At 63.9% G+C, this 57,671-nt stretch carries 43 protein-coding genes (1 of these 43 running past the window's edge); 28 read left to right on the forward strand and 15 right to left on the reverse strand.

Going from position 1 to position 57,671, the window contains the following annotated elements; genetic code table 11:
• Positions 1-124 precede the first annotated feature (124 nt).
• The 3 genes from ACODSP_RS22740 to lepA all read right to left on the reverse strand — a co-directional run bounded on the left by ACODSP_RS22740 (position 125) and on the right by lepA (position 5,774).
• A complete protein-coding gene (locus ACODSP_RS22740) occupies positions 125-2,623 on the reverse strand; it encodes an esterase-like activity of phytase family protein (protein WP_488967824.1) in 2,499 nt (832 codons plus the stop codon).
• Between the two features lie 183 nt (positions 2,624-2,806).
• Positions 2,807-3,649 (reverse strand): hypothetical protein, encoded by an 843-nt coding sequence (locus tag ACODSP_RS22745; protein WP_488967825.1) that lies wholly within the window; start codon positions 3,647-3,649, stop codon positions 2,807-2,809.
• A gap of 322 nt (positions 3,650-3,971) precedes the next feature.
• The gene (gene lepA, locus ACODSP_RS22750; RefSeq protein ID WP_488967826.1) at positions 3,972-5,774 is read right to left on the reverse strand and encodes a translation elongation factor 4; all 1,803 of its coding nucleotides are present in this window, start codon (positions 5,772-5,774) and stop codon (positions 3,972-3,974) included.
• Positions 5,775-6,064: 290 nt separating this feature from the next.
• On the opposite strand from lepA, the gene ACODSP_RS22755 reads away from it, so the two are divergent.
• Complete coding sequence (locus ACODSP_RS22755; RefSeq protein ID WP_488967827.1) at positions 6,065-7,333, forward strand: mechanosensitive ion channel family protein; 1,269 nt, start codon at positions 6,065-6,067, stop codon at positions 7,331-7,333.
• Between the two features lie 36 nt (positions 7,334-7,369).
• Here ACODSP_RS22755 and ACODSP_RS22760 read toward each other — a convergent pair whose 3' ends face one another.
• Complete coding sequence (locus tag ACODSP_RS22760; RefSeq protein WP_488967828.1) at positions 7,370-8,419, reverse strand: DUF1838 family protein; 1,050 nt, start codon at positions 8,417-8,419, stop codon at positions 7,370-7,372.
• A 201-nt stretch (positions 8,420-8,620) separates the two neighbouring features.
• Between ACODSP_RS22760 and ACODSP_RS22765 the strand changes: the two genes are divergently transcribed.
• The 4 genes from ACODSP_RS22765 (at position 8,621) to ACODSP_RS22780 (ending at position 12,267) form a co-directional block, all read left to right on the forward strand.
• Positions 8,621-8,998 (forward strand): YciI family protein, encoded by a 378-nt coding sequence (locus ACODSP_RS22765; RefSeq protein ID WP_292909831.1) that lies wholly within the window; start codon positions 8,621-8,623, stop codon positions 8,996-8,998.
• The gene (locus ACODSP_RS22770) at positions 8,995-10,242 is read left to right on the forward strand and encodes an RNA polymerase sigma factor (RefSeq protein ID WP_488967829.1); all 1,248 of its coding nucleotides are present in this window, start codon (positions 8,995-8,997) and stop codon (positions 10,240-10,242) included. Before ACODSP_RS22765 ends, ACODSP_RS22770 begins: the two co-directional genes overlap by 4 nt.
• Before the next feature lie 82 nt (positions 10,243-10,324).
• Positions 10,325-10,771: a VOC family protein gene (locus ACODSP_RS22775; protein WP_488967830.1), complete on the forward strand. Its 447-nt coding sequence runs from the start codon at positions 10,325-10,327 to the stop codon at positions 10,769-10,771.
• 197 nt (positions 10,772-10,968) lie between these two features.
• Positions 10,969-12,267, forward strand: coding sequence for a cation:proton antiporter (locus tag ACODSP_RS22780; protein ID WP_488967831.1), 1,299 nt, complete (start codon positions 10,969-10,971; stop codon positions 12,265-12,267).
• Here the strand turns inward: ACODSP_RS22780 and ACODSP_RS22785 are convergent.
• Positions 12,188-12,802, reverse strand: coding sequence for a pseudouridine synthase (locus tag ACODSP_RS22785; protein ID WP_488967832.1), 615 nt, complete (start codon positions 12,800-12,802; stop codon positions 12,188-12,190). The genes ACODSP_RS22780 and ACODSP_RS22785 overlap by 80 nt on opposite strands.
• Before the next feature lie 103 nt (positions 12,803-12,905).
• On the opposite strand from ACODSP_RS22785, the gene ACODSP_RS22790 reads away from it, so the two are divergent.
• Together ACODSP_RS22790 and ACODSP_RS22795 are read left to right on the forward strand one after the other, a co-directional pair.
• Complete coding sequence (locus ACODSP_RS22790) at positions 12,906-13,664, forward strand: superoxide dismutase (protein WP_488967833.1); 759 nt, start codon at positions 12,906-12,908, stop codon at positions 13,662-13,664.
• Positions 13,665-13,680: 16 nt separating this feature from the next.
• The gene (locus tag ACODSP_RS22795) at positions 13,681-14,055 is read left to right on the forward strand and encodes an HNH endonuclease signature motif containing protein (protein WP_488967834.1); all 375 of its coding nucleotides are present in this window, start codon (positions 13,681-13,683) and stop codon (positions 14,053-14,055) included.
• A 144-nt stretch (positions 14,056-14,199) separates the two neighbouring features.
• Here the strand turns inward: ACODSP_RS22795 and ACODSP_RS22800 are convergent, their stop codons facing one another.
• A complete protein-coding gene (locus tag ACODSP_RS22800) occupies positions 14,200-15,690 on the reverse strand; it encodes a glycoside hydrolase family 30 protein (protein ID WP_488967835.1) in 1,491 nt (496 codons plus the stop codon).
• Positions 15,691-16,153: 463 nt separating this feature from the next.
• On the opposite strand from ACODSP_RS22800, the gene ACODSP_RS22805 reads away from it, so the two are divergent.
• Positions 16,154-18,469, forward strand: a complete 2,316-nt coding sequence (locus ACODSP_RS22805; protein ID WP_488967836.1) for a TonB-dependent receptor — start codon at positions 16,154-16,156, stop codon at positions 18,467-18,469.
• A 301-nt stretch (positions 18,470-18,770) separates the two neighbouring features.
• Positions 18,771-19,367 carry a LysE family translocator gene (locus ACODSP_RS22810; RefSeq protein WP_488967837.1) on the forward strand — a complete coding sequence of 199 codons (597 nt, stop codon included), beginning with the start codon at positions 18,771-18,773 and terminating at the stop codon, positions 19,365-19,367.
• A 63-nt stretch (positions 19,368-19,430) separates the two neighbouring features.
• Here the strand turns inward: ACODSP_RS22810 and sppA are convergent, their stop codons facing one another.
• Positions 19,431-21,242: a signal peptide peptidase SppA gene (gene sppA, locus ACODSP_RS22815; RefSeq protein ID WP_488967838.1), complete on the reverse strand. Its 1,812-nt coding sequence runs from the start codon at positions 21,240-21,242 to the stop codon at positions 19,431-19,433.
• A 219-nt stretch (positions 21,243-21,461) separates the two neighbouring features.
• Between sppA and pabB the strand changes: the two genes are divergently transcribed.
• Both pabB and ACODSP_RS22825 read left to right on the forward strand, forming a co-directional pair.
• On the forward strand, positions 21,462-22,928 hold the full coding sequence (gene pabB / locus ACODSP_RS22820; RefSeq protein ID WP_488967839.1) for an aminodeoxychorismate synthase component I: 1,467 nt from the start codon (positions 21,462-21,464) through the stop codon (positions 22,926-22,928).
• Positions 22,925-23,674: an aminotransferase class IV gene (locus tag ACODSP_RS22825; protein WP_488967840.1), complete on the forward strand. Its 750-nt coding sequence runs from the start codon at positions 22,925-22,927 to the stop codon at positions 23,672-23,674. Before pabB ends, ACODSP_RS22825 begins: the two co-directional genes overlap by 4 nt.
• 10 nt (positions 23,675-23,684) lie before the next feature.
• On the opposite strand, the gene ACODSP_RS22830 is transcribed toward ACODSP_RS22825, so the two are convergent.
• The 4 genes from ACODSP_RS22830 to ACODSP_RS22845 form a co-directional block, all read right to left on the reverse strand.
• Positions 23,685-24,053 carry a hypothetical protein gene (locus ACODSP_RS22830; RefSeq protein ID WP_488967841.1) on the reverse strand — a complete coding sequence of 123 codons (369 nt, stop codon included), beginning with the start codon at positions 24,051-24,053 and terminating at the stop codon, positions 23,685-23,687.
• Positions 24,054-24,131: 78 nt separating this feature from the next.
• Entirely contained in the window at positions 24,132-25,586 is a 1,455-nt protein-coding gene (locus ACODSP_RS22835; protein WP_488967842.1) for a DUF1593 domain-containing protein, read from the reverse strand.
• Between the two features lie 164 nt (positions 25,587-25,750).
• Complete coding sequence (locus ACODSP_RS22840; protein ID WP_488967843.1) at positions 25,751-26,080, reverse strand: AbrB/MazE/SpoVT family DNA-binding domain-containing protein; 330 nt, start codon at positions 26,078-26,080, stop codon at positions 25,751-25,753.
• Between the two features lie 714 nt (positions 26,081-26,794).
• Entirely contained in the window at positions 26,795-28,489 is a 1,695-nt protein-coding gene (locus tag ACODSP_RS22845; RefSeq protein ID WP_488967844.1) for a hypothetical protein, read from the reverse strand.
• A gap of 397 nt (positions 28,490-28,886) precedes the next feature.
• On the opposite strand from ACODSP_RS22845, the gene ACODSP_RS22850 reads away from it, so the two are divergent.
• Positions 28,887-29,090 carry a hypothetical protein gene (locus ACODSP_RS22850; RefSeq protein WP_488967845.1) on the forward strand — a complete coding sequence of 68 codons (204 nt, stop codon included), beginning with the start codon at positions 28,887-28,889 and terminating at the stop codon, positions 29,088-29,090.
• Positions 29,091-29,147: 57 nt separating this feature from the next.
• Positions 29,148-29,675, forward strand: a complete 528-nt coding sequence (locus ACODSP_RS22855; protein ID WP_488967846.1) for a Fic/DOC family protein — start codon at positions 29,148-29,150, stop codon at positions 29,673-29,675.
• Positions 29,676-29,677: 2 nt separating this feature from the next.
• On the opposite strand, the gene ACODSP_RS22860 is transcribed toward ACODSP_RS22855, so the two are convergent.
• On the reverse strand, positions 29,678-30,166 hold the full coding sequence (locus ACODSP_RS22860) for an Lrp/AsnC ligand binding domain-containing protein (protein WP_488967847.1): 489 nt from the start codon (positions 30,164-30,166) through the stop codon (positions 29,678-29,680).
• 132 nt (positions 30,167-30,298) lie between these two features.
• Here ACODSP_RS22860 and putA point away from each other — a divergent pair, with 132 nt between their 5' ends.
• Positions 30,299-33,415 (forward strand): bifunctional proline dehydrogenase/L-glutamate gamma-semialdehyde dehydrogenase PutA, encoded by a 3,117-nt coding sequence (gene putA / locus ACODSP_RS22865; protein ID WP_488967848.1) that lies wholly within the window; start codon positions 30,299-30,301, stop codon positions 33,413-33,415.
• A 258-nt stretch (positions 33,416-33,673) separates the two neighbouring features.
• On the forward strand, positions 33,674-34,399 hold the full coding sequence (locus ACODSP_RS22870; protein ID WP_488967849.1) for a response regulator: 726 nt from the start codon (positions 33,674-33,676) through the stop codon (positions 34,397-34,399).
• Here the strand turns inward: ACODSP_RS22870 and ACODSP_RS22875 are convergent.
• Positions 34,380-35,948, reverse strand: coding sequence for an Hpt domain-containing response regulator (locus ACODSP_RS22875; RefSeq protein ID WP_488967850.1), 1,569 nt, complete (start codon positions 35,946-35,948; stop codon positions 34,380-34,382). The genes ACODSP_RS22870 and ACODSP_RS22875 overlap by 20 nt on opposite strands.
• 117 nt (positions 35,949-36,065) lie before the next feature.
• On the opposite strand from ACODSP_RS22875, the gene ACODSP_RS22880 reads away from it, so the two are divergent.
• The 6 genes from ACODSP_RS22880 to ACODSP_RS22905 all read left to right on the forward strand — a co-directional run bounded on the left by ACODSP_RS22880 (position 36,066) and on the right by ACODSP_RS22905 (position 44,056).
• Positions 36,066-36,992 (forward strand): peptidoglycan-binding domain-containing protein, encoded by a 927-nt coding sequence (locus ACODSP_RS22880; protein WP_488967851.1) that lies wholly within the window; start codon positions 36,066-36,068, stop codon positions 36,990-36,992.
• Positions 36,993-37,360: 368 nt separating this feature from the next.
• The gene (radA, locus tag ACODSP_RS22885; protein WP_488967852.1) at positions 37,361-38,761 is read left to right on the forward strand and encodes a DNA repair protein RadA; all 1,401 of its coding nucleotides are present in this window, start codon (positions 37,361-37,363) and stop codon (positions 38,759-38,761) included.
• Positions 38,762-38,771: 10 nt separating this feature from the next.
• Positions 38,772-39,497, forward strand: coding sequence for a CvpA family protein (locus tag ACODSP_RS22890; protein WP_488967853.1), 726 nt, complete (start codon positions 38,772-38,774; stop codon positions 39,495-39,497).
• Between the two features lie 59 nt (positions 39,498-39,556).
• Positions 39,557-41,008: an amidophosphoribosyltransferase gene (gene purF, locus ACODSP_RS22895; protein WP_488967854.1), complete on the forward strand. Its 1,452-nt coding sequence runs from the start codon at positions 39,557-39,559 to the stop codon at positions 41,006-41,008.
• A 253-nt stretch (positions 41,009-41,261) separates the two neighbouring features.
• Positions 41,262-42,704 carry a M16 family metallopeptidase gene (locus ACODSP_RS22900; RefSeq protein ID WP_488967855.1) on the forward strand — a complete coding sequence of 481 codons (1,443 nt, stop codon included), beginning with the start codon at positions 41,262-41,264 and terminating at the stop codon, positions 42,702-42,704.
• Positions 42,704-44,056, forward strand: coding sequence for a M16 family metallopeptidase (locus ACODSP_RS22905; RefSeq protein ID WP_488967856.1), 1,353 nt, complete (start codon positions 42,704-42,706; stop codon positions 44,054-44,056). Before ACODSP_RS22900 ends, ACODSP_RS22905 begins: the two co-directional genes overlap by 1 nt.
• A 161-nt stretch (positions 44,057-44,217) precedes the next feature.
• On the opposite strand, the gene ACODSP_RS22910 is transcribed toward ACODSP_RS22905, so the two are convergent.
• On the reverse strand, positions 44,218-44,844 hold the full coding sequence (locus ACODSP_RS22910) for a beta/gamma crystallin-related protein (protein ID WP_488967857.1): 627 nt from the start codon (positions 44,842-44,844) through the stop codon (positions 44,218-44,220).
• A gap of 335 nt (positions 44,845-45,179) precedes the next feature.
• On the opposite strand from ACODSP_RS22910, the gene ACODSP_RS22915 reads away from it, so the two are divergent.
• The gene (locus ACODSP_RS22915; protein ID WP_488967869.1) at positions 45,180-46,787 is read left to right on the forward strand and encodes a peptide ABC transporter substrate-binding protein; all 1,608 of its coding nucleotides are present in this window, start codon (positions 45,180-45,182) and stop codon (positions 46,785-46,787) included.
• Between the two features lie 31 nt (positions 46,788-46,818).
• On the opposite strand, the gene ACODSP_RS22920 is transcribed toward ACODSP_RS22915, so the two are convergent.
• Positions 46,819-47,610, reverse strand: a complete 792-nt coding sequence (locus tag ACODSP_RS22920) for a hypothetical protein (protein ID WP_488967858.1) — start codon at positions 47,608-47,610, stop codon at positions 46,819-46,821.
• A gap of 263 nt (positions 47,611-47,873) precedes the next feature.
• On the opposite strand from ACODSP_RS22920, the gene ACODSP_RS22925 reads away from it, so the two are divergent.
• The 6 genes from ACODSP_RS22925 to ACODSP_RS22950 all read left to right on the forward strand — a co-directional run.
• A complete protein-coding gene (locus ACODSP_RS22925) occupies positions 47,874-48,770 on the forward strand; it encodes a glycine--tRNA ligase subunit alpha (protein ID WP_488967859.1) in 897 nt (298 codons plus the stop codon).
• A 51-nt stretch (positions 48,771-48,821) separates the two neighbouring features.
• Complete coding sequence (glyS, locus tag ACODSP_RS22930; protein ID WP_488967860.1) at positions 48,822-51,128, forward strand: glycine--tRNA ligase subunit beta; 2,307 nt, start codon at positions 48,822-48,824, stop codon at positions 51,126-51,128.
• A 417-nt stretch (positions 51,129-51,545) separates the two neighbouring features.
• Complete coding sequence (ppdK, locus tag ACODSP_RS22935; RefSeq protein WP_488967861.1) at positions 51,546-54,227, forward strand: pyruvate, phosphate dikinase; 2,682 nt, start codon at positions 51,546-51,548, stop codon at positions 54,225-54,227.
• A gap of 189 nt (positions 54,228-54,416) precedes the next feature.
• Positions 54,417-55,199: a 16S rRNA (uracil(1498)-N(3))-methyltransferase gene (locus ACODSP_RS22940; RefSeq protein ID WP_488967862.1), complete on the forward strand. Its 783-nt coding sequence runs from the start codon at positions 54,417-54,419 to the stop codon at positions 55,197-55,199.
• A 54-nt stretch (positions 55,200-55,253) separates the two neighbouring features.
• Positions 55,254-56,621: a glutamate--cysteine ligase gene (locus tag ACODSP_RS22945; protein ID WP_488967863.1), complete on the forward strand. Its 1,368-nt coding sequence runs from the start codon at positions 55,254-55,256 to the stop codon at positions 56,619-56,621.
• Positions 56,622-56,768: 147 nt separating this feature from the next.
• On the forward strand, positions 56,769-57,671 hold the 5' portion of the coding sequence (locus ACODSP_RS22950) for a sensor histidine kinase (protein WP_488967864.1). The gene runs 630 nt beyond the window's last position; only the first 903 of its 1,533 coding nucleotides appear in the window; the start codon lies at positions 56,769-56,771; its stop codon lies off the right edge, out of view.

A 57,671-nucleotide genomic window follows, 5' to 3' on the forward strand; every position in this document is an offset into this window, starting at 1 on the left:
CAAATGCCCGACCTGTCGGCAGCGATGATCGACGCGGCGTATAGGTTTGATCCTGCGGCCCCTGGGTCCCGGCCTTCGCCGGGAAGACGAAGAAAAGCGCGAATCAAGTTTGAAAAGTGACGATTTAGAACCCGACGCGCAGACCCGCACCGACCGTGTAGTCGGGCTTGTCATCCTCGACAAACAGCGTGTCGCCGGACAGATACAGGCCGGCATTGTCGGCCACGGAGATCGACAGGCCCAGGCCGACGCGGAAGCCATCACCCTGCGGATCGGGCAGGATGGTGGTGTTGCGGGCCAGCGCGCTGTCGCGGCGGTTTGACAGGACCGTGGTGTAGGTCTGGCCATCATCCTTGATCAGGTCTTCCTGATACCCAACGCGCAGTTCCGGCACCGCCATGCGCCCATTGCCCATGTCGATCTGGGTCGACACCTGACCGCCGATATTGAACAGCAGCTGCTGTTCGGCCAGATCGGAATGGTCCAGGTTCAGGTGCAGGGCGCCCGTCTCGTTCCAGGCATCCAGCTCCACCCGGTCATAATTGAAGCTGACGATGGGGCCATAGCGCAGGGAACCCGCCGTGGCGACCGACCCGAACTCCACCCCCACATGGTGGCCCTTGCCCTCCGTCTCGCCATTGGCGGTCAGGCTATAGGCGAAGGTGTTGCGGGTAATGTCTTCGACCTTCAGGTCGGTGTAGCGGTAGCTGGCATCGGCATAGAAACCACCGGGCAGCGACAGGGTGGCATAGGGGCCAACACCCCAGGCCGTGACCTTGGCCCCACCCAGGTTCCCGAATTTGCCATCCGTATCGGCATAATTCAGCGCCAGACCGACGCGCACCGTGCCCGACACGGCATAATCGCCAGCGATCCCCGCCGACCAGCTTTCCGGCTTCGACAGGCGCTTGCCCCCCTGATCGTCGCGGGCCAGCGCGCCCCAGTTGCCACCGGCGGCCAGCTCAAAGCTGCCTTCCGCACGGGTGGCCAGACCGGCGCGGATGGCCTGGGTGCGGCCCGTCAGGTCGGCGGACGCGGCGGCGTTGGCGGCGAGCGCGCTTTCACCCAGCGCCTGACCAATGGCGGGACCGGTCAGCGCCTGGCTTTCGGTCGCCATCGGATCGACATAGGTGGGCAGGGTCAGGCGGTAGGCCAGCAGCATCGTGTCATTCTCGACCCCCGACGCATCCTTATACGCCTGACCCACCTGGAAACCGTTCTGGGTGACGAAGTCATTGTCATTGCCCACGAACAGGAAGAAATCATCCAGCTTGGCGGCGTCCAGGGCCGGGACCAGGGCCAGCGCTTCCCACTTTTCCGACAGGCACTGCGTCCGGCAATTCACATTGTTGGTGGCACCGTTGACCAGCCCGAACTTGGCCAGCTGCGCCGCGTCATTCATGTCGACAAAGCTGGCGAACTGCACCGGCGTGATGGATGCCAACAGCGTTCCATTGGGTGCCAGCGAGGTGCCGGTGTCATAGGCGGTGCCGGCAATATTGGTGGCACCCGTCACGTCGATCAGATCGATGCGACGGTAAAAGCTGGTGGGGCTGCTGTTGGGTGTCGCCCCGCTGCCATAGCCATTGCCGTCACGCGACAGCAGCAGGAACTGCGTGTTGTTCAGCGCCAGCAGCTCCGACTGCGCCGCCACGCGGTTCAACGTGCCGCCCGGCGTGCCGTTGTTGTTATACATGGGCAGCTGGATGACATACTCACTCTTCAGCACGGGCGCCGCGCTGTTGGACACGTCATAGGACAACAGGCGGGTGTTCCGGCGGCTGGTATTGGTGCTGCTGATATTCAGGTCCTGCACCGCCGCCGACTGCAACGCCACCCACAGGGTCTTGCCATCGGGCGAGAGCGACAGACCCTCCAGCCCCTGGTTGTTCTGACGCCCGCGCGTCGGGTTGGCGGGGTTGGCTTCCGCCGCCCCGTAATTCAGCGCGCCATTACGCTGCGGCAGCAGGCTGGCGGGCGGGGCAATGGCAGAGATCAGCTTGCCGTCGCCCGTGAAGTGATAGATGTAGGGGCCATATTCATCGCTGACCCAGATGGTGCCGTCGGCGGCGCGCACGAAACCTTCGGGGTCAAGCGCCAGACGGCCCGTGCCGGTCAGCGGCAGGTTGGGCAGGCCATTGGCCGCCGGGCGATAGGTGAGGGCCGTGCCCGTCGTGGCCGGGTCCAGGCCGCTGAACGGCGTGCCCTTGTCATCGGTGAACAGCACCGTGTCGGTCAGCGTCAGGCCGATCTGCGTCTGCGGGGCCGCCGCCGTGCCCGTGTACGGGTTGAAGATCAGCGACAGGACATTGTAGCGCGGGATATAATTCGTGGTGGCCGCCACATTGTACCCGCGGTCGGGCAGCGCGTAGAGCGTGCCGGCATAGGACCCGTCGGCATTGCGGCGCCAGCTATGCAGGTCGATCTGCATGGCCGACATCGATCCGAACGTCTCCCCAAACTTGTCACGAAGGCTGGCCGACAGGCGCCCCACGCCCTGCAGACCCTGGTTCGTGAAGGTGCTGCCATTCAGCGTGACATTGGTCGCGGTCTGCGCCAGCGCCGGCAGCGACGCAACGGACAGCGCACTGGCCAGCAATGCGGCGCGGTAAGAGAATTTCATGATGCCCCCATCAACAGAAACTATTGGTTGGAGGCGCTAATAAAGGCTGGCCGTGACAGTTTGATTGCGATTTGGGCGACAGATTTATTTCACTATTCTATAGGCGCACGGCAAGGCGTGGGTTTCCTGCCCCTTGATCAGCCGGTCTTTACTGATTTGCATCGACAGCATGGCTGCCGGCGGTCAGAACCGCAGCTTGGTTGCCAGCTTCAGGGCGGTGGCGCCGTCGTGTGACCAGCTCATGTCGGCATTCAGCTTCATGCGGTCGATCTTGATGATGGGGAATGGTGCCTCCAGCCCCACGCTGCCGCCCGTATCCGCCACCTGCGCCTTCATGGCCGTCAGCCCGGTCAGGTCAGAAACGAAGCTGCCCACGCGCGGACGGTATTCCATGCCCAGATTGGGGCCTGCTTCGGCGGTGCCCAGCGCCACCATGCCCGCCGTGACGCGCCAGCCCTTCTGCCCGGCGGCGCAGGCGGTGCCCCAGCTTCCCTGCACACTGCCGGTCATGGCGCCGAAACCGCCGGCCATATCGCCGGAAACGGAGTTGGGCAGCCAGGTTTGATCACAGCCGCGTGTCAGGCGCAGGGATTGGCGCATGCCTTCGGTCCCCATGCGCATGCCAACCTTGCTGTCCAGGCCCAGGGCGCGCAGCTGCGCATCGGCGGCCACGCCCGCCATCTGATAGGCGCGGGGATCGGCGGCAACCCGGAGGGGAGTGGACCCGGCCACGGGCGGCGTATCGCCGGTAAAGCGTGCAAACGCGCCATCATAGATCCGTCCGATCCAGTCGGTGAGGGTGGCCATCATGGCCTTGCGCCCCTCCACCGGATCGGACGCGACCAGCGGGGCCTCCGTCACGATGGCGGCGGGAAGGCTGGGCAGCGATCCAGCAGCGTACTGTGTCGACGGGGCGGCGATGCCGTTGAAACGGATGGCAAAAATGGTGGGCTGCGTGGCCTCCGCCAGGGCGGGCGCGGTGGATAGCAGCGACAGTATCGCCAACAGACCGGCCTTTGTCCGCATGCCTATCCCTCCCATCAATCAAGCACAGCTTACCGGACCGATCCGGCAACAGGCTGTGACAAGCAGCGCCCCCGTGGAACAATCGAATAATATGATAATAAGGCAGAAAGGCGGCGGCGCAACCCATTTTGCCCGCCCAACCATGGCCGTTTCACGGCAGCATCCGGGGTAGCCCAAATGAAAAGGGGCGGACCCGACGGCCCGCCCCTTTATCGTTCCAACCAGTTGGACGTTTCAGGCTGGCGACTGCCAGCCCGGCGCCCATGCGCCGTAAGCCAAGCCGCCGGACGGCGGCGCCCGGCGCCTGAGGGAACACAAAGCCTCAGTTATCGCCCATCTTGAGCGCGGCGATGAAGGCACTCTGCGGGATTTCGACTTCGCCGAACTGCCGCATACGCTTCTTACCTTCCTTCTGCTTGTCCAGCAGCTTGCGCTTACGGCTGATATCGCCGCCATAGCACTTGGCAAGCACGTCCTTGCGCATGGCGGCGATGGTCTCGCGCGCCACGACCTTGCCGCCGATGGCCGCCTGGATCGGGATCTTGAACAGGTGGCGGGGAATCAGGTCCTTCAACCGTTCACACAGCTGACGGCCACGATATTCGGCCTGACTGCGGTGGACGATCATGGACAGGGCGTCCACCGGCTCCGCATTCACCAGGATCGACATCTTGACCAGATCGCCCTCGCGGTATTCCTCCAGCTGATAGTCGAAGCTGGCATAGCCGCGGCTGATGGACTTCAACCGGTCATAGAAATCGAACACCACTTCGTTCAGCGGCAGCTCATAGACGATCATCGCCCGGCCGCCGACATAGGTCAGGTCCTTCTGCACGCCGCGCCGTTCGGTGCAGAGCGCCAGCACACCACCCAGATATTCATCGGGCAGCATGATGGTGGCCTTGATCCACGGCTCCTCGATATGGTCGATTCGCACCACGTCCGGCATGTCGGCCGGGTTGTGCATCTCGATCACCTTGCCGTCGGTCATGTGCATCTTATAGACGACCGACGGGGCCGTGGTGATCAGGTCCAGATCGAATTCACGTTCCAGCCGCTCCTGGATGATCTCCAGATGCAGCAGACCCAGGAAGCCGCAGCGGAAGCCGAAGCCCAGCGCCGCCGAACTTTCCGTCTCATACTGGAAGGATGCGTCGTTCAGCGCCAGCCTGCCCAGGCTGTCGCGCAGATGCTCGAACTCCGCTGCATCCGACGGGAACAGGCCGCAGAATACCACGGGGATCGACGGCTTGAACCCGGCGAGCGCGGTGGGCGCCAGGCGGCGCTCCTCGGTGATCGTGTCACCGACCTTGGTGTCGCGGATATCCTTGATGGCGGCGGTCACGAAGCCCATCTCGCCGGGACCCAGCTTCTCCAGGGCGATCTTCTTGGGCGTGAAGATACCCACCCGGTCCAGCTCACGCGTGGCACCCGTGGCCATGAAGCGCACCTTCTGGCCCAGCTTCAACTCGCCATTGACCACGCGGACCAGAATGACGACGCCCAGATAGGCATCGTACCAGCTATCGACGATCAGGGCCTGCAGCGGCGCAGTGGCATCGCCCTTGGGCGGCGGCAGACGCGTGACGATGGCTTCCAGCACGCCTTCGATATTCAGGCCGGTCTTGGCGGAGATTTCCACCGCGTCGGACGCATCCAGCCCGATCACATCCTCGATCTGCGCCTTCACGCGCGGCACGTCGGCGGCGGGCAGGTCCACCTTGTTCAGGATGGGCACGATCTCGTGATTGGCATCCAGCGCCTGATAGACATTGGCCAGGGTCTGCGCCTCCACGCCCTGGGAGGCGTCAACCACCAGCAGCGAGCCCTCGCAGGCGGCGAGGCTGCGCGACACCTCGTAGGCGAAGTCGACATGGCCCGGCGTGTCCATCAGGTTCAGCTGATAGGTCTCGCCATCCTTGGCCTTGTATTCAAGGCGCACGGTCTGCGCCTTGATGGTGATCCCGCGCTCCCGCTCGATATCCATATTGTCGAGCAACTGCGCCTTCATATCGCGCGCCTCGATGGCGCCGCAGAATTCGATCAGACGGTCAGCCAGCGTCGACTTGCCATGGTCGATATGGGCGATGATGGAGAAGTTACGGATCTTCGACAGGTCGGTCATGGACTCAGCAGCGCCAGATATAGAGAGTTGGTCGCGAAGATAGGGTCAAGGGGGGCGGAAGGCAATGACCCTGCAGGCCGGCAGGGGACAGGGGTGGTGTGCAAAGCACCCAACCGCCCCTGCCCCTCCACAAGATACCGCCACACAGAAACGATACATGACACCAAATTGAACAAAAGGGGTTAATTCCACAGGATTTCTTCCTATATCCCCCTGGACTTCCCTCCAGACGTTGATTGTTCCGCACGATGACGGACATCATCGGCAATTAAAATTGGAAAGGAAAATCCATGTTGCCGGATTATATTCAGGAGTTTTTAGTCCAGCATGATGCATCACTGCGCATGGGCGGCGGCCTCATCATCCTGATACTGGCGGCCTGGATCACCAATTCTGTCGTGAAGAAACTGGTACTCGGCCTGATCCGGCGCGGCCTGTCGATGACGCGGTATGGCAATGATGAGGTGCTGGCGCAGCAGCGGCTGATCCCGCGTCTGGCCAATGTCATGCCGGCCCTGGTGATCATGATGGGCATCAACCTGATCCCCGGTCTGCCAGAAGCGCTGGTCCTGGTCGTGCGCAATGTCTGTGCGGCCTTCATCATCCTGACCCTGGCCATGGCGGTCAGCGCCCTGCTGAACATTGTCATCGTCGTCTATGGCCGCCGCCCGGATGCACACCGCAAGCCCATCAAGGGCTATGTGCAGCTGGTGAAGCTGGTGGTGTTCGCCATTGCCGCCGTGCTGGTCATTGCTGCCCTGATGGACCGGTCGCCGCTGATCCTGCTGTCGGGTGTCGGTGCGCTGGCCGCCGTCCTGATGCTGGTGTTTCAGGATACGCTGCTGTCGCTGGTGGCCAGTGTACAGATTTCATCGGGCGACATGCTGCGGGTGGGCGACTGGATCGAGATGCCGCAGATGAATGCCGATGGCGATGTCATCGACATCGCGCTGCATACGGTGAAGGTTCAGAACTGGGACAAGACCATCACCACCCTGCCCACGCGCAAGCTGATTTCCGAGCCGTTCAAGAACTGGCGCGGCATGCAGGAATCCGGTGGGCGCCGCATCAAGCGCTCCTTGTTCCTGGACCAGACCAGCGTGCGCTTCCTCACCCCGCAGGAAATGGCGAAGCTGCGCCGTTTCCGGGTGCTGACCGACTATCTGAGCGATAAGGAGCAGGAGCTGGCGCAGTGGAATGGCAGGCTGGACGAGGGGGATCAGTATAATGCCCGGCGCCTGACCAACCTGGGCACCTTCCGCGCCTATCTACAGAACTATCTGCGCCATCATCCTGGCATCCACCAGAACATGACCTTGCTGGTCCGCCACATGGCGCCAACGTCGCAGGGCCTGCCGATGGAGATCTATTGCTTCACCAATACCGTCGCCTGGGCGAATTATGAGGCGATCCAGGCCGATATTTTCGACCATCTGCTGGCCGTCCTGCCGGAATTCGGCCTGCGCGTATTCCAAAGCCCCAGCGGGTCCGACCTGCAGCAGGTCAGCGCCAGCTTTGCCCTGCCCCCGCCCCTGCGTGCCGCCAACGAAGGCGTGTAAAATCGGGGGAGGGGGCTCCCCTCCCCCGCCCTCCTATCACTTACCCTGTTCCTTCAACATCGCCTTGCGCTTCTCGGCCATGGGCGAGACATAGCCCGGCACCTCCGGCGGCACATCCTCGGCATAGGCTTCCAGGGTGCCGCGCACGCCTTCATCGGGGCCGTCGGTCGGCTCCTCCAGAAGGTCGGGACGCTCCCGCTCCACCCGCTTCAGCACGGATTTGGGGATATCCTCCACCGTGCCGGTGATCTTGTAGCTATGCATGCGGCCCATCAGGACGCCATGCACCCCGCTCTGCCCCATGCGCATCCAGGGCCACCACGGCGCCTGACGCATGAAGCCGGCGGTGAAACGGGCACTTTCCAGCGACCGGTCATCAATCTCCGCCGCCGGCGTGAAGATGGTGAAATGCTCGGACGGGTTGACGCGGCGGCCGGTGGACGCCTTGGGCCAGCCTTCGGGCGTCACCGGGTTGGTATATTCATGGGCATAATCCCAGCTCAACAGATACTGGTCGCCGATGCGCTGCCAGGGCAGCAGGAAGGGTTTGCCCTTCTGTCCCTTGCGGCCATTATCGTTATTGACCGTCTCACTGTCGCCCACCCGGAAAACCTTCTGTTCCAGGGTCAGGGTGCCGCGCCAGCGATCGTTCAGGAACGGGAAGACCTCCACCCGCTCCCCGGTCCAGGGATTGTCCCAATGATCGATGATCTCGCCCGTCGCCAGATCGGTGAAATAGCCGCATTCCTTGCCCAGAACCTTCAGCGACCCGTCCGGCTGCACGATGTTGCGGTTATTGCCGAACCCGCAATAGCCGAACAGCGGCACCGCCCGCTTGTCGCCGACAATGGCGTACTGCACGCCCTGATAGCCCGACAGAACCGCCTTCGGCCCCAGCGTGCCCCACATCTTGCCGAACCCGTACAGGTTCTCTTTCGGGTCCATCACATCCAGGGGACGCAGATTGCCCTTGGTCAACGGCGGCGCGCCAAAGGCCGGCACCGACGCGGCCATGGCACCCATCCCGGCCATGCCGGAAAAGATCGACCGCCGGCTGAGGGATTTGAACATCGCTTCCTGGATCATGGCCTTACCCGTTTGTGATTATCGCCAAGACCGGTCGTGCCGGCCCTGACAAAACCATCAGGCCCGATGGTTCGGGGGGTGAAGCGTCGATGTCATGTCTATCCGCCCGTCGGTGACGGTGCCGGTGATGAATTTTTCTGAACGCCAATGTCGGCACGCGGCATACTCCCCCGTCCTATGAAGACGAAGGGAGGCCCGATCATGCTGTACGCCATTCTGTGCTATAATGAGGAAGACTATGTCGGCGCCTGGACGCCCGAAGAAGATGCCATTGTCATGGACCGGCTGGGCAAGGTGCAGCAGGGCTGGGCGGACAAGGGCAAGCTGGGTCCCGTCGCACGCCTGATGCCGACCACCGCCGCCGCCACCCTGCGCAAGGGCAAGGAGGAGCCGCTGATCCTGGACGGCCCGTTTGCGGAGACCAAGGAACAGCTCCTGGGCTTCTACATTGTCGATTGCGAGGGGCTGGAAGAGGCGCTGGACAAGGCGCGGGAATTGGCCGCCGCCAATCCGGGCAAGGGCTGTTATGAAATCCGGCCCGTAGCCCTGTTCATGCCGGGGGGGCCGCTGTCGCCATGAGCACGGACACAGGCTGGATCAACGCCGCCCTGGCGGCGGCCCGGCCCCAGGCGGTGGGGGCGCTGCTGCGCTATTTCCGCGATCTGGACCTTGCGGAGGAGGCGTTTCAGGAGGCCGCCTTGCGCGCCCTGTCTTCCTGGCCAAAGAACGGGCCGCCGCGCGACAGTGCCGCGTGGCTGATCATGGTGGGCCGCAATGCTGGCATCGACCAGACCCGCGTGCGGTCCCGCCATGTCGCCCTGCCCGACGATGACGCCGCCCTGTCCGACCTGTCGGACCGGGAGGCGGATATCGTGGGACGGCTGGACGCGGCGGATTACCGCGACGATGTCTTGCGCCTCTTGTTCATCTGCTGCCATCCGGACCTGCCGGCCACACAGCAGATCGCGCTGGCGCTGCGCATCGTGTCGGGCCTGTCGGTGAAGCAGATCGCCCGCGCCTTCCTGGTCGGCGACAGCGCCATGGAACAGCGCATCACCCGCGCCAAGGCCCGTATCGCCACAAACCCGGTCGCGTTTGAGGCACCGGGCGCCGCCGACCGGCCGGAACGGCTGGGGCCTGTGGCCGCCATGATCTATCTGGTCTTCAACGAGGGCTATTCCGCCGGGGCCGAGGAACAGCCGGCCCGCGCGCCGCTGTGTGAGGAGGCGATCCGCCTGGGCCGGCTGCTGTTGCGCCTGTTCCCGGCGGAACCGGAGGTGATGGGGCTGCTGGCCCTGATGCTGTTGCAGCATGCCCGCCGCCCCGCCCGCTTCGCCGCCGATGGATCGGTCACCCTGCTGGAGGATCAGGACCGCACCCTGTGGCACCGCGCCGCCATCAATGAGGGGCTGGCCCTGCTGGATAAGGCTGTGCGCCACCGCCGTTCCGGCCCCTATCAGATACAGGCCGCCATCGCCGCCTTGCATGCGCGTGCCGCCACCGCCGCCGATACCGACTGGGCGCAGATCGACCTGCTCTATGGCGGGCTGGAAGCCCTGTCCCCCTCCCCCGTCGTCACCCTGAACCGGGCCGTCGCGGTATCAAAGGCGCGCGGTGCGGCGGCGGCGCTGGCCATGGTGGAACCGCTGGGCGACCGGCTGTCAGGATATTTCCATTTCCATGGGCTGCGCGGCGGGCTGCTGAAGCAACTGGGCCGCAACGCAGAGGCGCGCGATGCCTTCGGACGCGCCATCGCGCTCGCCCACAGCCCGGCGGAAGCCGCCCATATCCGCCAGATTCTGGACAGTTTGCAGGGTCCGTGAATTTTTTCAGGGGTGCTGTCGGAACGGGCGCGAGTGGTTCGTCCTTGGGCTATCATCCTTTTACCAACCCATGGAGGAACCCATGACCGACAAGCCCGAATACGCGCACAACATCCCCGGCGTCATCCCGCATCTGGTGGTCACTGGCGCGCGTGAAGCCATTGATTTCTATATCAAGGCCTTCGGCGCCACCAAGGTCATGGAAATGCCGGCGGAAGATGGCAAGCGGCTGCTGCATGCCCAGCTGATCATCAATGGCGGCACCATCATGATGTGTGACGATTTCCCCGAATATCGCGGCGGCACCCCCACCGAATATCCCAAGCACGCGCCCGTGACGCTGCATATGGCCGTCCCCGATATCGACGCCGCCTTTGCCCAGGCTGTGGCCGCCGGTGCCACGCCCGCCATGCCGCCCGCCGACATGTTCTGGGGCGACCGTTACGGTCAGGTGCGCGACCCGTACGGCCATCTCTGGTCCCTCTCCACGCCCAGCAAGCCCGGTGCCGTTGTCACCAATGGCTGCTGATCCAACCGTCACCCGTGCAAGCCATGGGTGACGAGCCGCCCCGCGGGTGACCGGGAAACCCATCCCCCGGCCCTGCGGGGCGATCCTTTGCAACCTGTGACGATTGGACCTGTCTGCGGTGATTGGTGGTTGCGATGCAGCGCCATGGTTGGGAAACTGTGCCGGCACCCTGACCAACCGGAGACCGGGAAAAACCCTTGCAGCATCATTTCGATCTGACCGGCATCGCCATCGTCATGTCCGTCGCCCTGCTCTGCGGGCTGGCTTTGTCGCGGCTGAAACAGCCGGCCATCGTCGGCTATATCGTGGCGGGCATCGTGCTGGGGCCGGGCGGTTTCGGCCTTGTCTCCCCATCCGAAAGCATCAGTGCGCTGGCGGAACTGGGCGTTCTGATGCTGCTGTTCCTGGTCGGCATGGAACTGTCGGTGAAGGCGTTCCAGGCGGTGTGGAAGGTGGCGCTGGCGGCGGTCGCCTGCCAGATCGGCCTGTCGCTGCTGGTGACATGTCTGGCCGGTATGCTGCTGGGCTGGCCCTGGCCGCGCGCCATCGTCATGGGCTTCGTCATGGCCCTGTCCGGCACGGCGGTGGCCATCAAGATGCTGGAAGATGTTGGAGAGCTGAAGACGGAGACGGGGCGCGTCACCGTCGGTGTGCTGATCGCCCAGGATCTGGCCTTTGTGCCGCTGCTGCTGATCACCAACGGCATGGGCAGCGGAAGCGGCCTGTCGGCGGCGGTGTTTTTCAAGCTGGGGGCCGCCATGGCGGCCCTGGGCGGGCTGGTCTGGTTCCTGTCGCGCCGGGAAAGGCTGGCCGTTCCCCATGGCGAATGGTTCAAGCGCAACCATGAGGTCATTCCGCTGGCCGCCATGGCCTTCTGCTTCACCATGGCGGCGGCGACAGGCGTCATCGGCCTGTCGGCGGCGTTCGGCGCCTTTGTCGCGGGCTTCATGCTGGGCAATTCCGATGGGCGGACCCTGGCCCTGCGCGCCACCCACCCGATTCAGTCGGTGCTGATCGTGGTGTTCTTCCTGTCCATCGGCCTGATGATCGACCTGTCCTTTGTCTGGTCGCATCTGGGGGAGGTCCTGTTGCTGCTGTTCGCGGTGACCGCCGTGAAATCCGCCATCAATGTCGGCACCCTGCATCTGTTGGGTGAACCGTGGGAGCGGGCCTTTCCCGCCGGCGTCATCATGGGCAGCCTGGGTGAGTTCAGCTTCGTGCTGGCCGCCGCCGGCCTGTCCATCGGCGCCATCGACCGCGATGCACAGCAGATGGCGGTAACGGTGATCGCGCTCTCCTGGCTGTTCAGCCCCATCTGGCTGGTCAGCGCCCGGCGCTTCCATGTCCTGGCCGAGGGCGGCATCGGCAGCATGCGCGGCGCCCTGAAACAGATTTACCGGGGGGAGATCGCGATGATCAACCGGGCCGGCGCCGCCCTGCTGCAAGCGGCTGCCGCGACGGTGGACGCGGTCCTGCGGCTGCTGGGCCGGCGCTAACCTCCCGCCACTGACCCGGCTCCAGACCCTCCAGGGTCCAGTCACCGACGGCGCGGCGAATCAGGCGCAGGGTCGGGAAACCCACCGCCGCCGTCATGCGCCGCACCTGCCGGTTCTTGCCTTCGCGCAGCACGATCTCGATCCAGCTTGTCGGGATCGACTGCCGGAACCGGACCGGCGGCGTGCGGGGCCACAGCCAGGATGGCTCCTCGGTCCTTGTCACCTCTGCAGGCAGGGTCGGCCCATCCTTCAGGGTCACGCCCTGGCGCAGGGCGGCCAGGGCCTCATCGGTCGGCACGCCTTCCACCTGCACGCAATAGGTTTTGGGCCATTTATGGCGCGGCTGGCTGATGCGGGCGATCAGGCCGCCATCATCGGTCAGCACCACCAGCCCCTCGCTGTCACGGTCCAGCCGGCCCGCCGGATAGACGCCGGGCACATCGACGCATTCGGCCAGGGTGCGCGCGCCTGTGCCTTCGTCCGTGAACTGGCACAATAGGTCGAATGGCTTATTCAACAGGATGATGCGGGTCATCTGAATTGCATTGCGTGGAAGGAAGGTTCAGGGTCGCCCCCCGCTGTATAGGCGAGGGCGGTCGCCCGGCGCATCACCAAACCACGAATGGAAGGATCAGACCATGACGCGTTTTGTGAAAGCCCCACAGGGACAGGGTATCACCCTGGACCGCCGGCAGGTCCTGGTCACCGGCCTTGCCGCCGGTGTGGCGGGCATGGCGGGCGCCGGCCCCGCAATGGCACAGGGCACCTCCTCCCCCTACACGCTGCCGGCCCTGTCCTATGCCCCCGCCGCGCTGGAGCCGCATATCGATGCCCAGACCATGGAAATCCACCATGGCAAGCATCACCAGGCCTATGTCACCAACCTCAACAACGCATTGGCCGATTACGGGCAGTTGCAGAAACTGTCCCTGACAGACCTGCTGGCCAAGCTGCCGGAACTGCCCGACGCGGTGCGTACCGCCGTGCGCAATAATGGCGGCGGCCATGCCAACCATTCCATGTTCTGGTCGATCATGGGACCGGGTGCCGGCGGCCCCCCCACCGGCGCTGTCGCCAAGGCCATCGATGGCAGCTTCGGCGGATTTGATGCGTTCAAGAAGGCCTTCAATGAGGCCGGCGCCAAACAGTTCGGGTCCGGCTGGGTGTTCGTGACGCTTGCGCCCGATGGCAAATTGCTGATCCAGGCGAAGCCCAACCAGGATACGCCCCTGATGGAGGGCAAGCCCGTCCTGATGGGCAATGACGTCTGGGAACATGCCTATTATCTTAAATATCAGAACCGCCGGGCCGACTATCTGGCGGCCTGGTGGAATCTGGTGAACTGGCAGGCCGTCAATGACCGGCTGGCCCGCATCACCAAAGGGGAAGTGATCTGACCATGCGAGGCTGGCCGTGACACGCCTGAAGCCATTGCCCCCGGATCTGGCCCTGCCCGTGCGTATGGCACCGGGGGGCAAGGTTCTGGGCGATTGCGGCCTGTGCGGCCGGCCCCTGATCGCGGGGCCCAGCGTGGAGGAACACCACCTGCTGCCCCGCAGCCAGGGTGGCAAGGAAACGGTGCCGCTGCACCGCGTCTGCCACCGGAAAATCCATGCCGAACTGTCGGAAAAGGAACTGGCGCGCGGCTACACCACGCTGGAGTCCTTGCGCGCCCATCCCGACATCGCCGCCTTCATCCAATGGGTGGCCCGCAAACCCCCGGAATTCACCGCCGTCACCTTCCGCGCCAAGGACCATGTAAAGGCTGGGCGGAAACACCGGGACTGAACATCCGGAGTCGATATCTGCCTTTCTCGCCGACAATCATCCCAGCTCAATGGGCATGTCTTTAAAAAGCAATTCACCCTGAGACATGGAGAGCACAGGTCCCAGGGCAAATTGTCGAGACATGGAATGAAGTCAAGCCCATGACTACGCTGACAAAAGCGATGCAGGCACCAGCGCCGTACTGAAACTGTCGGCAGGCAGGTTCAGTACCAGTTCACGCGTCCCCAATGCCAGAACCAGGCGCTGGGGATCGGCCAGATCATTGTGGGCCACGATCACCAGATCGCCATTGGGGTTACGGAAGGCCAGCTGGTTCTCAAAGGCGAAGAAGCTGCGGCTTGAAATGAAGCGGGCACCTGGGCGCACAAAGGCGCTGAGATGACGCATCACCCAGTAATCATGGGTCAGACGCCACGTGCCGGCCTGGGTATCAACCGACACCAAAGCATTCTGCGGCCAGCCCCACCCGCTCATCCCGTCACGGGGCATGGCCAGATTCCAATATTGCCAGACACTGGCGCCGCTGTTGAAATATTGCCGAATCAGTGACCAGCCATAACGGGCATATCGCCAGTCATTGGCACCATTGCCGCATTCCTGCTCCGATCCCCAGATGGCAAGGCCGGGATGGCGGGTGTGGATATCCTTCAATGCGCCTTTGCCGGCCCATTGCACCCCAACACCCTTGACCAGCGGGCCGGCGGTGGGATCGGCCATCACCTTGTCCACCACCTCCGGCTTGTCACGCTCCAGCGTGCCCAGCAGAACGTCGACGCCAAGAGGCGACAATTCCCGGTGCAGATAGGGGATGAAGCGGGCCAACCCTTCCGCTGACCAACAGCAGCCGGGAAACGGGTGGGGCGAATTGAATTCGTTCTGCGGCATCACCTGCCCGATACGAATGCCCAATTGCCCGTAGGCTTCGACATAGCGGCGGAAATAGCGGGCAAAGGCATCCAGGTACCGATCTTCCTGGATAAGGGTATCCTGCCCCTCCTTCATGATTTGGTCGGGCCGGATGCCATTGTCGCGCCCGCCGGGCCAGGCAGGAGCCTGCGCGTAGTGACCGTTCTTCTTCATCCAGGTCGGCGGCGACCAGGGTGACGCCCAGAGGGCAAGTTCTGGATTGATCTGTCGGGCCGCCTGGATAAAGGGAATGAGGGTGTCCCGATCCTTGTCGATGCTGAAATGTTTCAGATCGAAATCGCCCGGCACCTCGTCATAGGAATACCAGTCGTCGGCAATATCATTTGCCCCGATGGGTGTGCGGCAGAGGCTGAATGCGGCACCGTCAGCAGCGAACAGAGCGCGCAGGGCCTGATCGCGCGCAGGCGCCGGCAATTTGGCTAGCGCCTTCCAGCCCCTTTCACTGAACGCACCGCCAATGCCTTCTATAGTCTGTGCCGGATTGTCCAACAGCAGATCGGCTGACCGCTCAAAATTGTTCGCCTTCAAAGGACCGACCAGGGGGGAAGGCTGACGCTGCCAACGATCATGCTGGGTGGTGGTGAAGAACTGGATGGCGCCCGCCGCTTCGGGCACGGCGGCCTGTCCGGTCCGGACAAAGCTTGCAGACAGGGGAGCCACGGCCGTGGAGGCCAGCAGCAGTTTCATGGAAGCGCGGCGTGTGATCATGGTCTTGAAACTCCATTTCCTCAAGCTATGCCCTGCATTTTAGCGCTAACATCAAAGCTAGGAGGGGCAGTGAGCTGAGGCAACGAGCGGTCCACCCCCTATCCATCCAATGGTCAATGACTGGCATTAGGGCGGTTTCATTCCGACCCGTCGGGACTGAAGGCCGTCGGTACAAGTCCAAAAAATTGAACAGGTGCCGCCTTTGCCGCCTCGAGACGATATCACCCAGATCAAATCTGGTTGCGCATCTCGATATATAGGTTGATACATCAACCGTTTAATATCTAAACTGATTGGTTTTATAACCCCAAAACCAGCACACCCGCTGGACTATATCGGACCAACATTATCTCTTGCGCAGCGAAATGTAATATCGCATAATCATTATGCGAATATACGATGGCTGAAAACGTGCCAACAGCCACGCCCAAGCAAACATAAAAGCTTCCAAGGGAGGAACTTCATGTCTATCGCGGAACGCCGGGCGTGCCCGGCGAAGGGGGATTTGCGCGCCCGCTCCATCCATCGCCTGCTGCTGTCCACGGGCCTGATGCTGGCCATGGCGGCCCCGGTTGCCGCCCAGACGGCACCGGCCCAGAATGACGGCGCGACGCTGGAAGAGATCGTGGTGACGGCGCGGCGCCGGTCGGAAGCGCTGCAGGACACGCCCGTGGCCGTCACGGCCTTCACGGCGGAGGCGCTGGAAGCGCGCAGCGTGGAAACGCTGGACAATATCGCCCGCTTCACGCCGAACATTCGCTTTGATGGTGCCGCCGCCCTGTCGGGGGGCAATTACAACGCCACCGTCTTCATTCGCGGCATCGGCCAGAACGACTTCGCGATCTTCAGCGATCCCGGCGTCGGCTTCTATGTCGATGGCGTCTATTATGCCCGCTCCATCGGCGGCATCATGGATGCGGTCGATCTGGCCAGCGTTGAGGTATTGCGCGGGCCGCAGGGCACCCTGTTCGGCAAGAACACCATCGGCGGCGCCGTCCTGATCAGCACGCAGCGGCCCACCGATGAGCTGTCGGGCCGGGTGGAACTGACCACGGGCCGCTTCGATCGGCTGGATGTGAAGGGCGTGGTGAATGTGCCGCTGGCCGATGGCAAGGTGCTGACCCGCCTGTCGGTTTCCTCGCTCAACCGCGATGGCTATGCCAAGCGCCTGTCCGACGGCCAGGATATGGGCGACCGCAATGCCGACAGCGCGCGGTTGCAGATCACGACGAATGTTACGGAAGATATCGATTTTCATCTGGTTGGCGATGTTACGCGGGCCCGCGAACATTCCGCGCCGAACAAGCTGCTGGCCATCGCGCCTGCGCCGGGCCTGACCGGTGTGCCCTTCCTGGTGAACTACAACAACCTTGTGGCCCCGACGCGCGGCGTCACCGCGCCCAACGGCCTGAAGACGCTGAACAATTCGTTCATCACCGACAGCCCCTTCACCACCTGGGGCACCGGCCCCAATGTCAATGATCTGGACCTCTGGGGTCTGGCCGGCACCCTGACCTGGAACCTGGGCAACGTGGAGGCCAAGAGCATCACGGCCTATCGTGAGCTGCAGGCCACCTTTGCCCGCGACGGCGACAATACGCCCTTCACCTATCGCGAGACGTTCAACGACGATGACCAGTGGCAGTTCAGCCAGGAATTCCAGTTGAGCGGCGATGGCATGGATGGGCGTTTCACCTGGGTGGGTGGCGTCTATTACTTCACCGAGGAAGGCACCGACAATGCCCGCGCCGATCTGGCCATGGGCCTGTGGCCGCCGCTGGGGCCGGCACTGTCGCCCGCCACATTGATCCTCAACCGCATCGACAACACCTCCTACGCGGCGTTCGGCCAGGGCAATTTCAAGCTGACGGACGATCTGTCGGTCACCGCCGGCGCCCGCTGGAACCGCGACAAGAAATGGATTTCCGTCTTCAACCGCCGTCAGCGCGATCAGGTGGTCTTCACCGACGTGCAGCGGTCGGGCGACTGGAACGCCTTCACGCCCAAGCTCGGCCTGGAATACAAGGCCAGCGACGACGCGATGCTCTACGCCTCCGCCGGCAAGGGCTTCAAGAGCGGCGGCTACAATGCCCGCCCGCTGGCCGATGCCTCGGAAGTGACGCAGTATGAGCCGGAAACCATCTGGACCTATGAGGTCGGGGCCAAGACGGGCTGGCTGGACAATCGCCTGATCGTCAATGTCGCGGGATATCTCAGCAAGTATGACAATATCCAGCTGACCGTGAACCAGACGCCCCGCAACTTCGTGGCCAACGCCGCGAAGGGCACCATCAAGGGGGCGGAGCTGGAGGTGCGGGCCAAGCCGGCCAAGGGCCTCGATTTCGATCTGGCCGTCGGCTACACCGACGCGAAATATGACGAGGTCGGGACCGGCCTGGGCCCCACGCAGATCCTGCCCATCACCAAGGCGGCAAAGTTCGTGAAGACCCCGAAATGGACGGTCAGTACGGGTCTGCAATATACCTACGCCATGGGTGACGGCAGCACGCTCAGCCTGCGCGGCGATCTGTCGGCCTACTCCAAGTTCTACAATGACGTGGCCAATACCGAACTGGTGGCACAGTCCGGCTATGGCATCGTCAATAGCCGCCTGACCTATACCTCGCCGGATGACAGCTGGACCCTGGCCTTGTTCGCCACCAACCTGACCGACCGGCGTTATTTCGTGTCGGGCAATGCCAGCGCCGCCTTCGGTCTGGCCGAGGCCTCCTATGGCCGCCCGCGTGAATGGGGCGTGACATTGGGGGCGAAGTTCTGAGGCGGGATGTCGCTCCCTCACCCTCCCTCACCCCGCCAAGCGGGCGAGGGGCAAAATTCCACCCCTCGCCCACGAAGGTGGGAGAGGGAGGGGCCCATTGGCGCCAGCCAATGGGAGGGTGAGGGAACCACCCCCTGACATCCCGACCACCGGTGCGAGCCTGTCAAAGGTCAATTTCCTTCAATACCGGATCGGGCCGGGTGGCGATAAACGGGCAAACAGCCCCGGAGACGCCACCCGTGACCCGATCCTTTGACGATAGACAATGCTGGCCCGCCATCATCGACGAACGGGGGCTGGCATGAACGGCACCCTGCTGCTGGCCATGGCCAGCTTCGCGCTTGTCGCCTCCATCACCCCCGGCCCTGTCAACAGCATGGCACTGGCCAGCGGCGTGCAGCACGGGTTCCGGCGTAGCCTGGGCTTCGTCACCGGCGCCACGATGGGCTTCACGGCCCTGCTGCTGCTGGCGGGTCTTGGCATGGCGGAGGCGGTGGCGCGGCTGCCCATGCTGGACATGGCCATACGGGTGGCGGGAACCGGGTTCCTGTTCTATCTGGCCGTCCGGCTTTGGCGGGCCGCTGGCGGCATGGCGGCGGGTGAGGTGCCGGTGGCGCCCTCGCTCTGGGCCGGGGCCAGCCTGCAATGGCTGAACCCCAAGGCCTGGATCGCGGCGGTGGCCGGCATGGGCGCCTATGGATTGCAGGACGGCATGGTCAGCGTCCTGGTCTTCGCTGGCCTCTATTTCATCATCTGCTACGCGTCCATCGCGCTCTGGGCCTATGCCGGCACCTGGGCGTCGCTGGTCATCGGCACGGCGGACCGGATGCGCCTTTTCAACCGCACCATGGCGGTTCTGCTGGCAATCGGCGCTGTCGCCATGCTGGCCGGCCATTGAAAATGACAAGGCCCGCCATGGTGGTCACCATGGCGGGCCTTGCTTAACAAGCAGGTGCCTTGATCAGAACCCGTGCCGCACCATGGCCGGCATCAGCACCACCATGTCCTGGTCCGCCTTGAGATAGGGGGCCAGGGTGGACAGGGCGGGGCGGAACGGGGCCAGGGTCCGGTCGGCCACCCCTGCCGTCACGGCATTGCTCACCGTAGCGCGCGCATCACCCGACAGCAGGTCCATCAGGAAGTCGAACTGCGAGCGCTTGTGCGGCAGGGTCATGGCGCGCACGGGCGCATCCTCGGCCAGCTTCAGGGCCTTGCGCACCTCGCCCATGGCGGTGGCGTAACCGCCCAGCGCATCCACAAGGCCCAGTTCCTTGGCCTGACGCCCCGTATAGACACGGCCCTTGGCAATCTCCTTCACCTTGTCCAGCGGCAGGTTGCGCCCTTCCGCCACGCCTTGTGTGAAGGAAGCATAAGTGCTGTCCAGGAAGGCGTTGAGGCGGGCTTCCTGGGTCTCGCTGAACGGCGTGTTGGAAGACCACATGCCGGCATTGGCACCGCGGCTGATCGGCTCGATATTCACGCCGGCCCAATCGGTCAGGCCGCGCAGAACCATCTTGCCGGCGATGACGCCGATGGAACCGGTGATGGTGCCGGGTTCGGCCACGATGCGGTCGGCCCCCATGGAGACCCAGTAACCGCCCGATGCCGCAACGGCACCCATGGAGACGATGACCGGCTTGCCCTTGGCCTTGGCTTTCAGCACCTTGCGGCGCACCACCTCCGACGCGACGGCGCTGCCGCCGGGGCTGTTCACGCGGAACAGGATGGCCTTCACATTGTCATCATCGATGGCCTGGTCAAAGGCGGCGGCGATGGTGGCCGCACCAAAGCTTTCGTCACCCGACAGGGGGTCGGCCTGGCTGTCCCCGCGCATGATGGCGCCGTCACCGACGATCATGGCCACCAGCGGCGCATCGGTGATCGACATGTCGATCCCTTCCGGCGGGGCGCGGTTATAATCCTGCAGGCTGACCAGTTCCGGCTTGGCCCCTGCGCCATCGGCGCCCTTGGCCTTCTCGATGGCCCAATCCACCGCCTCGTCCCAATAGGCCAGCTTGTCGACCAGCTTGGCGTCCAGCGCCTCCTTGTCCATCAGCGGGGCCTTGTCCACGGCGGCGCGCACGGCGGCATCATTGATGCCACGGGCCAACGCCACATCGGTCACCCACTGGTTGAACAGATCACCGATCAGGCTGTCGATGGCCTCGCGGTTGGCCGGGGTCGGGCCGGTTTCCGTATATTGCTCGGCGAAGGACTTATATTCCTCGCGCTTGCGGAACTGCGGCTCCACCTTCAGCTTGTCCAGCGTGCCGCGCAGGAAGGTCAGTTCCGCCTGCATGCCGGTGATGGCCATGTCGCCCATCGGCTGCATCCACACCTGCTCGAACGCCGTGGCAAGATAGTAGGGCTGCATGCCATTGCCCATCTCGCCAAAGCTTTCGGCATGGACGATGGCGAAGCGGCCTTCCTTGCGCAGCTTGGCGATGCTGTCGCGCAGTTCCTGCGTCACCGCGAAGGAATGCACGCCATTGCCGGTGCGGGCGATGATGCCCTTGACGCGCGGGTCCTTGGACGCCCGGTTCAGGGTGCGGACCACCTGTTCCACCGTGGTGCGGTGGTCACCCAGCAGGCCCGCGACCGGGCTGTTCGCCGGCGCCTCAGCCAGCGGCTTTTCCAGGTCCAGTTCAAGAACGATGCTGTCGGGCAGCTTGGGCTGCCGGTTGGCCAGATGCACACCGAGGCCGATGGCACCGGCGACGAGAAGGACAGACAGGAAGCCAATGATGGCGAAAACGCGCAGGATGATCCGCATGACCCGTTCCGATTGATACCGAACCCGCCCACACTAACCGCGAAGGCAGCCGCACGGCCAGAGGTGAAACAACCCCGTTACGATGAAGTTGCCCGTCCCGCACCCAGGGCGCGAGATTGAACGCCAACGGGATATGGGGTGGGCGGGGCATGATGCCAGGGGTTGGTGTGCGAAAGCGGGCCATTGTTGAACCCGCCCGCCCCGGTTATGGTCCCGCTCATGACCAACCCTGCCGCGCTCCATGTTCTGCCCCTGACCCTGCCCGACCCGCTGGCCGCGTTTGCGGTGCTGGCGGGGCAGAAGGGGGCCATGCTGCTGGATGGCGGGGCGGCGGATGGGGGCCGCGCGCGCTATTCCATCCTGGCAGCATATCCGTTCTCCTGGATCGAAGTGGCGGGCGACGGGACGGTGACGCAGGACGGCAACCGGCTGACCCTTGATCCGTTCACGGCCTTGGAACAGGCGCTGCGCCCCTTTGCGCGGGTCCTGCCCACCGGCCTGCCCCCCTTCACCGGCGGTGCCGTGGGTGTCATGGGGTATGAGTTGGGCCGGTATCTGGAACGGCTGCCTAGCCCCCGTGATACCGGCATCGACCTGCCCGACATGGCCTTCGGCCTGTACGACACTGTCGCCATCATCGACCATGCCCAGGACAGGGCCTGGGTCATCTCCGGCGGGGAACGCGAATCCGATCCGGCCCGCCGGCCCGACCGGGCAAAGGAACTGGCACACTCGCTTCACGACCAACTGACCAGCGCCCCGCCGCTGTCCCGCGACAGTGGCGACGGACTGCTGCGCCGGCCAGGGTGGGAGGCGGAGCTATCGCCCGCCACCTATCGCGACCGGGTGGCGCGTATCCTGGACTATATCCGGGCCGGCGATATCTATCAGGCCAACATGACCCAGCGCTTCCTGGGCCGTCTGCGCCCCGGCGTCACGCCCTGGGATGCCTATCGCCGCCTGCGCCCGCGCACATCGGCCCCCTTCTCCGCGTTCCTGAACTTAGGGAACGGTCGGGCCATTGCGTCGGGGTCGCCGGAACGGTTCCTGTCGCTGTCCGCCGATGGCGCCATCGAGACGCGGCCCATCAAGGGTACCCGCCCCCGCCATGCCGACGCCGTGCGCGATGCCGAACTGGCCGCCGAACTGCTGTCGTCGGAGAAGGATCGGGCGGAAAACCTGATGATCGTCGATCTGCTGCGCAACGACCTGTCGCGCGTGGCAGAGATCGGGTCGGTGAAGGTGCCCAGCCTGTGGGGTCTGGAAAGCTACCGCACCGTCCATCACCTGACCTCCGTCGTCACGGGCCGGTTGAAGCCGGGCCTTGGCCCCGTTGACCTGCTGCGCGCCAGCTTTCCCGGCGGGTCGATCACCGGGGCGCCAAAAATCCGGGCCATGCAGATCATCCATGAGCTGGAACCCGCCCGGCGCGGCCCCTATTGCGGATCGGTGATGTGGATCGGCTGGGATGGTGCCATGGACAGTTCCATCATCATCCGCACAGCCGCCATATCGGGCGACAAGGTACAGGTACAGGCCGGCGGCGGCATCGTGGCCGATAGCGAGCCGGAGGCGGAGTATCAGGAAAGCCTGACCAAGGCCAAGGCCATCCTGACCGCCCTTGACCCCGCCATGGCCTGGCCCCCCGCCATCGCGGTGGATGAGGCGGGGGAGCGGGCGGCATGAGCGTCATCTGGCTGAACGGGGATTTCGTCGCCGCCGACAAGCCGGCCCTGCTGGCCCATGATCGCGGCCTGACCCTGGGCGATGGCTTGTTTGAGACCATCGCCGTGAAGGCCGGCGTGCCCCTACGCCTGGACGCCCATCTGAAGCGTTTGCGCGACGGGGCGGATTTTCTGGGCTTGGCCGTACCCGCGAGCGATCAGGTCCTGCACGATGCCATCCTGGGCCTGCTGGGCGCCAATGGGATGGAGGGGGAGGCGGCGGTGCGCCTGACCCTAACCGCCGGCCCCGGCCCCCGCGGCCTGCCCCGGCCAGAGGTGCCCAGCCCCACCTTGATGCTGGCCGCCGGTCGCATCCCGGCAGAGGCACCGCCGGCCCGGCTGGTCATTGCGCGCACCACCTGCCGCAACGAAAAATCGCCCTTATCGCGGTTGAAGACCCTGAACTATCTGGACAGCGTGATCGCCCGGCGGGAGGCGACGGCGCGCGGGGCCGAAGATGCAGTGATGCTGAACAGCCAGGGTCGCGTCGCGGAAGCCACCGCCGCCAATATCTTCCTGTCCCTGGACGGGCATTGGGTGACGCCGACCGTGGCCGAAGGCGCCCTGCCCGGCACCATGCGCGCCGCCTTGCTGAAAAACTGGCGGGCGGAGGAACGGGCGGTGACGGTGGAGGAATTGCGCCGCGCCGACGATATGGTCCTGACCAACGCGCTGGGCATGCGCAAGGTGGCACGGGTGCTGGATTAGGGCCAAGGCCCTACGCCTCCTGCTTCGGCCCCAGCAGCGGCATGACATCGACGCTGTCACAGGGGAAGATGGTGAAATGCGGGTGCCCCGCGAACATCTCCGCCGCTGCCTGATGCGATGGCGCGCGCACCACCACGAACACGGTCAGCTCATTCACGACATCGGCGATACCGTCGGGCGAGGTGCGCTTGGTCGGCCCCAGCGGCCCACCCTGATAGACGATCACATCCTGATGCGCCGCGTCCCAGGCGGCGAGGGCCGCCAGCCCCCGCTCATCCGTGGCCCGCCGCTCCTCCTCCCCCATCGCGTACCAGGCCCGCCAGCGCGCGCTATTCTTGTTGCTGGTGAAAACCGCGAGGTAGGTTGCGTCCTGGCTCATCTGCACATCCCGATCTCCTGATCCCGGCAGCGCACAGTATGGGATAACGGACCACAGGCGTAAATCGACCGATGGCCCCTACCGCTTTGGCTCGATTGTCACGATCACCCGGCGATAGCGGGTCAGGGAAGGGGTGCCCTTGTCCGTGACGGCGGCGATGAAATGCGCGGTTTCCGCCCTTGTCACCATCGGCGCGCGGAAGGTGACGCGGTAGATATTCTCCGCCCCCTTGGCTGGGATCGGCTGTTTCCAGCTGCCGGCCTCCGGGTAATGGAACCAATGATAGGACAGGCTGTCGCCATCGGGATCGCTGCTGCCCTTGGCGCTCAATTGAAACAGCGTGCCTGCCGTCACGGTCAGGCGGTCGGCATGGTCCAGTGCGACGACGGGCGGGTGGTTGGCCTTTTCCGGCGGCTGCGTGGTCCAGGCAATGCGGGCCGCGAAATCATTCTGGAACGCATCGCGCCAGCGCCAGATCGTGGCCTGATAATGGCTGTAGCTGCGGGGACCGGGCGTGATGGCGCGGCCATGCGGGCTGTTGATAGAGGGGGTAACGGTATCGACGGCATTGGTCCAGATGGGCCGCGTCTCTGCCTCCACCGGCACATTGCCGTTAAATCCCTTGGGGTCCGTCGCCTCCAGCGCGGGTATATAAAGCTCATACCGCCCGCCCCAACCGCCCCAGTCGGGATGGTCGGGGTCGGACAGGCCCGTAGGGATCAGGCCCAGGAAAGCCGGCGTATCCCCCTCCATCCCATAGGCGACATCGGGATATTCGGCACCCAGCGGCCCATGGCCCTGCTGAATGTTGCGGGCAATCCAGTCGTTGGACACACTTGTGTTATCCAGCCCCTCCACCGGCACATTCATCCCGCCCCAGGTGGCAGCACCATAGCCGCCGGGACTGACGATATAGAACAGGTCGGGAAAGGTCCGCCGGATCCAGGCACCGGCATCATCCTGATCGGAGATCGTATAGACCCGCAGCTTGGCCACCAACCGCGACAGTTCCGCCGGCGACCGCGTGGCCTTCAAGGTCAACAGCGCCTGGGCCAGCGTATTGGCCCCGCCCCAGACGGAAACCCAGAGCGGGCGCGGGTCGGCACTGTCCAGGGCGGCAATGATACGCCGCGCCCCATCACTGTCCTTGCCCGGCCCCGTCGCCGCCATGCCATAGGCCGGCTGCCCCACCTGCACCAGCACCAGCAGGCTTTCCGCCGATGGATAGCCCGGCGCATGCAGCAGCAGGTTGGGCTGCACCTGCCCATAGGCAGCGATGATGCGGCGCAGGCTGTCGGGATGCACCTCATTGCGCATATGGGTGGAGGTGGTGGCGACCAGCGCCTCGATGTCCAGCTCATCGGCATAAAGCAGCAGCCGCACCAGCGACTGCGCATCATCCGGCTCATTCTCAATATCCGTCAGCACCACCAATCGCGCCTTGGGCGCCGGTGCGGTCGCGAACGCCGGCGGTGCGGATAGCATCCCCACCAGCACAACACCCAGAACAACCCGCTGCATCCACGACGCCATTTTCCATCCCCTTTCCCGCCCCGGTTCATGCCGGGCGGGTTAGCGCTATCATTGGCGCTGAGGATACAGGGGGGAGACGGTGGCGGGCTAGGGGAGTGTGGGGGAGAGAGGAAGCAGGTTGATGCCTTCTCAACAGTCATCCCCGCGCAAGCGGGGACCCAGCGTTAGGCGCGGTTAGCGCCGGCATGAGTCATGTCGCGGCTATCGCCGCTCGACGCTACCCCCCGGCCCAACCCAGAGACAGCCCCCGCCTCGGCAATGGCGTCATTGATTTCGTCGGCGGAAAGACGGGCACCATTCCCCTTGCCTTTGAGGATGCCATGCAAGGCGTCCCAAGAGCCTTTGGCTGTCTTGGCCTTCTCGGCTTTCAGTTCAGCCCTGCCATCGGGCAAAAGGTCGAGTGTGATCCGGTCACCCGGCCCGATGCCCAAATGCTTCAGGACCTCCTGGCGGAAGGTCACCTGTCCATTGGCGGTCACAGTCAATGTGGTCATGGCAATTCCTCCGGTCGGCTAAAAGTAATGCCGAATTGCATTACCGGCAAGGTATGGGGACCAAGGTGGGAGCCATTCCTGCGAGTGGGCGGAAGCTCCGGTGCAACATTCAGAGCCACCCGTACCGCTTCTCCGAATGGGTGCGCGCGGTGCAACCAAATGAAACATAAAATCAGGGTGTGTTTCAGAGAGTGAGGCGGCCCGTTCCGATTAACCCCAGTGCACTGCGTCGGTGATGCGCTAGCCGCGGCAATGCGTGGAGGTGCCGTTGGTTGAAAGATGTTAGCGCAGTTTGCGGGGAAAGTCAGCAGTGCGCCCCCATTACGGTCGTACCAGCGCTCTGGTGAACGTCTCGTCAGCGGACATTGGGAAAGGTGTTTTGTCCGGAAAGCCGTCCGACAAACAATTTGTCCGGATTGCCATCGCGGACGCCGATTTCCGGACAGCCATCGAGTTGACCGTCAAAGGACGGTTTGGCGGACGGGGCAAGTTGCTGCAACTTCGGCATAGGGCAGCAATGGGGCCGGGAGCGGACCGTACGTTATTATGCCCATTAGCGCGAAAAGTGGCCACCTGAGGCGGGTACAAAGAAGGTGGATTGTGCGCGAGCCATTGAACGTCAACCACGCCCGCTCGCGGTCAGAGAAACTTTGGGCGCGGTTCACCTCCACCTTTACAGGATCGCCGCCTGCGAAGAAAGAATCGATGGTGACTTTAAGCTTGAGGCACGACGACACCGAACTTCTCGACACGAAGTCGATTGATCGCACTCTCTTGCCCAATCCTTTGTAGGGCTGACACGGCCTTCTTGGAAATGCTCTTCATCCTCTCGTCTGCGTTTTCGAAGTTTTGGAAGTAGGTCAGTCCATAGACGACTAGGCGCAGCTCCTCGTCTTTTGCTGCTTTCATGGCCGCATAGAAATCGTTGGCACTATGCTTGTTGATGAATTCAAGGGTGTCATTACTCCATCCGCGGTCTATCACGACAGCGGTTGCGACGCCCGTAAGAGTTCTGTCATCAGCGAACGTACAAGCTTTGGCTGCTAAAGCCGCCCTCACATCTGGATCCCTGATATTCAAGAACTCCGAGTCAGGATCGCGCACCCTTAAGTCCTTTCCGTCATAGTGCCTGTTCAAGTGGTCCTTAATTAGATCGTCGAGGCCGTCGCCATGACCGATTTTCTTCAGGATAGCTATCGCATCGGAAAGATCCGTAGGACTTATTACTGCGGCGTTGTCCCTGATAGACTTCTTCAATTCTGTGGCGAAGGCATCTGCATTGTCATCGAAAGACCCATGGTAGATGTCCCAAACCTTGCGGAACGCGGCAACCTTGTCATTGAGTTCGAGCCTTCCCGTTAGCACGTCGGCTTCTCGCCGCAGGGAATCTTCATCGTAAAATCCGCTGCGGATGCAATCGAAAACGACGAGATCAAGGCCGTCCGCTGTGCGAAACTCATATCGCTTCAGAAGCACCGAATGCTGGATCTCCTCTGGAGTTCGCTCCTTTCGGTCACCGAACAACTCCGCATAGGGGCGATGCTTCAGAAGAGCATTGATAGGTGGCGCTTCGGTGGGTTGGTAGATCGCGAAGCCGAACAGGCACGCGCTGTGGAATGCCTGCTTGATGATGCGCTCATCATATCCCTTCAAAACCTCTTCCAGCCGACCGCATATTCTGAGGAGCTTGAAGATCGTCCGGATGTTAGTGATTTCTAGCTTCGCCGCATATTCTGCAACCATCTGGGTCAGGAGGGTCGTTCGATCCGGGACAGCTATGACAACCGCCTCGTTCGCCGTCGGAGCGAATATCAGGTTGATATCTATTACCTTTTCTAGTTGAACACGGAAATCCTCGGCATTCCGCCCTTCCAATGCCTCACTGTTCAAAAGCAGCACCACCTTGCAATTCTTCTTCTCTTTGAGGAAGGAGATTAGCCCCAGCACATCCTTCAGGTCGAGGCTATCGCTCATGCGCTCAAGATCGTCGAAGCATACGATCTGATTTCGCACGTCGAGGAATCCGGCTTCAACCAATCCTCCGTAGTCTGCAACAATGGGGATACCACGTATCAATCCGATCCCTGCACGCCACTTAGATGACACTTGCTCGATGCGTCTAAATACGCTGCTGACCTCCGCTTCCAGCCTCTCCTTCTCACTGAAAGCCGCAGCTTCGACTGTGTTTTGAAAAACTGATCTGCGAACTTCGCTTAGGGTCTCAAGGCCGAACAACGAGACGTAGGCATAGCGCTTCGGCTCTACCGTGCCATCCTTGAATGCGGAAGTGAGCAAGGTGTCCCAAGTATGGGTCTTTCCAACGCCCCACTTGCCGCTCAAACAAAGCGCAAGTTTATCCTTCGCCTTGAGAAATCGAAGGATTTCGTTCTTCACTTGCTCTGTGCTCATGCTCTAGTATCCCAGCTGTCCCATTGCCGAAGATTGTAAGTCATGTTGATGTTCTTGGCGATCCTCCTGGATCAGATAAATCCCGCGCTCGAGCATATGCAGAGGGGCGGGGTCCACGATTCCCGCTTTGGCCTAGCTGAAGGAATGTCTGGCTTAAGAAACAGGCTGGAAATACCTGAACGACCACTATGGAGGGCATACCGGAAATCACCCCCGACACCCCCTGTCCGTCAATCCGAGGTTTGGCGGACACTTAAATTCCGCCGCTTGCTCGGCCGCTTGACAGGAACCCGTCCGTCCGCTTCCGGCCCCAAACCAGCCTCCTCCGCCGCCCCTTCACACGCCGACCTTTTGGACAGCGATAGCCGTCGCTCCCCAGCCATGATACACTTCAACCATGAAAACCAATCGCCACGACCTTCAACGCGCTGTCCAATCCGGTCGGTTTGTCCTCACCAGTGAACGCGGTGAGAAGATCAGTGCTGTTGAAGGGTTGACCCTGTCGCCACGGATGGCAGCAACCTTGCGGCAAGGGGCCGCGCAGGGGCTGTCGGGGGATGAGCGGCGGGCGCTGGTCCTGGAAACGTTGCGCCGAAAGTAGGCATCCTTGCTCTATGCCGCCGCCAACGACCCGTTATGGGTTCCGGGAACGTCGGTGTTGCGCAACCGTCTTGGCCTCACGGACCAAGCGGTGTTGGATGAGGCGGAGCTGGCGCTGTTCCTGATCCGCGCGGACGAGCCGTTGCCGGTCGGTCATCTGGATGCCGCCCATTATCTGCGTATCCATCATCATCTGTTCCAGGATGTTTATGACTGGGCGGGGCAGGTACGGTCCATCCGCATCGGCAAGGGCGGCAACTGGTTCTGTTATCCGGAGTTTATCGAGGCCGAACTGGCCCGGGCGTTCCGGGAATATGGCGATCCTAATGAGGTTGCCGGCCTGCCGAAGGAAGAGTTCGCCCGGCGGACCGCGCATCTGTTGGCCGAGATCAATGCCGTGCATCCCTTCCGGGAAGGAAATGGCCGCACCCAGTTGGCCTTTCTGACGCTGCTGGCCGCCAATGCCGGAAATGGCGTGAATGATGACGTCCTTGATCCCGATGACGTTCTGTCCGCCATGATCGAGAGCTTCGCCGGCGGCGAGGACAGGTTGTCCTGCCTGATCCTTGCGCTGCTGATCGGCTGATCTCAACGTCCCACCACCGGCACCACATGCGTATTCTTCACCTCCTCCATCACCATATAGGTATGGGTCTGCGCGACCCCCTGGATGGAGGAGAGTTTGTCGCCCAGGAAGGCGCGGTAGGCGGCCATGTCGGCGACGCGGACCTTGATCAGGTAATCGAAGCCGCCGGCCACCATGTGGGCCTCTTGAATTTCGTCCAACCGGCGGACGGCGTCGGCGAAGATTTGGAAGACGTCTTGGGTGGTGCGGTCCAGGCGCACCTCGATGAAGGCCGCCAGTGAGCGGTCCAGCAGTTCCGGGTCCAGCAGGGCCACATATTGGCGGATGAAGCCGTCGCGCTCCAACCGGCGCACCCGTTCCAGGCACGGCGTGGGCGACAGGTTCACCCGCCGCGCCAGCTCCACATTCGAAATGCGCCCATCTTCCTGCAGGATGCGCAGGATGTTCTGGTCGATACGGTCCAGCTTCGCAGCTGCGGAATCAGCACTCATTATATCCTCTGGCAAAATCGACTTTTAACCAGATGATATCCTGTCAAAACCCTTTCTTTGGAGAAAAATCGTCCAGAGAATTTGCCATACTCCGAGCAATTCAAAACACCAGCGTTTCTCGGAGTTACGGCAATGTCCGGCACCGTTCTGAATGACCTGCGCAAGGCCAAGCATGCCGATGAGGTCACCGTCGTCACCGGCCTGCTGCGCAGCCATGGCCTGACCCTGGCAGAGCGGACGGGTATCCATGACCGGGCGGTGGCGATTGTGGAGGCGGCACGTCTGCGCCGGCGCGAGCTGGGGCCGCTGGATAATTTCCTGCAAGAGTTCGGCCTGTCGAATAATGAGGGCGTTGCCCTGATGTGCATTGCCGAATGCCTGCTGCGCATCGCCGACCCGGAGACGGCGGACCGTCTGATCGCCGAAAAGATTGCGCAGGGACAATGGGATGCGCATCTGGGCCGTAGCGACAGCGCCTTTGTCAACGCCGCCGCCTGGGGCCTGATGCTGACGGGCAAGATCAGCGATCTGGAACGCGGCGGGGAGCGGGATGCCGGCAATTTCCTGAAGCGCATGGTGGCCCGATCGGGCGAAAGCGTGATCCGCACGGCCATGGGTCAGGCCATGCGCGTCATGGGCGGGCATTTCGTGCTGGGCCGCACCATTAAGGAAGCCATGGCGGAGGCGCGCAAGGCCCGGCCCAGCGGCACCGTCCATTCCTATGACATGCTGGGCGAGGGGGCGCGCACCTGGGAACAGGCGAGCCGCTATCTGGATGCCTATGTAAAGGCCATCGACGCCGTGGGGGCAGAGGCAGCGGGTCGTGGCCCCGTGGCCGCACCCGGCGTGTCGATCAAGCTGTCGGCCCTGCACCCGCGCTATGTCCAGGCGCAGCATGCCGATGTCATGGCCCGTCTTGTGCCAGCCGTGAAGGGGCTGGCGTTGCAGGCCAAGCGCTGGGACATCAACCTGACCATCGATGCCGAAGAGGCGGACCGCCTGGAACTGTCGCAGGATATCCTGTCGGCCCTGGCTCATGATCCCGATCTGGCCGGGTGGAACGGCCTGGGGCTGGCCATCCAGGCCTATTCCAAGCGCACGCATCTGCTGGTCGATTGGCTGGTCGATCTGGCGCGGGCCGCCGGTCGCCGCCTGATGGTGCGGCTGGTCAAGGGTGCCTATTGGGACACCGAGATCAAGATGTCCCAGATTGCCAGCCACCCGGATTATCCGGTCTTCACGCGCAAGGCGGCGACGGACCTCTCCTATCTGGTCTGTGCGCGCAAGATGCTGGCCGCCAAGGACGCGATCTATCCGCAGTTTGCCACCCACAATGCCTATACCATCGCGGCCATCCTGCATCTGGCCGGCGATAACCGCGATCTGGAGTTCCAGCGCCTGCATGGCATGGGCGAACTGCTATACACGGCGGCGCGCGAGGTCCTGCCCGCTTTCCCGCGTGTGCGAATTTATGCGCCCGTGGGTACCCATGAGGATCTGCTGCCCTATCTGGTACGCCGTCTGCTGGAAAACGGTGCGAACAGCAATTTCGTCAACGCCTATATGGACCCGGACGTACCCGTCAGTGACGTGGTTGCCGACCCGGCCGCTTTTCTGGAGAAAGAAGGCATGCTGCGTCATCCGCGCATACCCACGCCCGCCGACATCTATGGTGCCGAGCGTGCCAATTCCAAGGGCTTCGACCTGACGGCCCCGGAAAAGGTGGCGGCCCTGACCGAGCAGATGCAAGCTTCCCTGTCGCGCAACTGGACATCCTGCCCCATCGTGGGCGGGGTTGAACTGTCCGGCCCGGCCCAGCCCGTGACCGACCCGGCCAACCGCGCCCGCACCGTGGGTACCGTCGTGTTGTCCGACAAGGCAGCCGTTGAGCGCGCCCTGTCCCTGTCCGCCGCCGCGCAGAAGGCCTGGGACCGGGAAGGCGCCGATCATCGCGCCGCCTGCCTGGACCGCGCCGCCGACCTGATGGAGATCGATACCCCGGCCCTGATGGCCCTGCTGGTGCGCGAGGCGGGCAAGACCCTGCCCGACGCCATCGCCGAGGTGCGGGAGGCCGTGGATTTCTGCCGCTATTACGCGGCCCAGGCGCGCAGCGGCCTGAAGCCCGTGCTTCTGCCGGGTCCCACGGGGGAGCGCAACGAACTGCACCTGACGGGTCGCGGCACCTTTGCCTGCATAAGCCCCTGGAACTTCCCGCTGGCCATTTTCGTGGGTCAGGTCGTGGCCGCCCTGGTGACGGGCAATGCCGTCATCGCCAAGCCCGCCGAACAGACCCCCCTGATCGCGGCGGAAGCCGTGCGCATGCTGCACAAGGCCAGCGTGCCGGGCGATGTCCTGCACCTGCTGCCGGGTGATGGCGCGACGGTGGGGGCCGCCCTGGTCGCCGATGCCCGCATCGCCGGCGTCTGCTTCACCGGGTCCACCGAAACCGCCCGCCTGATCAACCGCAGCCTGGCCGACCGCGACGGTGCCATCGTGCCGCTGATCGCCGAAACGGGCGGCCAGAACTGCATGATCGTGGATAGTACCGCCCTGCTGGAACAGGTGGTGGATGACTGCGTCACGTCGGCGTTCCAGTCGGCGGGACAGCGTTGTTCGGCCATGCGTGTGCTGTTCGCGCAGGAAGAGATCGCGGACAAGCTGGCTGACATGCTGGCCGGCGCCATGGAGCTGATCCGTCTGGGTGACCCGATGGATGTGGCCACCGATGTCGGCCCCGTCATCGATGATGACGCCCGCGACATCCTGATCGCGCATGCGCGGCGCATGGATGGCGAGGCGCGCCTGATCAAGGCCGTGAGCGTGCCGGATGCCGTGCAGAACGGCACCTTCTTCGGCCCGCGCCTGTATGAGATCGACAGCCTGTCGCGTCTGAAGCGCGAGGTGTTCGGCCCCATCCTGCATATCGTGCGCTTCAAGGCGTCGGAGCTGGACAAGGTCGCGGCGGAGATTGCCGCCACCGGCTATGGCCTGACCTTCGGTGTGCATAGCCGCCTGGAAGGCCGCGCCCAGAACCTGTTCAAGACGCTGCCGGTGGGCAACACCTATATCAACCGCAACATGGTGGGTGCCGTGGTCGGCGTACAGCCGTTCGGCGGCCAGGGCCTGTCGGGCACGGGGCCGAAGGCCGGCGGCCCGCACTATCTGCATCGTTTCGTCACGGAAAAAACGCTGACCGTCAATATTACGGCGTTCGGCGGCAATGCTTCGCTCCTGGAACTGGGGGCGTAACGGGGTTGGGCCGGGGGGCATGCCCCGCACCCCGGTTCAACGGCGGAAACAATCAATCTGTTTCCTGCCTTAAATAAAATACAACCTAAAGACAGCAGTCCGCGTACCGCGCCGTTGGGTGGTGGTCTCCCATGCGGGGGATCATCGCCCAACGGCTTCATTTTTCTGCGAAAAAGGGCTATAGCCGGAAGAACGTTCCACGCCGGGCGCTGTTTCCGCACCGGCATCCCGCACCCGCTGGATGGAGTTCCCTTCCGGATGTCCGAGATCGCCGATGCCCCGCTGGTTCTGATCGTCGAGGATGAGCCGGCGACGCGCGCCCTGTTGGCCGGCTATTTTCATGAGGCCGGTTTCCTGGTGGCCGAGGCGGAAGATGGCAAGCAGACCCGCGAGGTCATGCTGCGTCAGCCGCCCGATCTGGTGCTGCTGGATATCGAGCTGCCGGACGAGGATGGGTTCAGCCTGGCCCGCTCCATCCGCGAAATTTCCAATGTCGGGATCATCATCGTCACCCAGCGCGCCAATGATGGCGACCGCGTCTTCGGTCTGGAGACGGGCGGCGATGATTATGTGACCAAGCCCCCCAACCCCCGCGAGCTGCTGGCCCGTGCCCGCAACCTGCTGCGCCGCACGCATCCGACCAAGATGCATAAGGCCGAGGGGACGGTGCGGTATTTCGCGGGCTGGACCATGGATCTGGCCCGCCGCCGTCTGGTCGATCCGGCGGGGATCGAAATCCGCGTGACACGCGGAGAGTTCGAGCTGCTGGGCCTATTGGTCCGGTCCGGTGGACGGGTGGTCACACGTGATCAGCTGATTGACGCTGTCAGCGGCACCGACCGCAATCCCAATGACCGCACCATCGACGTGCTGGTCAGCCGCCTGCGCCGCAAGATGCAGGATAGCGGCTCGCTGGACGTGATCATCACCGAAAAGGGCCTGGGTTACCGTCTGGCCGCCGAGATCACGGACCAGCAGCCGTAAGCCGGTCGCGGCGGTAACCGGCCAGGGCGGCCTGACCGGCGGCAAACGCCGCCGGGAATTGCCGGGCAGCATCCAGGGCCGTATCGCCATCGCCATTCCGGGCGGCGCTGTCCGCCTGCTTGGCCAGACGCGCCAGCACGCCCAGCCCCACGGTCAAGGCACCCGACGCCAGCTTATGCGCGGCCCTGCCCACCTCCGGCACATCACCACGGTCCAGCGCCTGTGCCACGGCTGCCAATGTGGCCGGTGCGTTGCGGCTGAAGCTGTCGATGATCTGCGCCACCCGTTCGGCCCCCAGAATCGACAGATGTTCCTCCAGCACGCCCAGGTCCAGAACCGGCCCCGTATCCGCGGCGGCCACGGGGCGGGCGGGTGCGGGGGGCGGTGGCGGAGGGGGGGGCGGCGCGACCGCGACGACCGGGACATGCAGTGCCAGCAGCGGACCCAGCGTCGTCGCCAGCGTGTCGGGGGTCGCGGGCTTGCCCAGGATGGCGGCCAGTCCGCTGCGCTGCCGCTGCCGGTCGGTCACCCGGTCGGCCCGCCCGCGCAGCAGGACAACCGGTGGCCCCCCACCCCGCCGGATGCACCAGGCCAGGGCCAACCCACGGTGCCGGCCGATGCGGGCGGAGACAAGGGCGATGTCCGGCCCCTCCATCAGCGCCATTTCCAGCGCCATCTTGGCATCGTCCGTTTCCTCCACCCTGTACCCGGCCTGCTCCAGCAGCAACCGCGTCAGGGTGCGGCCCACGGCATCATCATCCACCACCATGGCGGAACGGCCATTGGCGATGCCCGCCGGACGCGCAGGTGGGGGGGTTGGGGCGACTGGCGTGACGGCGATGCGCGCCGGTTCAACCTTCGCCACCGCCCCGCCACCCAGCCGTTGGCGGACCAGGGCCTGCATGCCGGACACCTCGTTCCGCAGCAGGCGCAGCTGGATGGCCTGGGCCGGCGATACCGGGCCGCTGGTCAACCCGTCCAGTTCCTGGGCCATGGCATTGAGACGACTGTTCAGGCTGTCGGCGGCCAGCCGCAGGACGGGCATCGGCACCGCCGCATCGGCGGGCGCCGTCGGCGCTGCCACCGGCGGCAGGGGACGCGACACCTCCCGAAGCAGCGGTGCCGCCACAGGCAACAGCAGGAACCCGGCCAGCGTGCCGCCCGCCATGGCCGTCGCCCCCACCCCGGCATCGACCCAGGCATAGGTCGCCGCTACCTGCCCGGCGACCGTGATGACCAGCCACAGGGGCGGCAGCCAGCGCGGCGAACGCTGCCCGCGCCACCACCACAAGGCCAGCAGGGCCAGGCCCAGCAGGCGCAGACACATCATGACCGGTGACAGCCCCAGCAGCAGGGCATCCAGCAAGGCCATGATCGACAGCCACGCCCCGCCCGCCAGCATCATATCTGGTGGCGGGTTCATTTCTGCCGCGTTGGGCAGAGGCGGCGTTTTGTTGCCGGAGTTGGTCAATTCGGCCTTCGAAAGGACATGATCCATATCCATGTATAGGCTGCGGCGGCGGGCCGGTCCATCATCCGCATCTGCCATGATGCGCCCGCACCCCTGTCGCACTTGCCAACGGATAATGGCGGTGTCATCCCTTGATGATGCGCCGCAACAACAGTGTGGCCCTTTTCCGTCCCGTCTATCACAGGGGTGTTCGTCTTGTCCGCGCCGGTCCCTACCCGTCCCGCCCGTCACCACCGTCCCAAGGCCGGCATGGCAATGCTGGCCCTGCTGCTGCTGTCGGGGGTTCCGGCTGCGACCGCGCAGGATCAGGGACCCAATGCCGCGACCATCCAGTGGGCGCAGCAGATCATGGATCAGCAGGGTTTCTACCAAGGCCGGGCCAGCGGCAAGATGGACAGCGCCACCGCCGCCGCCATCGCCGCCTATCAGAAGAAGAACGGGCTGAAGGCCACGGGTCGCCTGGACCAGGGCACCATCGACAGCATGATGCGGGGCCGGCCCGAACGGACCGGCGTGGGCAATCTGGCCGACCCGACCAGCCGTGCCAAGGCCAGCGCGCCGGTGAACCTGCGCGAAGCCGATGTGAAGCCGCAGGCAGCCCCTGTCGCCGCCTCCGTTGATCGCGGCACCGGCACCGAAAGCACGGTTCTGGGCGTGTCGCGTGGCGGCGGCGATCTGCCGGCGGCCACGCACCAGCAGCAGGCGGCCTTGCCGCAGACGGCGACACCCGCACCCTCCGCCAGCCCCGCCCCGTCCGTCAGCGGCGGCAGCGCCCAGCCAGATGCCGCCCCGCGCAGTTCGGTTGAAACCGAAGTCACGCATGAGACCCCGGAAGAGGCCGGTGGCTTCAACCCGGACAGCCTGCCCGACTGGGTGCGCTATGGCCTGATGGGTGGGATCGGCGCGCTTCTGGTCGGCATGCTGGGCTTCTGGTGGGGCAGCGGGCGCCGACAGGTGAAGCCGGCGGCAAAGGCCAAGGGCCGCCGCCCGGCCCCGCCCCCGCCGCCCGCCGGTGGTGGCATCCGCCGCGAACCGACCCTGGGCGGTCCCGCCCCCGGCCCGACTGGCCGGCGCGAACCGATCATCACGGCGCCTGCCCGCGATCCACGCCGGGTGGGCTGAGGGGGGTTCAGGTTCGACAGCCTATATTGCCAAGCTGTTGAATTTTATAGATTGCCTCCCCGGCGAAGGCCGGGACCCAGGGGCCAAGGTCGCCAACTTTTCCACCTGACTCGCTATCAAACAGCACCAGTGTTGGGCGTATGGCCCCTGGGCCCCGGCCTTCGCCGGGGAGGCGATATTTTCAATCCGAGATGAAATTCAACAGAGCCTGATCTTGTTCACGGCATACCGTGAAGCATGCTCTATCGACGTACCCCGTCCGGCACGCATCCCGCGCATATTGCATTCGTGTTATGAAGGGCTCCCCATGGGCCCTTCCAGCGTCTATATAGAGGCCGCGTCCGCCACCTCTGGGAGCTGTCACGACCTTGGCCCGCGCCACCAGCAAATATGTCTGCCAGAATTGCGGCGCCAGCTATCCCAAATGGTCGGGCAAGTGCGACGCCTGCAATGAATGGAACACGCTTGTCGAAGAACAGGTGGCCGACGCCATGCCCAAGGGGCTGGGCAAGGCCGGCGGCGGGCGCAAGATTGAGTTCGTGGCCCTGTCGGGCGTACCCGCCGACGCGCCCCGCCGCATGACGGGTATCCAGGAGTTTGACCGGGTCTGCGGCGGCGGCCTTGTCCATGGCTCCGCCCTGCTGGTCGGTGGCGATCCCGGCATCGGCAAATCGACCCTGCTGTTGCAGGCCACCTGCTGCCTGGCCCAGGACACACGCTGTGCCTATATCAGCGGCGAAGAGGCCGTGGATCAGGTACGCATGCGCGCCAGCCGCCTGGGCTTGGCCAACGCGCCCGTGCAACTGGCATCGGCCAACAATGTCCGCGATATCGTGGCCAGCCTGGAAGCCGCCGACGGCCCGCAGGTGGCGGTTATCGATTCGATCCAGACCATGTATATCGACAATCTGGACAGCGCGCCGGGAACGGTGGCGCAGGTCCGCGCCTGTTCGGCGGAACTGATCCGCGTGGCCAAGCGCCGGGGCATCACCCTGCTGATCGTCGGTCACGTGACCAAGGACGGACAGATCGCCGGCCCCCGCGTGCTGGAACATATGGTCGATACGGTGCTGTATTTCGAGGGGGAGCGCGGGCACCAGTTCCGCATCCTGCGCGCCGTCAAGAACCGTTTCGGCGCCACCGATGAGATCGGGGTGTTCGAGATGGGGGAGGATGGGCTGGTCGAGGTGCCGAACCCGTCCGAACTGTTCCTGGCCGACCGCCGCCGCGACATTACCGGCACCGCCGTCTTCGCGGGGCTGGAAGGCACGCGACCGGTATTGGTGGAGGTGCAGGCCCTGGTCGCCCCCTCGCCCCTGGGCACGCCGCGCCGGGCCGTGGTGGGCTGGGATACGTCCCGCCTTGCCATGGTTCTGGCCGTGCTGGAGGCACGCTGCGGGGTCGCCATCGGGGCCAACGATGTCTATCTGTCGGTGGCGGGCGGCCTGAAAATCTCCGAACCCGCCGCCGATCTGGCCGTTGCCGCCGCCCTGATCAGTTCCCTGACAGGGGAACCCGTGCCCGCGGATGCCGTGGTGTTCGGCGAAATCGGCCTGTCGGGCGATATCCGCGCCGTCAGCCAGACCGATCAGCGCTTGAAGGAAGCCGCCAAGCTGGGTTTCAACCGGGCGCTGATGCCGCAACCACGCCGGTCGCGCGGCGATGGATCGGCAGAAGGGTTGCGGCGTATCGAACTGGACCATCTGTCCGATCTGCTGCCATTGTTCCAGGCGGACGCGCCACCGCGCCCGCCGCGTGGCCGGGATTGAGGGGAGCCGCATGGAAGGCAGCAGCCTGAACCCCGTTGACGTCGCCGTCGTCACGGTCCTCCTGATCTCCGCCCTGATGGCGTTCGCACGCGGATTCGTGCGCGAGGTGCTGTCGGTTGCGGCCTGGATCGGCGCCGCCCTGGCCACCCTGTGGCTGTTCCCGCACGCCGCCCCCTACACACGTATCTATATCAGCACCCAGTATGTGGCCGATGGCGTCACCATCCTGGGTGTGTTCACCCTGTCACTGATCGCGCTGTCGGTGGTGACCAGCACGATTTCCGGCAAGGTGCAAGAAAGCAGCCTGTCGGCCATCGACCGCTCGCTGGGCTTCGCGTTCGGCGTGGTGCGGGGCGCGGTTCTGGTCTCGCTGGCCTATCTGTTCGCGGCCTGGCTCTGGCCCGAACAGCCGGTCTGGCTGCGCGAGGCGAAGGCCAAGCCCTTCCTGGAGACGGGCGCCGACATTCTGCGCGGCTTCCTGCCCAATGCCGACCTGTCACCGGCCCAGCGGGAGGCGCAGCGCGCGCAGAACCGGCTGGACGAGGCGGAGAACGCGCGCCGCACCCTGGAACGGCTTGCCAATCCGCGCCCCACATCTGCGGGGAACGCGGCTGTGCCGGAAAAGGATCGCGGCTATAATGCCGACGACCTTGGCCGTCTTGACCAGGTGATTAAAAGCACCGATCAGCCGCAAACCAACCAACCGGATCGACGTCCCGAAGGGGACCAACGCTGACCCGGCGCATGAACATGACCCAACCGGACACCATCTCCCCCGCGAAAGGTGCGAAGCCCATGCTTACGACCCATCCCTTCGACGACGACAAGCTGCGCGAGGAGTGCGGCGTCTTCGGTGTGTACGGTCCCCAGGATGCGGCGGCCCTTGTGGCGCTGGGTCTGCACGCGCTTCAGCATCGCGGTCAGGAAGCAGCCGGCATCGTCAGCTTCGACGGTCAGGACTTCCCGCAGCATCGCGCCATGGGTCAGGTCGGTGACATTTTCGGCAGCGAAACGGTCATGCGCAACCTGACCGGCGACATCGCCATCGGCCATGTCCGCTATGCCACCACGGGCGACCGCTCGCTGCGCAATGTGCAGCCGCTGTTCGCGGAGTTTGAGTTTGGCGGCTTCGCGCTGGCCCATAATGGCAACCTGACCAACGCCATGCAGCTGCGCCGGCAACTGGTGCGCCGTGGCTGCCTGTTCCAGTCGACGTCCGACACCGAAACCATCATCCATCTGATGGCGACCAGCCGCAACGGCTCCGTCATCGACCGTCTGGTCGATGCCCTGCGTCAGGTTGAAGGCGCCTATTCCCTGGTCTGCATGGCCAGGGATCAGGTGATCGGCGTGCGCGACCCGCATGGCGTGCGCCCCCTGGTGCTGGGCCGCCTGGGCGACACCCATGTCCTGGCGTCAGAAACGGTGGCGTTGGACATTATCGGCGCTGATTATGTGCGCGATATCGAACCCGGCGAAATGGTGGTGCTGGATAAGAACGGGGTGCAGTCGCTGCGCCCGTTCCAGCAGACCGGCTCCAAATTCTGCATTTTCGAATATATCTACTTCGCCCGCCCCGACAGCTTCATGGAAGGCCATTCGGTTTACGGCGTGCGCAAAAAGATCGGCGCGCAGCTGGCCATCGAAAGCCATGTCGATGCCGATCTGGTGATCCCCGTGCCGGATTCGGGCGTGCCGGCGGCCCTGGGCTATGCCGAACAGAGCCACATTCCCTTCGACCTGGGCATCATCCGCAACCATTATGTGGGTCGCACCTTCATTCAGCCGACGGACAAGATCCGCCGCCTGGGCGTGAAGCTGAAGCACAATGCCAACCGGCACTTCATTGAGGGCAAGCGCATCATCCTGGTCGATGACAGCATCGTGCGCGGCACCACCTCGGTGAAGATCGTGGAAATGATGCGCGATGCCGGCGCCAAGGAGGTGCATATGCGCATTTCCAGCCCGCCGACCAGCAACCCCTGCTTCTACGGCATCGACACGCCGGAGAAGGAAAAGCTGCTGGCCCACCGCATGTCGGTGGAAGAAATGCGTCAGTATATCAACGCCGACAGCCTGGCCTTCATCAGCCTGGACGGTCTGTACAAGTCGTTGAACCATGCCAAGCGCGATGGCGACATGCCGCAATATTGCGACGCCTGCTTCACCGGCGAATACCCGATCGAGCTGACCGATTTCGAAGCAACGCGCAGCGACGTGGCCTATATCGGGGCCAAGCGGGCGTAAGGGTGGATTGGGCAGGCGTAGTCCGCAGGGATGCCAAGCGTCGTCCCGCGGATTACGGCTTGCGCCTAATCCGCGCTACACAGTTCGTGCCCCGGCATTTCATACCGTAAATGTAGCGCGGATTAGCGAAGCGTAATCCACGGGCACACGCCCTCACATTACAATTCGTTCACGTTAAATCCATTGGCTTTCCGCATCCTCCGCGCCACAGTACGGGCCAACAGCCCTGTTGTGCCGGGAGGATTTTTTACCCGTGACCCATGATGCACGTCCCGTAACGCAACGACGCCGCTGGCGCGCCCTGGTGGCCGGTGTGGCCCTGTCGGCGCTGGCGGTGTTCCCCGCCGCGGCCCGCGTTTTCGATCCCGAGACCTTTACCCTGAAGAACGGCATGCAGGTGGTGGTGGTGAACAACCCCCGCGCCCCCGTCGTCAGCCATATGGTCTGGTACAAGGTCGGTTCGGCGGATGAGGAGCCGGGCAAATCCGGTCTGGCCCATTATCTTGAACATCTGATGTTCAAGGGCACGGCCAAGATGAAGCCGTCGGAATTCTCCCGTACCGTGGCCCGCAATGGCGGGCGCGATAATGCCTTCACCGCCTATGACTATACGGCCTATTTCGAAAACATCGCCCGCGACCGGCTGGAACTGGTCATGGGGATGGAGGCGGACCGCATGGTCAATCTGCGCCTGACGGACGATATCGTCCTGCCGGAGCGCAAGGTGATCCAGGAGGAACGCCGCCAGCGGACGGAGAATGAGCCGGCATCGCGGCTTTATGAACAGCTCTACAGCCTGCTGTTCGTGCATCATCCCTATGGCACGCCCATCATCGGCTGGATGCATGAGATCGAGAAGCTGACCACCCAGGACGCGCTGGATTTCTACAAGCGCCACTACGCGCCTAACAACGCCATCCTGGTCGTGGCGGGCGATATCACGGCGGCAGAATTGAAGCCGCTGGCCGAAAAGACCTATGGCAAGATCAAGCCGTCCAAGGACATCCCGGCCCGCGTGCGCGTGACGGAGCCGCCGACGGAGGGTGCGCGGCGCATCACCCTGACCGATGATCAGGTGCGGCAGCCCAACTGGATGCGCATCTGGAAGGCCCCCAGCTACAGCGCCGGGGAGAAGCAGTACGCCTCGGCGCTGGAGGTGTTGGAAAGCATCCTGGCCGATGGCGCCACCTCGCGCCTCTACAAGTCGCTGGTGGTGGAGCAGAAGATCGCGGCGGGTGTGAACCTCTCCTACAATCCCAACGCGCTCGACCTGGGCACCCTGTCCGTCTCCGCCACGCCAGCACCGGGCCAGGATGTGGCCGCCGTGGAAAAGGCGCTTGATGCGGAATTGGCAAAGCTGCTGTCGGGCGGCGTGACGGAGGCGGAGGTGGCATCGGCCAAGGTGCGCCTGCGCCGCGACGCCGTCTTCGCCCGCGACAGCCTGCAAGGCCCCGTCTACGCCTTCGGTGTCGCCTTGACCACGGGGCAGAGCGTGGAGGATGTGGAGGCCTGGCCCGACCGCATCGCCGCCGTCACCCGCGAACAGGTGGAACAGGCGGCCAAACTGGTGCTGGGTCAGGACAACCATGTCACCGGCATCCTGTTGCCCGCCGCCGCCCCTGCCCCGGCACAGGCGACCGCCCCGGCGGCCCCGCCTGCCACCCCTGCCACCCCGGCCAAGGGGGGGGCCAAGTAATGGATGTAATGAAGATGATCCGCCGCACGGGCCTGCTGCTGCTCGCGGCCTTCGCGCTCGCCTTTACCAGCCTGCCCGCCGCCGCCGTCGATATCGAAAAGGTGGTCAGCCCTGGCGGGATCGAGGCCTGGCTGGTGCGCGACACCAAGAACCCCATCATCGCCATGCAGTTCGCCTTTGCCGGCGGCACCGAGCGCGACCCCGATGGCAAACTGGGTCTGGCCATCATGGTGTCCAGCACCATGGATGAAGGGGCCGGTGATCTGGACAGTCAGGCGTTCCAAGGCAAGCTGGATGAAAATTCCATCCAGCTATCCTTCAGCGCCGGGCGTGATGGTTTCGTGGGGCAGTTGACCACCCTGCGCGAAACCAAGGATACGGCCTTCGACCTGATGCGTCTGGCGCTCACCAAGCCGCGCTTTGATACCGACGCGGTGGAGCGTATCCGGGGGCAGTTGCAGACCAGCCTGCGCCGCTCACAGGCCGACCCCAATTACTGGGCCCAGATGGCGTTCGGGGAGACGGTTTTCCCCGGCCATGCCTATGGACGGCCGCAGCGTGGCACGCCGCAGACCCTGGCCGCCATCACCCGCGACGACCTGGTGAATTTCGCCCGCACGCGCCTGGCCCGTGAAGGGCTGAAGGTGGCCGTGTCGGGCGATATCACGGGTGTGGAACTGGCCCCGCTGCTGGACAGCCTGTTCGGCGCCCTGCCGGCCAAGGCCAACCTGACGCCGGTGGCCGATATCACCGCCGCCGCACCGGGCAAGACCATCCTGGTCCCCCGCCCCATTCCGCAGACGGTGATGATCCTGGCCCATGCCGGCATGGACCGGTCGGACCCGGACTGGTACGCGGCCACCATCCTGAACTATTCGCTGGGCGGCGGCGGCTTCTCCTCCCGCCTGATGGACGAGGTGCGGGAGAAGCGCGGCCTGACCTATGGCATCGGTTCCAGCCTGCAAAGCTTTGACCACGCCAATCTGGTCACGGTCAGCGGCTCCACCGTCAATGACAAGGCGGCAGAGGCGATCAGCGTCACCAAGCAGATTTGGGGCGATGTCGCCAAGAACGGCATCACCGAGGCCGAGCTGCGCGATGCCCAGACCTATCTGACCGGTTCCTTCCCCCTGCAATTCACCAACAATGGCGCCATCGCCGGCCTGTTGTTGCAGGTGCAGCGGGACAATCTGGGTATCGATTACCTGAAAAAGCGCAACGACCTGCTGAACGCCGTCACGCTCGCCGATGTTCGCCGGGTGGCCGCCCGCCTGCTGGACCCGACGAAGCTGACCACCATCCTGGTGGGACAGCCGACAGGCATCACGCCGGATGGGACGCTTTATAAGTGATGTTGATGGGAACGTGGTTCCCTCACCCTCCCAAGCCCTGACGGGCTTGGGACCCTCCCTCTCCCGCCAAGCGGGCGAGGGGCCAAGTTTCACCCCTCGCCCACGAAGGAGGGGCCCGGCGGCATCAGCCGACGGGAGGGTGAGGGCAACCCCGCCCGTTGTTACCGCCAGATATTCGTCTGCCCGCCGGCACAGCGATATTGCCAGGGTTCGCCTTCCCACCAGATCGTGCCCTCGATGCTGTTGCCCGAGAACTCGCTGCGACCGCGATAGCCGTAGCGCTGGATGAAGGCCCGCTCCACCTCGCTCTGGCAGCTATTCTGCGGCTTCTTGGAGGTGGAACCGCCGCCGCCGCCACCACCATTCCAGATGATGTCATCATCATGCCGGCGCGGCGGCGGGGGCGGCAAAGGCGGGGGCGGCGGGCGGCCCCAATCGTCGCGGCGGTCGTCCCAATCCTTACGCCGCCCCACCTCGCGCAGGGAGCTGACGCCGCCGCGCAGGTTCTTCACCTCCGCCACGTCGGCGACGCGGGCGCCATCCATCAGGGTGCGGCAATGGTCGTACTTTTTGTCCTTGCAGACTTCCCAGGTGCCGGAATTCACGATCAGGGAGCGGGTGCGATCATTCCACGGCGGCAGCTTGGCCAGCGAGTCGATATTGTCATGGATGGTGATCCGGTCGCCCCGGAAATAGGGTTCGGAGAACAAGGTCACCGAACCGGCCAGGGCCGTGCCGGCCTGACCCATCACCATCAACCCGGCCAGTGCGGCCACCCAGCGTTTCATCCCCAAACCGGCGGCCTTTCCTGTCGGGCCGCCGCTCCCACAAGGGCCGGATGATCCCGGCCTGATGCTTGATCCTTACCCCGCTTTATGGCGGGCCAAAGGCGTCGCCGGGGCAGGAAAAGGGTGTGTTGGTACGACAGCAGTTGCGTAGCGCGGATTAGCGAAGCGTAATCCGCGGAAATCCCGGCACCGTGGCTCCGCGGATTACGGCTAACGCCTAATCCGCGCTACGAAACCACAGCCTTTGATCCCGTCCTCCTGCATAAGCCCTCGACAGCGCAGCCGCAACGGTCCAGTCTCCCCAGGCGGATTGGATAAGGATCAAGTGCTTGATCATGCGTGGAATTACCCGGCGTGGCGTGCTGGCGGCCTGTGCCGCCCTGCCCCTTCTCACCCCCTCGTCCCCCGTTCTGGCCTCCACCGTTCTGGCAGAGGGCAAGCCCGTGGTCGATATCGGCCTGGGCCCGGATGTGGACACGCTGGACCCGCATAAATCCACCACCATCGTGGCCGGACAGTTGTTTATCGAACTGTGGGAGGGGCTGACCACCTTTGCCGCCGATGGCGCCATCGTCCCCGGCGTGGCGGAACGGTGGGAAACCAGCGCCGATGGCCTGACCTGGACCTTCTATCTGCGCGGCGATGCCAAATGGTCGGACGGCAGCGCCGTGACGGCGACCGATTTCGTCTTTGCCTGGCGCCGGGCCGTGACGCCCACGACGCTTCTGGGCCTGCCGGAATGGATCGCCCCCATCAAGAACGCGCTGCCCATCCTGCAAACCGGCAAGGACCCGGCCAGCCTGGGCGTGGAGGCGGTGAATGACCGCACCTTGAAGGTGACGCTGGAACATCCCAAGCCCGACCTGACCGTCTATACCGCCTATTGGATTCTATCCCCCCTGCACCGCGCCTCGGTGGCCCAGCATGGTGACAGCTTCGCGCAGCCGGGCAAGCTGATCGGCAATGGTCCCTTCATGCTGACAGGGGCCGTACCGCAGAGCCATTATGCCCTGGCCGTGAACCCGCATTATCACGGGGCGAAATCCATCGCGGTGGCGGGCGCCAAGTACCATGTGACGGAGGATTTACAGACGGAGCTGAAGCGGTTCCGCGCCGGCGAATTGCTGGCCACCAAGGAAGTGCCGCCCACCCAGCTGGACTGGGCACGCGCCAATCTGGCCGACAGTCTGCGTCTGGCCTACCGCGCCAGCACCTTCTTCCTGATCCCCAACCTGACCAAGGCCCCGTGGAAGGATAATCCCGACCTGTGCGTGGCCCTGTCCATGGCCATCGACCGCAAGGTGATCGTGGAGAAGATTACCAAGGGCGGCGAACTGCCGGCCTATGCCATGACGCCGGAGGGGCTGGTCGGCTATACCCCGCCCAAGCCGGACTGGGCCGACCTGCCCCCCGCCGAACGCATCGCAAAGGCCAAGGCCCTGTTCGCGAAGGCCGGATACGGGCCTGACAAGCCACTGTCGCTGGAACTGCTGTACAACACCAACGAGCTGAACCGGCAGGTGGCCGTGGCTGTCGCCGCCATGTGGCAGCAGACATTGGGCGTGAAGACCATTCTGTCGAACCAGGAATTCAAGATCGTGGTCAGCCGGATGAAGGAACATACCTACCCGGATATCGTCCGCATCACCTGGGCCGTGGGGCTGGTCACCGAATATCTGAACCTGCTGCGCTCACGCGCCAACACCGTTGGCCCCGGCTATATCAACCCCGCCCTGGACCGGGCGATGGAGGATGTGGATCAGGCCCTGACCCTGGATGATTTCCGCGCCAAACTGGCCGTGGCGGAAAGGATCGCCATGGCCGACATGCCCATGATCCCCGTCATGCGGCAATCCAGCCGCCGTCTGATCAGTCCGAAGCTGAAAGGCTGGGTCGACAACCCGCTGGACCTGCATTCGGCCCGCTATCTGTCCGTGGGGTAATTGATCGCATACACAGCATCTGCCCCCCCGGTCAGGCCAGCATGCTCAGCAGCTTGCCGACGCCTTCCGGCGCGCGCTCCTTCAGCATGCCTTGCAAGGTCTTGATCAGGTCGCTGGCGCCGCTTTCCAGGGCCAGACCCTTCGTCGCCTTTTCCAGATCCTTGTCCGGAACGTCCTTCAACACTTCACGCAATTTGGTGTCGTCACCCTTGTGCGCCTTGTCCGACAGGCCCTGGATCAGGTTCTTGTAGAACTCGTTCTCCTTGGCCGGGCTGTCAAATTTCAGGTTTTTCATCATCGCATCGGCCAGTTTCCGGTTCTTCTCCTCAACCCGGTTGTAGGCCTGATAATCCTTGATATCGGTGAAGGTATTGCCGCCGACAACCCAGCTCTTGATCTCGGCGATCTGTTGATCCTGGGTCTGGAAGGCAGTGTCGGTGATGGATTTCTCCAGCGCCTCAATATCGTCGACGCTGTCGATGATGTCGCTGGCGGCGGACGTCTGGGGACCGCCATATTGGGTATCCGCCGAATATCGCTGACCCGTCATCATGTCGATACCGCCGGTCAGGGTGCGGCCCACGGCATCACCGGCCTTGCCATCCACCTTATAATTGAGGGCAAGATACTCCTTGCCCTCCTTGGTCCGGGCGCCCGTCAGGGAGATGGTGACCTCCCCATCCGCCGACGTATAGCTTTCCGCGATGCCACCGACATTGCCGGTTTCGCCATAGCTGCGTTTGGCCGACTCAAACACCTTTTTCAGTTCGCCGCGCACGGAATCGATGACAGCCTGGCCGGAAACCGGCGTGGTACTGGACATGATCTTCTCCCCCTGGCAGTCGAGGTTTCCACCACCGCAACCGATGTTTCCAAAAGCATCCCATTTTGTAAAATTTTAAGCAAATCCAATATTTATATGCTCGCCAAATCGTTCTGTCAGCGATGCATTGGCCATCCGCGCAATAAACCAACCCTCAGCCCTGCGTTCCCCGCACAGAACGTAGTCAGGTCGTTGCCTTGATTTGGCCCTTGGCGCCCTCTAAGGTGCGATGCAGTGTAACAAGCGTGTGAAGTATCGGGACCATGGCGGCGAAAGAACCCCTCTCCTTCCAGGGCGTTATCCTGACCCTGCAGAATTTCTGGGCGGCCCAGGGCTGCCTGGTTTTGCAGCCTTACGACATGGAAGTGGGCGCGGGCACGTTCCACCCGGCCACCACCTTGCGCGCGCTGGGTCCCGACAACTGGAATGCCGCTTACGTTCAGCCCTCGCGCCGTCCCAAGGATGGCCGCTATGGCGAGAACCCCAACCGCCTGCAGCATTATTACCAGTTCCAGGTAATCATGAAGCCGTCGCCGGCCAACATCCAGGACCTGTATCTACAGTCCCTGGTGGCATTGGGCGTCGATCCGGCCCTGCACGATATCCGCTTTGTTGAGGATGACTGGGAAAGCCCGACCTTGGGCGCCTGGGGCCTGGGCTGGGAGGTCTGGTGCGACGGCATGGAAGTGTCGCAGTTCACCTATTTCCAGCAGGTTGGCGGCATCGGGGTGGAGAAGGTGGCGTCGGAGCTGACCTATGGTCTGGAGCGCCTCGCCATGTATATCCAGGGCGTGGAGAACGTTTACGACCTGCGCTTCAACGACCCCGTGGGCGACCGTCCGGCGGTGAAGTATGGCGAGGTGTTCCACCGCGCCGAACAGGAATACTCCGCGCATAATTTTGAATATGCGAACACGGAGATGTTGTTGCAGCATTTCCAGAACGCGGAGAAGGAGTGTGCTGCCCTGCTGTCCCATGGTCTGGCCCTGCCGGCCTATGATCAGTGCATCAAGGCCAGCCATTTGTTCAATCTGCTGGATGCGCGCGGGGTCATTTCGGTGGTGGAACGACAGAGCTATATCCTGCGGGTCCGCACGCTCGCCAAGGCCTGCTGCGAGGCATGGCTGGCGGACGGCTACCGCAAGGGCAAGGCCGCCTAAGCGCACTCATTACGACAACAGAACGATAATCTCCGGACGCTAGTGAACAAAATGGCCGAACTGCTGATCGAACTGTTCATGGAAGAAATCCCGGCCCGCATGCAGGTGCGCGCTGCCGATGATTTCAAGCGTCTGGTGACGGACAAGCTGTCGGCGGCGGGTATCGCCTTCACCAAGGCCGAGGCCCATTCCACCCCCCGCCGTCTGGCCCTTCTGGTCGATGGTCTGCCGACCGCGCAGGCCGATGTGCGGGAGGAGAAGAAGGGTCCGCGCGTCGGGTCGCCCGAACAGGCGCTGGCCGGCTTCCTGAAATCCGCCGGCCTGTCCAGCATCGATCAGGCCGAACAGCGCGATACCGGCAAGGGCGTGTTCTATTTCGCGGTGATCGAAAAGAAGGGCGGCGCCACCATCAACGCCCTGCCCGGCATCATCGACGCCGCCATCCGGGAGCTGCCCTGGCCCAAATCCATGCGCTGGGGGGCCAATGATTTCATGTGGGTCCGCCCGCTGCATTCCATTATCGCCCTGTTTGACGGCGCCGTGATCCCCGGTGCCCTGACCCTGGCAACGGCGGAGACGGCACCGGAACAGTCGGACGGCACTGTCTGTCTGGCCGGAGAGGTGAAGGCCGTCACCGTGCCCTATGGTGACCAGACCCAGGGCCACCGCTTCCTGTCCCCCGGTGAATTCACCGTCACCAGCTTTGCCGATTACAAGGAAAAGCTGCTGGCCGCTCATGTCGTGCTGGACCGTGAGGAGCGCAAGCGTCTGATCCTGGCCGGTGCGCAGGAGGCGGCGAAGGCCGAAGGGTTTGTCCTGAAGGATGATCCCGGCCTGCTGGAGGAAGTGGCGGGCTTGGTCGAATGGCCCGTCGTCCTGACCGGTGCCATCGACAACCAGTTCATGGACGTGCCGGCAGAGGTGCTGACCACGTCCATGCGCACGCATCAGCGCTACTTCGCCCTGGAAACGGCGGATGGCAAGCTGGCCCCGCGCTTTGTCGTGGTCGCCAACCGCACCACCATCGATGACGGCAAGGCCGTGATCGCCGGTAATGAGCGCGTCCTGCGCGCCCGCCTGTCGGACGCCAAGTTCTTCTGGGACCAGGATTTGAAGGTCAAGCTGGCAACCCGTGTGCCGGGCCTGAATGATATCACCTTCCATGCCAAGCTGGGCACGCTGGCCCAGCGGGTGGAGCGGATTGAGGCCCTGTCGGTCGCCATCGCCAAGGCCCTGAACTGGGACGCGACGGTGGTGGAACAGGCCGCACTCGCCGCCCGCCTGTCCAAATCCGACCTGACCACGGGCGTCGTGGGCGAGTTCCCCGAGGTCCAGGGCATCATGGGCCGCTATGTCGCGTATCACGAAGGCCTGCCCGCCCCCGTGGCCGAGGCGATTGCCGACCATTACAAGCCGCTGGGACCCAGCGACCGCGTGCCGACCGACAAGGTGTCGGTGGCTGTGGCTCTGGCCGAGAAGATCGACACGCTGGTTCAGTTTTTTGGGATCGACGAGAAGCCTACCGGTTCCCGCGACCCGTTCGCGCTCCGTCGTGCGGCGCTAGGCGTGATCCGGTTGGTTGTGGAGAATGGGCTGCGGGTGCAGCTGGGGACGTTGCTGGTTGCGGCTGTTCGCTTCCGTTTTGAGCAAGTTGTGAAGGAATTCGATGAGGCGGAAATGAGGAAACTTGTTTCCGCTCATGACGATGTTGTTGCTGTGTTAGGCGAACAAGCATCTGAAGTTTTTGGCGAGATGACCCAGCAAGCTTCTGTGGAAAAGGGTCCTGCCTATCTTAAGGATTTAGAAAAGCTCTACGCGAGCTATCAGAAGCCGTTGGTTGACCTCCTCTCCTTCTTCAACGACCGCCTCAAGGTCAGCTTGAAGGAAAAGGGCGTCCGTCACGACCTGATCGACGCCGTTCTGGCGCTGGGCGGTGAAGATGACTTCGTCCGCCTGCTGGCCCGCGTCGATGCGCTGTCCAACTTCCTCGCCACCGATGACGGCAAGAACCTGCTGGCGGCCTCCAAGCGCGCCAGCAACATCCTGCGCATCGAGGAAAAGAAGGACGGCCCGCATGACGACGTCATCGATGCCGGCCTGCTAACCCAGGACGAGGAAAAGGCCCTGGCCGACGCCCTGGTCGCCGCCCACAAACAGGCGGCCCCCCTGATCGAGGCCGAAGATTTCACGGGCGCCATGGCCGCCTTTGCGGCGCTCCGCGCGCCGGTGGACGCCTTCTTCGAGAAGGTGACCGTGAATGCGCCGGAAGCGCCGGTTCGCGCCAACCGCCTGCGGTTGTTGAGCCAGATCCGCGCGACGCTGAACCTGATCGCCGACTTCTCGAAGATCGAAGGCTGACCCCATGATCCATCATCCCCGCACCCCCCGCCCTCTACGGCGGGCGGGGCGCGGCGGTGAAGGTAGTGGAATTACGCTATCCTTGTTGCAGTGCGGTAGTTTGGTAGTGGTTGGGGGCCGTCGCTCCCTCACCCTCCCACCGCTCCGCGGCGGGCCCCTCCCTCTCCCGCAAGCGGGCGAGGGGCGCTTTGCCGTGCCATCACATCAAAATTCCGCCCCTCGCCCACGCCAGTGGGAGAGGGAGGGGCCCGTCGGCGCCCGCCGACGGGAGGGTGAGGGCCTGCGCGCCCACCCCCAATCGATTCCCCCCATCGGGCCAGCGCCCGTATCCCCGTGCAACAACACCAACAATCATGTTGCATGGTGTTTCACCACGTCACCACCAGTCCAACCCCATAATCAAACGGGACCAAGATCATGACGAAGTGGGTCTACAGCTTCGGTGAAGGCAAGGCCGAAGGTCGCGCGGAGATGAAGAACCTCCTGGGCGGCAAGGGCGCCAACCTGGCGGAGATGAGCAATCTCGGCCTGCCGGTGCCCCCTGGCTTTACGGTCACGACGGAGGTCTGCACCTACTTTTATGCCAATGGCCGCCAGTATCCCGACAGCCTGCGCGCCGAGGTCGGTGCAGCATTGGCGGAGATCGAGCGGATCGTGGGCATGAAGTTCGGCGATGCGGAAAACCCGCTGCTGGTCTCCGTCCGCTCCGGTGCCCGCGCGTCCATGCCGGGCATGATGGACACCGTCCTGAACCTGGGCCTGAATGATGTGACGGTGGCGGGATTGGCCCGCCGTTCCGGTGACGCCCGCTTTGCCTATGACAGCTATCGCCGCTTCATCCAGATGTTCGGCAATGTCGTGCTGGATGTGGATCACCATCATTTCGAAGAAGTGCTGGAAGATCACAAGCGCGGTCATGACCTGAACCTGGATACCGAGCTGACCGCCGAAGATTGGCAGGAAGTGATCAAGGGCTATAAGGAAGTGGTGCAGGAGGCCCTGGGCCGCCCCTTCCCGCAGGACCCGCAGGAACAGCTGTGGGGCGCCATCGGTGCCGTGTTCGGTTCCTGGATGAATGCGCGTGCCATCACCTATCGCAAGCTGCATGACATTCCGGCCGAATGGGGCACGGCGGTGAACATCCAGGCCATGGTGTTCGGCAATATGGGTGGCGACTGCGCCACCGGCGTGGCCTTCACCCGCAACCCGTCCACGGGCGAAAACGCGTTTTATGGCGAATACCTGATCAATGCCCAGGGTGAGGATGTGGTGGCGGGTATCCGCACGCCGCAGCACCTGACCATCGCCGGCAAGATCGCCAACGGTTCTGACCTGCCGGCCATGGAAGAAAGCATGCCGGAAGTGTTCGAACAGCTGAACGCCGTGCGCCTGGAGCTGGAACGCCATTACCGCGACATGCAGGACATCGAATTCACGGTCCAGCAGTCCAAGCTCTATATGCTGCAAACCCGGTCGGGCAAGCGCACGGCCCCGGCGGCCCTCAAGATCGCCGTGGACATGGTGCGCGAGGGCCTGATCAGCCAGAAGGAAGGCATCCTGCGGATCGAGCCGAAGTCGTTGGATCAGCTGCTGCACCCGACGCTGGACCCCAAGGCCGCCAAGCAGATCATCGCCAAGGGCCTGCCGGCCAGCCCCGGTGCGGCCAGCGGCAAGGTGGTCTTCACGGCGGAAGAGGCGGAGAAGCAGGCGGCCCTGGGTGACAATGTCATCCTCTGCCGCGTGGAAACCAGCCCGGAAGACATTCACGGCATGCACGCCGCCAAGGGCATCCTGACCACCCGTGGCGGCATGACCAGCCACGCGGCGGTGGTGGCCCGTGGTATGGGCCGCTCCTGCGTGGCCGGCGCCGGTGAGCTGCGCATCGATTACAAGCGCGGCATCATCACCGTCCGCAATGTCGAGGTGCGGGCCGGCGACATCATCACCATCGATGGTTCCACCGGCGAGGTGATGCTGGGCGAGGTGCCGACCATTCAGCCGGAACTGTCGGGCGACTTTGCCGAGCTGATGGGCTGGGCCGATGCCCATCGCCGCATGAAGGTGCGCACCAACGCCGAAACCCCGCTGGACGCCCGTACCGCACGCAAGTTCGGGGCGGAAGGCATCGGCCTGTGCCGGACCGAGCATATGTTCTTCGATGCCGACCGCATCATCGCGGTGCGTGAGATGATCCTGGCGGAGAGCGAGGCGGGCCGCCGCACCGCGCTGGCCAAGATCGCGCCGATGCAGCGCAAGGACTTTGTCGAGCTGTTCAAGATCATGAAGGGCCTGCCCGTCACGATCCGCCTGCTGGACCCGCCGCTGCACGAATTCCTGCCGAATTCGGAAGCGGAGATGGTGGAGGTGGCCAAGGCCGCCGGCACCGACCTTCAGAAGGTGCAGCACCGGTCCTTGCAGTTGCATGAGGCCAACCCGATGCTGGGCCATCGCGGCTGCCGCCTGGGCATCTCCTACCCCGAAATTTATGAAATGCAGGCCCGCGCCATTTTCGAGGCGGCGGTGGAAGTCTTCAAGGAAACCGGTGAGACCGTGATCCCGGAGATCATGATCCCCCTGGTTGGCACCAAGAAGGAGCTGGATATCCTGAAGGCCGTGATCGACCGCGTCGGGGCGGAAGTGGCGGCCACGTCCGGCCACAAGGTCGACTATCTGGTCGGCACCATGATCGAACTGCCGCGCGCCGCATTGCAGGCCGGCAAAATCGCCGAAACCGCCGGCTTCTTCAGCTTCGGCACCAACGACCTGACCCAGACCACGTTTGGCATCAGCCGCGACGATGCCGGCGCCTTCCTGCCGGATTATCAGCGGGCGGGCATCCTGGAGCATGACCCGTTCGTGACGCTGGATACCGAGGGCGTGGGCGAACTGGTGCAGATCGCCGCCGAACGCGGCCGCAAGACCCGGCCCGACATCAAGCTGGGCATCTGCGGCGAACATGGCGGTGACCCGTCATCGGTCTATTTCTGTGAAAAGGTGGGGCTGGATTACGTCTCCTGCTCCCCCTACCGCGTCCCCATCGCCCGCCTGGCCGCCGCACAGGCCGCCATTGAGGGCGAGAAGCGCGCCAGCGAGGCGTAAGCACCGCCGTAGGTCAGGTCGAGCCGCAAGGCGAGCCCTGACAGGCAAGGATTAAAAGCCTTTTCTGTCAGGGCGAGGCTTCGCTTCGACCTGACCTACGCTTGTTCAAAACAGCACCCACCCCACAACACTGGACATTTCCGCCTGAAAGCCTATCCCTATGGTGGAGATCAGCTTTCCGGACCCGCCATGGCTGCCGATGCCCTGCCCCGCACCCGCCTGTTCATTGACCAGCCGTTGAGCCCCGGTGGGGCAGCGGTGCTGGATGGGGACCGGGCGCATTATCTGCGGGCGGTGCTGCGGCAGGGGCCGGGAGATGGGGTTCTGGCCTTCAATGGCCGGGACGGGGAATTCCTGGCCCATATCGAGACCCTGACCAAATCCGCCGGCACCCTGCGCCTGGACCGGCAGACGCGCAGCCCCGACACCGACGCCCCGCCCGCCCCCTGGCTGCTGTTCACGCCGTTGAAGGGCGGGCGCACCGAATATGTGGTGGAAAAGGCGGTGGAGCTGGGCGTGGGCCGGCTGGTGCCCGTCTTCACCCGACGCGGCGATGTCAACCGTGTGAATATCGACCGGCTGCGTGCCAACGCCCTGGAGGCCGCCGAACAGTGTGAGCGGCTGGACGCGCCTGACGTGGCGGACGGGGTGGAACTGGGCCGGCTGCTGTCCGATTGGGACCCTGCCCGCACCCTGTTCGTGGCGGCGGAAAGCGGGGTGGCAGCACCGCTGGTGACCGCCGTCACTGCGGCGGCGGGAAAGCCCGTCGCATTCCTTGTGGGTCCGGAGGGGGGATTCGACCAACAGGAACTTGATGCCCTGCGCCGCTTGCCTTTTGTGGTAAGCGTGGGCCTGGGTCCGCGCGTGCTGCGCGCCGATACCGCCGCCTTTTCCGCGCTTGCCGTCTGGCAGGCGGCGGGGGGCGACTGGCGGTCGGCCGATGGCGATGCAAGGCCGCCCAATCGCACCTGAGCGTAATCCCGCCCGCCGTCTTTGCAACGTCCTTCGCGTTAAGGAACAGAACCAATGTCCGCACCTCCGACGTCGCGCGGCGAACCGATCACCGACCGCCGGCAACTGGTCGAGTATCTGGAAAGTGGGTCAAAGCCGGCCAGCGATTGGCGCATTGGCACCGAGCATGAGAAGTTTGTTTTCCGGGGTCCCGACCATGCCCCCGTCCCCTATGCCGGCCCTGGCGGGATCGGTGAGATCCTGGGCGAGTTCCAGCGGCGATTCGGCTGGGAACCCGTGCGGGAGGGCGACAATATCATCGCCCTGACCAAGGGCATGGCCAATATCAGCCTGGAACCCGGCGGGCAGTTCGAACTGTCGGGCGCACCGCTGGTCAGCATCCACCAGACCTGTGGCGAGGTGGGGCAGCATCTGGCGGAAGTACGCGCCATCGGCCAGGATCTGGGCTTTGGCATGCTGGGCATGGGCTTCAACCCGAAATGGAAGCAGTCCGACATCCCCTGGATGCCCAAGGGCCGGTACAAGATCATGGGCTCCTACATGCCCAAGGTCGGGACCCTGGGCCTGGACATGATGACCCGGACCTGCACCGTCCAGGTGAACCTGGACTTCGCGTCCGAAGCCGACATGGTGAAGAAGTTCCGGGTGTCGTTGGCCCTGCAACCCATCGCCACGGCCCTGTTCGCAGCCAGCCCCTTTATGGAGGGCAAGCCCAACGGGTTTCAGAGCTACCGTTCCCATATCTGGACCGACACGGACAAGGATCGCACCGGCGATCTGCCGTTTGTGTTCGAGGATGGGTTCGGGTTCGAACGCTATGTCGACTACGCGCTCGATGTGCCCATGTACTTCGTCTATCGCGATGGACAGTATCTGGACGCGTCGGGCCTGTCTTTCCGCGACTATCTGAATGGCAAGCTGCCGATCCTGCCGGGCGAATTGCCGCTGATGACCGACTGGTCGGATCATATGACGACCATGTTCCCGGAAGTGCGCCTCAAGAAGTATCTGGAAATGCGTGGGGCCGATGCCGGTCCCTGGGGCCGTCTCTGCGCCCTGCCCGCGCTCTGGGTCGGCTTGCTCTATGATACCAGTGCGCTGGATGCCGCCTGGGATCTGGTGAAGGGCTGGACCCAGGAAGACCGCGCCACCCTGCGCCGCGATGTGCCGCGTCTGGGGCTGTCCACGCCGTTCCAGGGGGGAACGGTGCAGGATGTGGCCCGCCGCGTGGTCGACATCGCCCGCGAAGGCTTGCGCAGCCGGGCCCGTACTGCTGGCATGGGCGATGATGAAACCCACTTCATCGAACCGCTGATCGCCATTGCGGAGTCGGGCCGGTCTCTGTCGACCGAGATGCTGGAGAAGTACCAGGGCGCCTGGGGTGGGAACATCGATCCCATCTATAAGGAATATGCCTATTGAGTAGGTGCCTATCGGGCGGTGGAAAACACTTTTCCACCGCCCGCCTTTGGTTGCACTTCTGTTGCCGCGCTCGACCTTCTTGCCTAGAATGCTTCCCGCGTTTAGGCGCGCTGTGGCGCGACCAAGGGGGAAGGACGCGCCGTTTAGATGCTGAAATTCGCGGAGTTCGCCGATAGGGCGATGGAGCAGGATTTCCGCCAGTATATGCTGGAGGCGGAAGCCAAGGGCCTGCGGCGCAATCTCCTGGCCCTGGCCATCTTCTACCTGATGGCCGCCTCACTGGACTTTGTCTATTTCAGCCTTGAGACGGTCCTGACCGTCATGATGCCGCTGCGCGGTATCGTCTATGTGCTGATCATCGCCACCATGCTGGTGCCGGTAAAGGCCAAGTATGTGGGCCTGCGATATGGCCTTGTGCTGCTGACGATGACCTATATCTGGGCCATCACCTCGGCTGGCGCGCTGCTGATCCATCGCGGGGGGCAGGTGGGGCTGACGGTCAGCTTCTTTGTGATGATCGTCGTGTTGATGAACTATCTGTTCCTGCCGACACGGGTGATCTTCATGATCCCCTGGGGTGTGGCGGCCAGCGGGCTTTATATCGGCCTGTTCATGCCGGCATCGGGCGCCACGGCATCACAGATGAGCACCGCGACGGTCATGCAGTCGCTGGCCAATATCTTCGGCGCCTTCACGGCCTATCAGCTGTCAACCTTGCGCCGTATGGAGTTTCAGCGCCTGCGCGCCCTGCAGGCCGAACAGGCGCGTCTGAAGGAAGCCAATACCGAGTTGCTTCGGCGCGAAGCCATCATCGCCAATCAGCGCGACGAACTGGCCCACAAGGTCGCGGAACTGGAAGAGGCGCAGCAACAACTGGGTGAAACCCGCAACAGCCTGACCCAGGCGGAGAAGCTGGCCAGCCTGGGCCGGCTGGTCGCCGGGGTGGCGCATGAGTTGAACACGCCCATCGGCATCGCCCTGACCGCGATCACCCATCTGGAGGATGTCGTCACCTCCCTGGACAAGACGGTGGCCGCCGGCAAGCTGACC

The organism is Niveispirillum sp. FG156 (assembly GCF_057809555.1).

Coding starts and splice junctions, on each gene's coding strand:
- putA (WP_488967848.1), top strand. CDS start 30,299: ATGTCCGGCACCGTTCTGAATGACCTGCGCAAGGCCAAGCATGCCGAT.
- ACODSP_RS22810 (WP_488967837.1), top strand. CDS start 18,771: ATGAACGGCACCCTGCTGCTGGCCATGGCCAGCTTCGCGCTTGTCGCC.
- ACODSP_RS22805 (WP_488967836.1), top strand. CDS start 16,154: ATGTCTATCGCGGAACGCCGGGCGTGCCCGGCGAAGGGGGATTTGCGC.
- glyS (WP_488967860.1), top strand. CDS start 48,822: ATGGCCGAACTGCTGATCGAACTGTTCATGGAAGAAATCCCGGCCCGC.
- ACODSP_RS22745 (WP_488967825.1), bottom strand. CDS start 3,649: ATGCGGACAAAGGCCGGTCTGTTGGCGATACTGTCGCTGCTATCCACC.
- ACODSP_RS22760 (WP_488967828.1), bottom strand. CDS start 8,419: ATGATCCAGGAAGCGATGTTCAAATCCCTCAGCCGGCGGTCGATCTTT.
- ACODSP_RS22860 (WP_488967847.1), bottom strand. CDS start 30,166: ATGAGTGCTGATTCCGCAGCTGCGAAGCTGGACCGTATCGACCAGAAC.
- ACODSP_RS22830 (WP_488967841.1), bottom strand. CDS start 24,053: ATGAGCCAGGACGCAACCTACCTCGCGGTTTTCACCAGCAACAAGAAT.
- ACODSP_RS22945 (WP_488967863.1), top strand. CDS start 55,254: ATGTCCGCACCTCCGACGTCGCGCGGCGAACCGATCACCGACCGCCGG.
- ACODSP_RS22770 (WP_488967829.1), top strand. CDS start 8,995: ATGAGCACGGACACAGGCTGGATCAACGCCGCCCTGGCGGCGGCCCGG.
- purF (WP_488967854.1), top strand. CDS start 39,557: ATGCTTACGACCCATCCCTTCGACGACGACAAGCTGCGCGAGGAGTGC.
- pabB (WP_488967839.1), top strand. CDS start 21,462: ATGACCAACCCTGCCGCGCTCCATGTTCTGCCCCTGACCCTGCCCGAC.
- ACODSP_RS22940 (WP_488967862.1), top strand. CDS start 54,417: ATGGCTGCCGATGCCCTGCCCCGCACCCGCCTGTTCATTGACCAGCCG.
- ACODSP_RS22910 (WP_488967857.1), bottom strand. CDS start 44,844: ATGAAACGCTGGGTGGCCGCACTGGCCGGGTTGATGGTGATGGGTCAG.
- ACODSP_RS22840 (WP_488967843.1), bottom strand. CDS start 26,080: ATGACCACATTGACTGTGACCGCCAATGGACAGGTGACCTTCCGCCAG.
- ACODSP_RS22800 (WP_488967835.1), bottom strand. CDS start 15,690: ATGATCACACGCCGCGCTTCCATGAAACTGCTGCTGGCCTCCACGGCC.
- ACODSP_RS22890 (WP_488967853.1), top strand. CDS start 38,772: ATGGAAGGCAGCAGCCTGAACCCCGTTGACGTCGCCGTCGTCACGGTC.
- ACODSP_RS22845 (WP_488967844.1), bottom strand. CDS start 28,489: ATGAGCACAGAGCAAGTGAAGAACGAAATCCTTCGATTTCTCAAGGCG.
- ACODSP_RS22785 (WP_488967832.1), bottom strand. CDS start 12,802: ATGACCCGCATCATCCTGTTGAATAAGCCATTCGACCTATTGTGCCAG.
- ACODSP_RS22915 (WP_488967869.1), top strand. CDS start 45,180: ATGCGTGGAATTACCCGGCGTGGCGTGCTGGCGGCCTGTGCCGCCCTG.
- ACODSP_RS22790 (WP_488967833.1), top strand. CDS start 12,906: ATGACGCGTTTTGTGAAAGCCCCACAGGGACAGGGTATCACCCTGGAC.
- ACODSP_RS22835 (WP_488967842.1), bottom strand. CDS start 25,586: ATGGCGTCGTGGATGCAGCGGGTTGTTCTGGGTGTTGTGCTGGTGGGG.
- sppA (WP_488967838.1), bottom strand. CDS start 21,242: ATGCGGATCATCCTGCGCGTTTTCGCCATCATTGGCTTCCTGTCTGTC.
- ACODSP_RS22920 (WP_488967858.1), bottom strand. CDS start 47,610: ATGTCCAGTACCACGCCGGTTTCCGGCCAGGCTGTCATCGATTCCGTG.
- ACODSP_RS22875 (WP_488967850.1), bottom strand. CDS start 35,948: ATGGCAGATGCGGATGATGGACCGGCCCGCCGCCGCAGCCTATACATG.
- ACODSP_RS22870 (WP_488967849.1), top strand. CDS start 33,674: ATGTCCGAGATCGCCGATGCCCCGCTGGTTCTGATCGTCGAGGATGAG.
- ACODSP_RS22905 (WP_488967856.1), top strand. CDS start 42,704: ATGGATGTAATGAAGATGATCCGCCGCACGGGCCTGCTGCTGCTCGCG.
- ACODSP_RS22850 (WP_488967845.1), top strand. CDS start 28,887: ATGAAAACCAATCGCCACGACCTTCAACGCGCTGTCCAATCCGGTCGG.
- ACODSP_RS22925 (WP_488967859.1), top strand. CDS start 47,874: ATGGCGGCGAAAGAACCCCTCTCCTTCCAGGGCGTTATCCTGACCCTG.
- ACODSP_RS22765 (WP_292909831.1), top strand. CDS start 8,621: ATGCTGTACGCCATTCTGTGCTATAATGAGGAAGACTATGTCGGCGCC.
- ACODSP_RS22825 (WP_488967840.1), top strand. CDS start 22,925: ATGAGCGTCATCTGGCTGAACGGGGATTTCGTCGCCGCCGACAAGCCG.
- ACODSP_RS22755 (WP_488967827.1), top strand. CDS start 6,065: ATGTTGCCGGATTATATTCAGGAGTTTTTAGTCCAGCATGATGCATCA.
- ppdK (WP_488967861.1), top strand. CDS start 51,546: ATGACGAAGTGGGTCTACAGCTTCGGTGAAGGCAAGGCCGAAGGTCGC.
- lepA (WP_488967826.1), bottom strand. CDS start 5,774: ATGACCGACCTGTCGAAGATCCGTAACTTCTCCATCATCGCCCATATC.
- ACODSP_RS22775 (WP_488967830.1), top strand. CDS start 10,325: ATGACCGACAAGCCCGAATACGCGCACAACATCCCCGGCGTCATCCCG.
- ACODSP_RS22740 (WP_488967824.1), bottom strand. CDS start 2,623: ATGAAATTCTCTTACCGCGCCGCATTGCTGGCCAGTGCGCTGTCCGTT.